At 37.0% G+C, this 57,671-nt stretch carries 59 protein-coding genes, 1 other RNA gene and 2 other annotated features (2 of these 62 only partly in view); of the genes, 8 read left to right on the top strand and 52 right to left on the bottom strand.

Annotation, left to right across the window (positions count from 1 at the left end):
* The 9 genes from BN1243_RS01975 to BN1243_RS01940 all read right to left on the bottom strand — a co-directional run.
* A protein-coding gene (locus tag BN1243_RS01975) for a DUF1292 domain-containing protein (protein WP_062104605.1) crosses the window boundary here: on the bottom strand, nt 1-180 show its 5' portion. The gene continues 105 nt to the left of window position 1, outside the view; the window shows 180 of its 285 coding nt (coding positions 1-180); it begins with the start codon at nt 178-180; the stop codon falls past the left edge of the window.
* A gap of 12 nt (nt 181-192) precedes the next feature.
* Nucleotides 193-609 (bottom strand): Holliday junction resolvase RuvX, encoded by a 417-nt coding sequence (gene ruvX / locus BN1243_RS01970; RefSeq protein ID WP_062104604.1) that lies wholly within the window; start codon nt 607-609, stop codon nt 193-195.
* Between the two features lie 3 nt (nt 610-612).
* Complete coding sequence (locus BN1243_RS01965; protein ID WP_062104603.1) at nt 613-879, bottom strand: IreB family regulatory phosphoprotein; 267 nt, start codon at nt 877-879, stop codon at nt 613-615.
* 271 nt (nt 880-1,150) lie between these two features.
* Nucleotides 1,151-3,781 (bottom strand): alanine--tRNA ligase, encoded by a 2,631-nt coding sequence (alaS, locus tag BN1243_RS01960; protein WP_062104602.1) that lies wholly within the window; start codon nt 3,779-3,781, stop codon nt 1,151-1,153.
* Nucleotides 3,782-4,113: 332 nt separating this feature from the next.
* Nucleotides 4,114-5,184, bottom strand: coding sequence for an AI-2E family transporter (locus BN1243_RS01955; RefSeq protein ID WP_230200078.1), 1,071 nt, complete (start codon nt 5,182-5,184; stop codon nt 4,114-4,116).
* A 94-nt stretch (nt 5,185-5,278) separates the two neighbouring features.
* On the bottom strand, nt 5,279-5,467 hold the full coding sequence (locus BN1243_RS22440) for a hypothetical protein (protein ID WP_084781781.1): 189 nt from the start codon (nt 5,465-5,467) through the stop codon (nt 5,279-5,281).
* Entirely contained in the window at nt 5,427-5,954 is a 528-nt protein-coding gene (locus tag BN1243_RS01950; protein WP_062104601.1) for a PRC-barrel domain-containing protein, read from the bottom strand. Before BN1243_RS01950 ends, BN1243_RS22440 begins: the two co-directional genes overlap by 41 nt.
* Nucleotides 5,955-5,994: 40 nt before the next feature.
* Nucleotides 5,995-8,397 carry an SF1B family DNA helicase RecD2 gene (recD2, locus tag BN1243_RS01945; RefSeq protein WP_062104600.1) on the bottom strand — a complete coding sequence of 801 codons (2,403 nt, stop codon included), beginning with the start codon at nt 8,395-8,397 and terminating at the stop codon, nt 5,995-5,997.
* A gap of 38 nt (nt 8,398-8,435) precedes the next feature.
* Complete coding sequence (locus BN1243_RS01940; protein ID WP_062104599.1) at nt 8,436-9,098, bottom strand: tetratricopeptide repeat protein; 663 nt, start codon at nt 9,096-9,098, stop codon at nt 8,436-8,438.
* A gap of 201 nt (nt 9,099-9,299) precedes the next feature.
* On the opposite strand from BN1243_RS01940, the gene BN1243_RS01935 reads away from it, so the two are divergent.
* Nucleotides 9,300-9,716 (top strand): hypothetical protein, encoded by a 417-nt coding sequence (locus tag BN1243_RS01935; protein WP_062104598.1) that lies wholly within the window; start codon nt 9,300-9,302, stop codon nt 9,714-9,716.
* Nucleotides 9,717-10,669: 953 nt separating this feature from the next.
* A complete protein-coding gene (locus BN1243_RS01930) occupies nt 10,670-11,824 on the top strand; it encodes an HD domain-containing protein (protein ID WP_062104597.1) in 1,155 nt (384 codons plus the stop codon).
* Nucleotides 11,825-12,158: 334 nt separating this feature from the next.
* Here BN1243_RS01930 and BN1243_RS01925 read toward each other — a convergent pair whose 3' ends face one another.
* The 5 genes from BN1243_RS01925 to BN1243_RS01905 form a co-directional block, all read right to left on the bottom strand.
* Nucleotides 12,159-12,581 (bottom strand): VOC family protein, encoded by a 423-nt coding sequence (locus tag BN1243_RS01925; RefSeq protein ID WP_062104596.1) that lies wholly within the window; start codon nt 12,579-12,581, stop codon nt 12,159-12,161.
* 348 nt (nt 12,582-12,929) lie between these two features.
* A complete protein-coding gene (mnmA, locus tag BN1243_RS01920) occupies nt 12,930-14,045 on the bottom strand; it encodes a tRNA 2-thiouridine(34) synthase MnmA (protein WP_062104595.1) in 1,116 nt (371 codons plus the stop codon).
* Between the two features lie 14 nt (nt 14,046-14,059).
* Nucleotides 14,060-15,202, bottom strand: a complete 1,143-nt coding sequence (locus BN1243_RS01915; protein ID WP_062104594.1) for a cysteine desulfurase family protein — start codon at nt 15,200-15,202, stop codon at nt 14,060-14,062.
* Between the two features lie 26 nt (nt 15,203-15,228).
* Nucleotides 15,229-15,648, bottom strand: a complete 420-nt coding sequence (gene cymR, locus BN1243_RS01910) for a cysteine metabolism transcriptional regulator CymR (protein WP_062104593.1) — start codon at nt 15,646-15,648, stop codon at nt 15,229-15,231.
* Nucleotides 15,645-16,313 carry a YczE/YyaS/YitT family protein gene (locus BN1243_RS01905; RefSeq protein ID WP_062104592.1) on the bottom strand — a complete coding sequence of 223 codons (669 nt, stop codon included), beginning with the start codon at nt 16,311-16,313 and terminating at the stop codon, nt 15,645-15,647. The genes cymR and BN1243_RS01905 overlap by 4 nt, the downstream gene beginning before the upstream one ends.
* Nucleotides 16,314-16,428: 115 nt before the next feature.
* On the opposite strand from BN1243_RS01905, the gene BN1243_RS01900 reads away from it, so the two are divergent.
* Nucleotides 16,429-17,706, top strand: coding sequence for a replication-associated recombination protein A (locus tag BN1243_RS01900; RefSeq protein WP_195892064.1), 1,278 nt, complete (start codon nt 16,429-16,431; stop codon nt 17,704-17,706).
* A gap of 38 nt (nt 17,707-17,744) precedes the next feature.
* On the opposite strand, the gene BN1243_RS01895 is transcribed toward BN1243_RS01900, so the two are convergent.
* The 5 genes from BN1243_RS01895 to BN1243_RS21945 all read right to left on the bottom strand — a co-directional run bounded on the left by BN1243_RS01895 (nt 17,745) and on the right by BN1243_RS21945 (nt 22,661).
* Nucleotides 17,745-18,515, bottom strand: a complete 771-nt coding sequence (locus tag BN1243_RS01895; RefSeq protein WP_062104590.1) for a tRNA threonylcarbamoyladenosine dehydratase — start codon at nt 18,513-18,515, stop codon at nt 17,745-17,747.
* A gap of 299 nt (nt 18,516-18,814) precedes the next feature.
* Nucleotides 18,815-19,002, bottom strand: a non-coding RNA gene (ssrS, locus tag BN1243_RS01890) — 6S RNA.
* 89 nt (nt 19,003-19,091) lie between these two features.
* Nucleotides 19,092-20,864 (bottom strand): aspartate--tRNA ligase, encoded by a 1,773-nt coding sequence (gene aspS / locus BN1243_RS01885; protein ID WP_062104589.1) that lies wholly within the window; start codon nt 20,862-20,864, stop codon nt 19,092-19,094.
* A 16-nt stretch (nt 20,865-20,880) separates the two neighbouring features.
* Nucleotides 20,881-22,149, bottom strand: coding sequence for a histidine--tRNA ligase (gene hisS / locus BN1243_RS01880; RefSeq protein ID WP_062104588.1), 1,269 nt, complete (start codon nt 22,147-22,149; stop codon nt 20,881-20,883).
* 54 nt (nt 22,150-22,203) lie between these two features.
* Nucleotides 22,204-22,434: a binding site (T-box leader), on the bottom strand.
* Nucleotides 22,435-22,487: 53 nt separating this feature from the next.
* Nucleotides 22,488-22,661, bottom strand: a complete 174-nt coding sequence (locus BN1243_RS21945) for a hypothetical protein (RefSeq protein WP_154669786.1) — start codon at nt 22,659-22,661, stop codon at nt 22,488-22,490.
* Nucleotides 22,662-22,827: 166 nt separating this feature from the next.
* Between BN1243_RS21945 and BN1243_RS01875 the strand changes: the two genes are divergently transcribed.
* Nucleotides 22,828-24,096 (top strand): N-acetylmuramoyl-L-alanine amidase family protein, encoded by a 1,269-nt coding sequence (locus BN1243_RS01875; RefSeq protein ID WP_062104587.1) that lies wholly within the window; start codon nt 22,828-22,830, stop codon nt 24,094-24,096.
* A gap of 285 nt (nt 24,097-24,381) precedes the next feature.
* Here BN1243_RS01875 and dtd read toward each other — a convergent pair whose 3' ends face one another.
* The 7 genes from dtd to BN1243_RS01840 all read right to left on the bottom strand — a co-directional run bounded on the left by dtd (nt 24,382) and on the right by BN1243_RS01840 (nt 33,996).
* Nucleotides 24,382-24,819: a D-aminoacyl-tRNA deacylase gene (gene dtd, locus BN1243_RS01870; protein WP_062104586.1), complete on the bottom strand. Its 438-nt coding sequence runs from the start codon at nt 24,817-24,819 to the stop codon at nt 24,382-24,384.
* A gap of 11 nt (nt 24,820-24,830) precedes the next feature.
* Entirely contained in the window at nt 24,831-27,020 is a 2,190-nt protein-coding gene (locus tag BN1243_RS01865; protein ID WP_062104585.1) for a RelA/SpoT family protein, read from the bottom strand.
* 296 nt (nt 27,021-27,316) lie between these two features.
* Nucleotides 27,317-27,829, bottom strand: coding sequence for an adenine phosphoribosyltransferase (locus tag BN1243_RS01860; RefSeq protein ID WP_062104584.1), 513 nt, complete (start codon nt 27,827-27,829; stop codon nt 27,317-27,319).
* Nucleotides 27,820-30,180, bottom strand: a complete 2,361-nt coding sequence (gene recJ, locus BN1243_RS01855; RefSeq protein ID WP_062104583.1) for a single-stranded-DNA-specific exonuclease RecJ — start codon at nt 30,178-30,180, stop codon at nt 27,820-27,822. Before recJ ends, BN1243_RS01860 begins: the two co-directional genes overlap by 10 nt.
* Before the next feature lie 49 nt (nt 30,181-30,229).
* Nucleotides 30,230-31,135, bottom strand: coding sequence for a cation diffusion facilitator family transporter (locus BN1243_RS01850; protein WP_062104582.1), 906 nt, complete (start codon nt 31,133-31,135; stop codon nt 30,230-30,232).
* Nucleotides 31,136-31,213: 78 nt separating this feature from the next.
* On the bottom strand, nt 31,214-33,481 hold the full coding sequence (gene secDF, locus BN1243_RS01845; protein ID WP_062104581.1) for a protein translocase subunit SecDF: 2,268 nt from the start codon (nt 33,479-33,481) through the stop codon (nt 31,214-31,216).
* A gap of 203 nt (nt 33,482-33,684) precedes the next feature.
* Complete coding sequence (locus BN1243_RS01840; RefSeq protein ID WP_062104580.1) at nt 33,685-33,996, bottom strand: post-transcriptional regulator; 312 nt, start codon at nt 33,994-33,996, stop codon at nt 33,685-33,687.
* Between the two features lie 102 nt (nt 33,997-34,098).
* Here BN1243_RS01840 and spoVB point away from each other — a divergent pair, with 102 nt between their 5' ends.
* Nucleotides 34,099-35,649 (top strand): stage V sporulation protein B, encoded by a 1,551-nt coding sequence (gene spoVB, locus BN1243_RS01835; RefSeq protein ID WP_062104579.1) that lies wholly within the window; start codon nt 34,099-34,101, stop codon nt 35,647-35,649.
* Nucleotides 35,650-35,654: 5 nt separating this feature from the next.
* Here the strand turns inward: spoVB and BN1243_RS01830 are convergent, their stop codons facing one another.
* Complete coding sequence (locus tag BN1243_RS01830) at nt 35,655-36,302, bottom strand: DUF421 domain-containing protein (protein WP_062104578.1); 648 nt, start codon at nt 36,300-36,302, stop codon at nt 35,655-35,657.
* 151 nt (nt 36,303-36,453) lie between these two features.
* On the opposite strand from BN1243_RS01830, the gene BN1243_RS01825 reads away from it, so the two are divergent.
* On the top strand, nt 36,454-36,843 hold the full coding sequence (locus tag BN1243_RS01825) for a TIGR04086 family membrane protein (RefSeq protein WP_268258078.1): 390 nt from the start codon (nt 36,454-36,456) through the stop codon (nt 36,841-36,843).
* Nucleotides 36,844-36,904: 61 nt separating this feature from the next.
* Here the strand turns inward: BN1243_RS01825 and yajC are convergent, their stop codons facing one another.
* From yajC to ruvA, 6 genes are read right to left on the bottom strand one after another with little or no spacing between them, the layout of a single operon-like run.
* On the bottom strand, nt 36,905-37,177 hold the full coding sequence (gene yajC / locus BN1243_RS01820; RefSeq protein WP_062110296.1) for a preprotein translocase subunit YajC: 273 nt from the start codon (nt 37,175-37,177) through the stop codon (nt 36,905-36,907).
* A gap of 36 nt (nt 37,178-37,213) precedes the next feature.
* Entirely contained in the window at nt 37,214-38,362 is a 1,149-nt protein-coding gene (gene tgt / locus BN1243_RS01815) for a tRNA guanosine(34) transglycosylase Tgt (RefSeq protein ID WP_195892146.1), read from the bottom strand.
* Between the two features lie 14 nt (nt 38,363-38,376).
* On the bottom strand, nt 38,377-39,408 hold the full coding sequence (gene queA, locus BN1243_RS01810) for a tRNA preQ1(34) S-adenosylmethionine ribosyltransferase-isomerase QueA (RefSeq protein WP_062104576.1): 1,032 nt from the start codon (nt 39,406-39,408) through the stop codon (nt 38,377-38,379).
* A 3-nt stretch (nt 39,409-39,411) separates the two neighbouring features.
* Nucleotides 39,412-39,618 carry a DUF2905 domain-containing protein gene (locus BN1243_RS01805; RefSeq protein ID WP_062104575.1) on the bottom strand — a complete coding sequence of 69 codons (207 nt, stop codon included), beginning with the start codon at nt 39,616-39,618 and terminating at the stop codon, nt 39,412-39,414.
* The gene (gene ruvB, locus BN1243_RS01800; RefSeq protein WP_062104574.1) at nt 39,615-40,616 is read right to left on the bottom strand and encodes a Holliday junction branch migration DNA helicase RuvB; all 1,002 of its coding nucleotides are present in this window, start codon (nt 40,614-40,616) and stop codon (nt 39,615-39,617) included. Before ruvB ends, BN1243_RS01805 begins: the two co-directional genes overlap by 4 nt.
* Nucleotides 40,617-40,633: 17 nt before the next feature.
* Complete coding sequence (gene ruvA / locus BN1243_RS01795) at nt 40,634-41,242, bottom strand: Holliday junction branch migration protein RuvA (RefSeq protein ID WP_062104573.1); 609 nt, start codon at nt 41,240-41,242, stop codon at nt 40,634-40,636.
* Between the two features lie 221 nt (nt 41,243-41,463).
* Here ruvA and BN1243_RS01790 point away from each other — a divergent pair, with 221 nt between their 5' ends.
* The gene (locus BN1243_RS01790; RefSeq protein ID WP_062104572.1) at nt 41,464-41,832 is read left to right on the top strand and encodes a general stress protein; all 369 of its coding nucleotides are present in this window, start codon (nt 41,464-41,466) and stop codon (nt 41,830-41,832) included.
* A gap of 18 nt (nt 41,833-41,850) precedes the next feature.
* Here the strand turns inward: BN1243_RS01790 and BN1243_RS01785 are convergent, their stop codons facing one another.
* The 3 genes from BN1243_RS01785 to safA all read right to left on the bottom strand — a co-directional run bounded on the left by BN1243_RS01785 (nt 41,851) and on the right by safA (nt 44,628).
* Nucleotides 41,851-42,438: an intercompartmental signaling factor BofC gene (locus BN1243_RS01785; protein WP_062104571.1), complete on the bottom strand. Its 588-nt coding sequence runs from the start codon at nt 42,436-42,438 to the stop codon at nt 41,851-41,853.
* A gap of 134 nt (nt 42,439-42,572) precedes the next feature.
* Nucleotides 42,573-43,547, bottom strand: coding sequence for a phosphotransferase (locus BN1243_RS01780; protein WP_062104570.1), 975 nt, complete (start codon nt 43,545-43,547; stop codon nt 42,573-42,575).
* Nucleotides 43,540-44,628, bottom strand: coding sequence for a SafA/ExsA family spore coat assembly protein (gene safA / locus BN1243_RS22920; protein WP_062104569.1), 1,089 nt, complete (start codon nt 44,626-44,628; stop codon nt 43,540-43,542). The genes BN1243_RS01780 and safA overlap by 8 nt, the downstream gene beginning before the upstream one ends.
* A 178-nt stretch (nt 44,629-44,806) precedes the next feature.
* On the opposite strand from safA, the gene BN1243_RS01770 reads away from it, so the two are divergent.
* Entirely contained in the window at nt 44,807-45,349 is a 543-nt protein-coding gene (locus BN1243_RS01770; protein ID WP_062104568.1) for a transcription repressor NadR, read from the top strand.
* A gap of 106 nt (nt 45,350-45,455) precedes the next feature.
* Here the strand turns inward: BN1243_RS01770 and BN1243_RS01765 are convergent, their stop codons facing one another.
* From BN1243_RS01765 to BN1243_RS01690, 16 genes are all read right to left on the bottom strand, one after another.
* Nucleotides 45,456-45,911 (bottom strand): ACT domain-containing protein, encoded by a 456-nt coding sequence (locus BN1243_RS01765; RefSeq protein ID WP_062104567.1) that lies wholly within the window; start codon nt 45,909-45,911, stop codon nt 45,456-45,458.
* A 146-nt stretch (nt 45,912-46,057) separates the two neighbouring features.
* Nucleotides 46,058-47,350 (bottom strand): GTPase ObgE, encoded by a 1,293-nt coding sequence (gene obgE, locus BN1243_RS01760; RefSeq protein ID WP_062104566.1) that lies wholly within the window; start codon nt 47,348-47,350, stop codon nt 46,058-46,060.
* Nucleotides 47,351-47,355: 5 nt separating this feature from the next.
* A complete protein-coding gene (locus tag BN1243_RS01755; RefSeq protein WP_230200077.1) occupies nt 47,356-47,934 on the bottom strand; it encodes a Spo0B C-terminal domain-containing protein in 579 nt (192 codons plus the stop codon).
* Between the two features lie 328 nt (nt 47,935-48,262).
* On the bottom strand, nt 48,263-48,547 hold the full coding sequence (gene rpmA, locus BN1243_RS01750; protein WP_062104564.1) for a 50S ribosomal protein L27: 285 nt from the start codon (nt 48,545-48,547) through the stop codon (nt 48,263-48,265).
* A gap of 12 nt (nt 48,548-48,559) precedes the next feature.
* Nucleotides 48,560-48,889, bottom strand: coding sequence for a ribosomal-processing cysteine protease Prp (locus BN1243_RS01745; RefSeq protein ID WP_062104563.1), 330 nt, complete (start codon nt 48,887-48,889; stop codon nt 48,560-48,562).
* 14 nt (nt 48,890-48,903) lie between these two features.
* Nucleotides 48,904-49,212 carry a 50S ribosomal protein L21 gene (gene rplU, locus BN1243_RS01740; RefSeq protein WP_062104562.1) on the bottom strand — a complete coding sequence of 103 codons (309 nt, stop codon included), beginning with the start codon at nt 49,210-49,212 and terminating at the stop codon, nt 48,904-48,906.
* A gap of 14 nt (nt 49,213-49,226) precedes the next feature.
* Nucleotides 49,227-49,304: a sequence feature (ribosomal protein L21 leader region), on the bottom strand.
* Between the two features lie 70 nt (nt 49,305-49,374).
* On the bottom strand, nt 49,375-50,241 hold the full coding sequence (locus BN1243_RS01735) for a site-2 protease family protein (protein ID WP_062104561.1): 867 nt from the start codon (nt 50,239-50,241) through the stop codon (nt 49,375-49,377).
* The gene (locus BN1243_RS01730) at nt 50,234-50,995 is read right to left on the bottom strand and encodes a M23 family metallopeptidase (protein WP_062104560.1); all 762 of its coding nucleotides are present in this window, start codon (nt 50,993-50,995) and stop codon (nt 50,234-50,236) included. The genes BN1243_RS01735 and BN1243_RS01730 overlap by 8 nt, the downstream gene beginning before the upstream one ends.
* A gap of 166 nt (nt 50,996-51,161) precedes the next feature.
* Nucleotides 51,162-51,965, bottom strand: coding sequence for a septum site-determining protein MinD (minD, locus tag BN1243_RS01725; RefSeq protein WP_062104559.1), 804 nt, complete (start codon nt 51,963-51,965; stop codon nt 51,162-51,164).
* 1 nt (nt 51,966) lies between these two features.
* Nucleotides 51,967-52,647, bottom strand: a complete 681-nt coding sequence (gene minC, locus BN1243_RS01720; protein ID WP_062104558.1) for a septum site-determining protein MinC — start codon at nt 52,645-52,647, stop codon at nt 51,967-51,969.
* Nucleotides 52,648-52,786: 139 nt separating this feature from the next.
* Complete coding sequence (gene mreD, locus BN1243_RS01715; protein WP_062104557.1) at nt 52,787-53,305, bottom strand: rod shape-determining protein MreD; 519 nt, start codon at nt 53,303-53,305, stop codon at nt 52,787-52,789.
* Nucleotides 53,305-54,177 carry a rod shape-determining protein MreC gene (gene mreC / locus BN1243_RS01710; RefSeq protein WP_062104556.1) on the bottom strand — a complete coding sequence of 291 codons (873 nt, stop codon included), beginning with the start codon at nt 54,175-54,177 and terminating at the stop codon, nt 53,305-53,307. The genes mreD and mreC overlap by 1 nt, the downstream gene beginning before the upstream one ends.
* Before the next feature lie 226 nt (nt 54,178-54,403).
* Nucleotides 54,404-55,423: a rod shape-determining protein gene (locus tag BN1243_RS01705; RefSeq protein WP_062104555.1), complete on the bottom strand. Its 1,020-nt coding sequence runs from the start codon at nt 55,421-55,423 to the stop codon at nt 54,404-54,406.
* 173 nt (nt 55,424-55,596) lie between these two features.
* Nucleotides 55,597-56,268: a RadC family protein gene (gene radC / locus BN1243_RS01700; RefSeq protein ID WP_062110292.1), complete on the bottom strand. Its 672-nt coding sequence runs from the start codon at nt 56,266-56,268 to the stop codon at nt 55,597-55,599.
* A gap of 37 nt (nt 56,269-56,305) precedes the next feature.
* The gene (locus tag BN1243_RS01695) at nt 56,306-56,884 is read right to left on the bottom strand and encodes a Maf family protein (protein WP_062104554.1); all 579 of its coding nucleotides are present in this window, start codon (nt 56,882-56,884) and stop codon (nt 56,306-56,308) included.
* A gap of 94 nt (nt 56,885-56,978) precedes the next feature.
* A protein-coding gene (locus BN1243_RS01690; RefSeq protein ID WP_062104553.1) for a hypothetical protein crosses the window boundary here: on the bottom strand, nt 56,979-57,671 show its 3' portion. The gene runs 339 nt beyond the window's last position; only the last 693 of its 1,032 coding nucleotides appear in the window; its start codon lies off the right edge, out of view; it ends in the stop codon at nt 56,979-56,981.

Here is a 57,671-nt window from a genome sequence, read left to right as displayed (position 1 = left end):
TTGAAGATAAGCAGATGCATGGATTTCCACATCTTCGTTTTCATCATCATCAGCACCTGCTGGGAAATAAAGAACGTATGATTTGTTAAATTCTTCAGAGTCAAAGGTAAACAAAATTTCATAAAGTTGCTCATTACCTTCTTCGTCGATTACTGTAATAAATTCTTCATTGTGATCCATTTTCTCACCTCTCTATTGTTGACTATCTAAATATCCTTGCAAAATCATAGCGGCTGCCATTTTATCAATCACTTTTTTTCGCTTTTTTCTGCTGATATCCGCTTCTAGCAACACACGTTCAGCTGCCATTGTTGTTAGTCGCTCGTCCCAAAGTTGAACTGGCAACGAAAATAATTCTTTCAACTTTTCTGCATAGGACTCTGAAGCTTCTCCACGCGGGCCAATCGTATTATTCATATTTTTCGGATATCCTACAACGATCTTTTCGACTTTAAAATCTTTAATAATTTGTCCAATTCTTTCAAATCCGAAGTTGTTTTTATCCTCATTAATACGGATTGTTTCAATCCCTTGTGCCGTCCAACCCATTTCATCGCTAATAGCAACTCCAACGGTTTTTGAGCCTACATCCAATCCCATGATTCTCATTTATTATTCCTCACGGTGCTGTTTTAAATACGATTTGACCAATTCCTCAATGATCTCGTCGCGTTCCAATTTTCTCATCGTATTGCGTGCATCCTGATGTCTGGGAATATAGGCCGGGTCACCAGAAAGTAAATAACCAACTATTTGGTTGATTGGATGATAGCCTTTTTCTTGAAGAGCCCCATACACATGAAGCAAAACTTCTTTGACATCTTGCTCCATAGGATCTTCTTGAAAATTAAAACGCATCGTTTTATCAAAAGAGCTCATACATAACACCTCTCTTAAGACATACCATTTACAGATAGGCCCAATTGTCAAACATTACCTTCATTGTACATGATTTCCGTTTAAAACAAAAGCGCTAGTACCCGTTAACTAGTACAAATTTCAGAGACACTTTAAAAATTAGATGAGCGATAACCTTTATGTCACTAATCTAAGTAAGAAATAAGAAAATTCACTAGTCTATGGGCACTAGAGTTCATAAAACCCGCCCGTTGTATAGTTATTCAACGTACACTAACCTTCTATACTACAATTAAACAGATTTCACCCATTCTTGCACATATTCTAGTGCAGAGTCCAATTTTTCCGGATTTTTCCCCCCAGCTTGAGCCATATCTGGACGTCCGCCACCGCCACCGCCACAACGGGAAGCTACTTCTTTAACTAATTTACCAGCATGATATTTATTTGTTAAGTCTTTTGTTACAGCAGCAATGATGTTTACTTTGTCATTCTGTGCGGATCCAAGAACAATGATTCCTGAACTAATCTTTTGTTTCAAATCATCGACTGTCGTTCTCAACGTATTCATATCAACTCCTGAAACCTTCTGAACTAACACATTTATTCCATTGACATTTACAAGTTGATCAAGCATATTTCCTGCTTCGATATGTGCTAGCTTAGCTTTTAGAGACTCATTTTCACGATGAAGTTCTTTTAGCTCGGCAAGAACAACTTCGGTTCTATGAACGAGATCACTTGGTTTTGTTTTGAAGATTTCGGCTACATGATGAAATTGTTTAATTTCTTCACTCATTGATTCAAAAGCAGCTTCACTTGTTACAGCTTCAATTCGTCGAGTTCCTGCACCAATTCCACCTTCAGAGATAATTTTAAATAATCCAATAGCAGAACTATTTGAAACATGGCATCCTCCGCAAAGCTCGAGGCTATAGTCACCAATTGAAACGACGCGTACGATTTTCCCATACTTCTCTCCGAAAAGTGCCATAGCTCCCCTTGCTTTAGCAGCTTCTATGTCCATATTTTCAATTTTAACCGCGATACTTTTCCAAATTTGTTCATTTACAATTTTTTCGATTCTCTCAAGTTCATCTGGCTTCACCTGGCCAAAATGAGAGAAATCAAAACGAAGTCGATCTGGTCCGACATAAGATCCTGCTTGATTTACATGAGTTCCAAGCACATCTTTTAAAGCCTGGTGTAGTAAATGGGTGGCTGTATGGTTTTTCTCCGTTTTTCTCCGTTTTAATTCATCTACTTCTGCCAGAACAGCCATATCCATTTTGATAGTTCCATTCTCTACAATTGCTGAATGGAGATTTTGGCCATTGGGTGCTTTTTGAACTTCAGTAATGTGAACAACTAGGTCATCTGCTTTTAAATAACCCTTATCCGCAATTTGTCCGCCACTTTCGGCATAAAATGGTGTTTCCGCAAGAATTAATTCAATTTTCTCACCAACATGAGCTTCCTGAACCTGTTCTCCATCTTTAATAATCACTTGCACTTTAGTAGTCGTTTGCAATGTATCATAACCGACAAAAGTACTCTCTACTTGCAAATCACCAAGAATACCTCCTTGAACATGCATCGATTCAGTCTCTTCACGAGCAGATCTTGCACGCTCACGTTGTGCCTCCATTGCTACTTCAAAACCTTCGTGATCGATCTCCATTTTTTCTTCTTCAGCATACTCCTCAGTAAGTTCAACTGGAAAACCGTAAGTATCATATAGTTTGAACACATCTGAACCGCTAATTACTTTTTTTCCTTCTGACTTTGCCTTTTGCATCATCGCTGCTAAAATTTCTAGACCATCGTGCAATGTTTCATGGAAACGTTCCTCTTCACTCTTGATAACATTTTGAACGAAGGAGGCTTTTTCAGGAACATTTGGATAATAGTCCTTCATAATATCGCCAACGACCGGAACAAGGTCGTACATAAATGGTTTTTCAATATTTAATTGTTTGGCAAAACGAACAGCTCTTCTTAATAATCTACGCAGTACATAACCTCTTCCTTCATTAGATGGAAGAGCACCATCAGCTATTGCAAATGTAACTGTTCGAATATGGTCAGCAATCACTTTAAATGCAGTATCTGCCTCATCATTAGAGCCATATGGAATTCCAGATAGACCTTCCGTCGCTTTAATAATCGGCATGAAAAGATCAGTGTCAAAGTTGGTTGGAACATTTTGAATGACCGAAGCCATTCTTTCTAATCCCATCCCCGTATCAATATTCTTCTTTGGAAGAGGTGTATACGTTCCATCAGGATTATGGTTGAATTGCGAGAAGACTAAGTTCCAAATTTCTAAATAACGTTCATTTTCTCCACCGGGAAATAATTCAGGATCATTAGGGTCATCTCCATATTCTGGACCCCGATCATAGAATATTTCTGTATTAGGACCGCTTGGACCTTCACCTATATCCCAGAAGTTGCCTTCCAAACGGATAATTCTTTCCTCTGGTAAACCGATTCTTTGATTCCATAGTTCAAAAGCTTCCTCATCCTCTGGATGAATCGTGACAGATAATTTTTCTTGTTCAAATCCAATCCATTTTGGACTTGTCAAAAACTCCCATGCCCATTCGATTGCTTCTTCCTTAAAATAGTCACCGATTGAGAAATTTCCAAGCATCTCAAAAAATGTATGATGCCTCGCAGTCTTTCCAACATTTTCGATGTCATTTGTTCGTATCGATTTCTGAGCGTTAACGATTCTTGGGTTTTCAGGTTTTACTCTTCCGTCAAAATATTTTTTTAACGTCGCAACCCCACTATTAATCCATAATAAGGTTGGATCATCATGTGGTACTAGCGATGCACTCGGTTCAACCTTATGGCCCTTTTCCTGAAAGAAATCTAAATACATTTGTCTAATTTCAGCACCCGTTAATTTTTTCATATTTTTCCCTCCTAGCTCAAAATAAAAAAGCCTTCACCTCTACAGGGGCGAAAGCTTTATTCACGGTACCACCCTGATTCTATCAAAGGCACAATTCACTCAAATGATTGTCACCCTTAATAATCTCAGAAACCTTAACGCGGTATACGGCAGGGATTAGCTGCTCTCAGGATTGGCATATTGTTATGATTGCGTCTGGAATCTCTTTCAGCCTAGGAGAATCCTCTCTGCATTTCATACGCGATTAGTCACAACAACTAGATCCGTCTTCAATTTAGCTTGTAAATAATGGTCTATTGGAATTATAGAAATACTATCCACTTTTGTCAATCTTAAGACTGCCTAATTTGAATAAAATAATCTCTTGAATGAATGATCGCGATTTTTATAATCGCAAATACTGGAACGGCAAGTATCATTCCAGCAACTCCAAAAAGTTCGCCACCAATAATTAAAGCACCGATAATAAAGAGCGGGTGCATATGCAAGGACTTTCCAACAATAAATGGGGATAATACATTACCTTCCAAAAATTGTAGAATTAACAAAGCAGCGAATGTAAAAATGGCGAGTTTTACAGAAGTCATCATAGCAATAGCAACAGCTGGAAAAGCACCAATTAATGGTCCAAAATAAGGAATAATGTTTGTAATTCCAATAATTAATCCTAGAAACACTGGGTATTGTACCCCCAATAAGCCTAGTATAATAGATGCCAAAACAGCCACTATCGAACATACTAAAAATTGCCCACGAAAATATCCGCCTAAAGAAAGATTAACTGCTTCTAAAAAGAGTAAACCATTTTCTCGCCATTTCTTTGGAGTTATGTACCAAGTTGCACGTTTTATCAATTCAACATCCTTTAACATATAAAAAGAGATAAATGGAATAACTACTATAACAACAATAAAGTCAATTAACTTTACGAAAAGATCCGAACTTTTAGCAATAAGTTGATTAAACCATTTTTCTAAGTCCTCTATCCTTTCGTCTACTTGCTCTTGAATTCCAATTGGAAAACGGGAAGTTGAGGCTTCTAAATTGTGTATCAAATCTCGGTAATGCCCAATTAAATGCGGGAGTTGTTCCGAAAATTCCCTCATCTGTTTAATAAGAAGGGGGATACCAATATATAATCCATAACCTAATCCAGCAAAAAACAAAATATAAATTAATAAAATTGATAAAGTCCGGTTTAGTCCAACTTTTTCTAATTTCACGACTAGTGGATGAAGTAAAAAAGCAATGAAACCACTAATTAAAAATGGTACTAAACCAATAAATACAGCAGTTAATATTGGCTTCCACAGTGGTTTTATAAGTAAAAAACAATAAAGGATTAAAAAAATCATTAAAATAATAATAAGCTTATAAACAATTTGCAGATGATTTTGTTTCAAAGGCTTTCCCCCTTTCTTTTAGTTTTCCTTACTTGGGATTTTTTAGTCTTATAGAAATAGAAAAAAGGGGACTCCACTGTTCGGATCCCCTCTTTTAACTAAGCTTCCTTAATTGTTCATCAAATAAATCGTCCAATGAACTTAATGACCCATCCTCTTCAACTTGGTGGGTGTGAATTGTTTGGTTACCAATAGACAACTCTATAAAGCAGTTCCAACAATAATATTGGTTGACACCGATCTTACCTAGGTCCTTGCTTTGGCAATTCGGACATTTCATCATGGGAATGACCACCTCGTAGCTTATTGACCGACATGATGATGTTCTCTTTTCCTATTTTTGGTGGATGTGGGGTCCGAATTACTCGTTTTCCCTTAGATATATCCGAAAAGAAACCATCTGTCAGCTCATACCCTACGATTGTGCCCACCTCTTCCATAAAATATACATCGTCCAATAAACCAAGCATCTCCCCATTTTGAGAAAAAGATTTTATCTTCTCCAGCGGTTTTCCATGGGTCATCGTATAAACTTGATCATTTCCTTTATACGGAATGAGAATATTTCGATCTTTAATCGTGATTGCATTTTCGCCAAAAAAGACATCTTTAATTGGCAACATATATTTTTTCCCAACCAACCCTTTACCGTGGAGCAAATAATGAGAGACTATACCGTTTTCATTAATGCATATGTCCGAAATTACACCAAGTAACCTTCCATCGCCATCATGAACAGGCATATCCTTTAAAAGAGAAAAAGTCCGCAAAGAATCTCTCCTTTCTTTCCGAACATTTTTATTTTCTCTCTTAATTCATAAAATCATAAGGTGAAACATTTTCCATACCAATCATCGGATCAATCATCATGATGGATTCTTCAGTGAGCATTTCATTTTGCGTAGATATGTGCTTATTGGAATTTGTATCCATTTGATAAACAGCAATCAATTTTTCATAAAGTGTTGTCTTTCTTTTTTGATCATCCTCTCTTTCGACGCCCATACGGAATGCACTTTCTTCACCGCATAGTACAAGGGATTGTTTACTTCGGGTGATACCTGTGTACAATAAATTTCTTCTAAGCATTCTATAGTAACTTCTAACGACAGGCATAATAACAATAGGGAATTCGCTACCTTGCGATTTATGAATGGAGCAACAATAAGCGTGAGTAATTTGATTTAAATCTGCTCTCGTATAAGTTACTTCTGTCCCCTCAAATGAAACAATGACTAAATCTTGTTTTTCAAGGTTTTCTTTTGCATACAAAATCGAAATGATTTCCCCCATATCTCCATTAAATACGTTTTGTTCAGGTTGGTTAACGAGTTGAAGTACTTTATCACCGATTCTGTACTTTATCTCTCCAAATAGAATCTCTTTTCTTTTTCCGGCTTCATTCGGGTTGAAAATCTCCTGTAAACTTTTGTTTAATGCATCTATTCCCGCCGGCCCTCTATACATAGGAGCAAGAACTTGAACATCCATTGCTGAGTACCCTTTCCGCTTAGCACTTTGAACAATTTTTTCAATAACATCGGGAATTTGTTCTGTCTGACATTTTATAAACGAACGGTCTTTCTGGGTTTTCGTAAGCTCTTTAGGTGTATTTCCATTTTTTATTTCATGTGCAAGTTCAATAATCGAAGAACCTTCTTCTTGTCGATAAATATCAATCAATTGAACGACGGGAATGACTGTTGACCGAAGTAAATCTTTTAGGACCTGTCCTGGTCCTACAGATGGCAATTGATCTTCATCCCCTACAAATATAACTTGAATATGATTCGGTAATGCCTTTAGCAACTGATGTGCAAGCCAAGTGTCGACCATGGACATTTCATCAACAATGACAAGCTTTCCTTCAATTTGCCGTTCTTCATCTAAATCAAGGTTTTCTTGTCCAGTCATACCAAGTAGTCTGTGAATCGTCATAGCTGGAAGTCCCGTTGATTCTGCCATCCTTTTAGCAGCTCTTCCCGTTGGTGCAGTTAAAAGAATCGGAAATGGATCATCTTTATAGCTGTGGGGATCTAGCGAACAACCGTGGAGCTCCGCATACAATTCAACAATTCCCTTAATAACAGTAGTTTTCCCCGTACCTGGCCCTCCCGTTAAAATCATCATTGGATTTGTTAAAGCTGTTTGGATTGCTTCTCTTTGGGAAGTCGCGTATTGGACTTGAAGTCGCTCTTCTAAATCACCCAAGGCAAGTAAAAATTCGGACTCAGGAAATTGGTCCTTATATTCTGTTTGCTCCATGATTCTTCCAATATTCGTAACGATTCCCTTTTCGGAAAAGTAAAGAGATGGTAAATAAACACGTTTACCTTCGCCTACCACCTTTTCTTCTTCTTCAAGTTTCAATAGCTCTTGAGTGATACTATCGAATGGAATTTCAATATTTTGGCTTCCCTCAAGTAATGTCTTTACCTTTTCAAGAAGCTCAGCTGCATCTAAATAAACATGACCATCTTTAAGACACTCGTTTTCCAAAACATAAAGACAACCAGCTTTAATTCGATCTGGATGATTGCCTGTTATTCCCAATTGTGAACCTAATTCATCAGCTCGTCCAAAACCAATTCCTTCTACATCCTCAATCAATTGAAAAGGATTCTTTTCCAATATCGATAATGTTTCATCTTTGTACACTTGATAAATTTTCATTGAAATTTGCGGACCAAACCCATATTGACTTAAACCGATCATAATACGTTCAAGCCCTTGATTTTCAAGCAAAGTGTCGTAAAGTGATTTTGCAGTTTCTGCATTTAATTTTGGTACAGAATCGAGTACAGAGGGATTTTCAAGAATACGCGTGATCGCATGGTCTCCGAGAGTTTCTACAATTCGTTCTGCAGTTTTTTTTCCTACACCATTGAAAAGATCACTAGATAAGTATGTAATCATTCCTTGCTTAGACTGTGGGAGTTCTTTCTTAAAATGGCTCACATTAAATTGGAGGCCAAACCGTGGATGTTCTTTCATATGACCATAAAATATATAAGGCTCCTGCTCATGGAGTTTTGGAAAATAGCCTGTTATAACAGCTTCTTTCTCTTTATACTCCTCATTCGTTTCATCCACTCTAATTCGTACAACGGAATAAAAATTTTGCTCATTATGGAAGATCGTTACGAGATGGCGACCTTTTATATATTTTTCATTTTCGGAAAATAAATTTAAAGAATCTTGGCGTACTTCCATATCTCATTCTCTCCTTAAAACTTGAGCCGTTAACCTTACTATTTTTGGAACTCCTGTTCAATTACTTTTTTCACATTTAATGCTAAAAGATGATCTGGTTGAATTTCCAATGCTTTATTTAATAGTTGAAGAACTTTATGAGGCTGCTCATCAGTCATTGCATAAGCAACACTTAAGTTGTAAAGGGCATCTGCATGTTGAGGATCAAGCTTAACAACTTTCTCTAGGTGACTGATTGCTTCCGAATACGCTTCAGATTGTGCCAAAGCAAGGGCATATTGAAATCTTGCTTCATTATCAGTTTCATCAAGTTCTACACTTCGCATTAGATATGGTAAAGCAAGCTCATTTCTCCCTAAATGAACAAAACACATTCCGAGCATATAATAGCCATCATTTGAATTCATTCCGTTTTGAATTGCTTTTTCGAAAAAACTAGCTGCTTGATTATATTTTTCTTTGTTAAATAATAAATTTCCGTAACTATAATAAGCAGCTGCCGCTTTATCATCTAATTGAATAGCTCTTTTTAAAAAAGTTTCAGCACGCTCATTTTCACCTACAGAGACTAAAACATTAGCAAAATTAACGTATCCAATCGCATCCTGTGGATTTTCTTCAATTGCTTCAGTAAATAATTCAAGAGCTTTCTCAATCTTGCCTTGTTGTAAAAACTCAATTCCTTGTTTATTTTTATCCATACTTCACACTCCGAACAATAAGTTAAGCAAATTATAGCATAAAAAAAGCAACTATATAGAGTAAGGGCACTGAAAAAAAACCATTAATGCAGAATTCCCTTAAACAAGGTTGTTGATTTACGCACCAAACTTTTCCGCTCCAATCAATATACCTTAAATGCCACCTTATTTATTGGGAACAATAGCATTGAGGTGGTTCAAATGATAAAAAAGGTTTTGGTATATATCTTTATGTTTCAACTAATTTCACCAAATGTTATTGCTCAAGTTAATCCACAAATACAAATATTCGATATAAATCAAGGTAAGGTTATAAAATATGTACAAATAAACACAGATTTACAACAAGAAGCAGGGAAATTTCTTGAAGGTATAACAGGTGTATATGTTAAAAACAATCCTATTCCAAATAAAGGATTTATGATTAGAATTCCTTTAAAACCTAATATTATGGTCAGAAATCAATGGTTTGATGACCTTGTAGATGAGGTAACAATTATTTTTACAGATCAAGAAAATCCATTTTTAATGGTGTTTGACGATGAAAATAAACCTTATTTCTTAACATTTAAAGGCAATACGGTAAAATACTTGGCATTATTGAACTTTAATCCATAGACCTCTCAAAATGAGATAACTAATCACGATTCAAAAAAGGAAATTTTCTACCTGTTTTCGGATAGCAAATTGCCATTTTTTAGCCGGCCTTTACACCTTTTTATCCAGGAGTATTAGTATTCGCTTTAGATTTACTGCGAATATCGCAGTGGCTCCTTGAATCTCCATACCGAATAGATCTGCGTATAGTCATATCATACCCGTGTCTGTATCATACTACTTAATACTATATTCCCTTTAGCCCTACCAGACCCTGCATATTCTCCATCGCTTTTTGAGCTTTTCAAAAGGAAAAACCTATTAATTATAGGGTTGATTTTATCATCGTTATAAAAATTTGCGATTATAAGGAGTACAACATGTTCGTCTTGGGGTAGAAATATTCAATTAGCACTCCTAACTACGAATTAACAATTAAATTTTTGTAATATTATTCAAATCAAAAAAATGCTAAGTGACTAACTTTAGGTGTATACTAGTTTAAATACCAAATTATTTGAATTTTTGTAGTGCTTCATAGGGATTTATGTTAAAGGATAGCTTAGTTTAAGTTTAATATAGAAGGAATTCTTTTCATCATTTTTAGTTTCTAACTAGAATCAATTCCATAATTCCTTTTTGTAAAAAAAGCATCCTGTTCAATATAAATTGTAATAAAGCTTGTAAACATAACGTGAGAACCTATACACCGTTGATTTCCGTTTCAGGCGGACGCTTTCCGGGGGGCGTGCGGTGAGCCTCCTCAGTCGCTTCGCGCCTTGCGGGGTCTCACCTGTCACGCTTATCCCCCAGGAGTCGCCGCCTTCCACTCCAATCAACTCGTTTATCTTTTGAAATTTAGCGATAGTTAAATAAACACTTTTAATTTTCGCTTTTTTCAAAGGGTAAACCAGTTTAGTTACTTATTTAAGAATAAAGTAATATTTCAAAAGTATTTAGAAAAGGAGAATAAAATGAAACTAAACGATCCTGTACATGGGGAAATAGTAATTAATGACCCAGATATTATTGATCTTATTGGTACAAAAACTTTTACTAGACTTTTAAATATCAAACAGCAGGGTAATACCTACTTTCTTCAACCAGATGCAATTCATTCAAGATACGATCATTCAATAGGTGTTTATGAATTGTTTAGAAGGGCTGTTCAAAGCTTGACGTATAAAAATCAAATTTTACTATCGGATCATGAGAAAAAGGTAGGATTAGTCGCTGCTTTACTTCACGATATTGGTCACGGACCCTATTCCCATTGTTTCCAAAACATAACTGGACAGGATCACGGTGATTGGTCAGTACGAATTGTTAGGGAAAACGAGGAAATTGTTGGCATTCTTTCAAGAATACCCCTACTCCATGAGGACGTACTAAATGTTTTAGAAGGAAAAGCAAAATTTCCAATTATCGAGGAGTTATTATTTGGGGCTTTATCAGTAGATCAATTGGATTTTTGGAACAGAGATTTACACCATTCATTAATCAATACAAGTCCTCTAAATTTAAAAACTTTACTTTCAGCTCTCGAAATTGTTGAAAATAAAATAGTTATTAATAACTCTGGAATAGCTGAAATTGAAAAAATGATAAAAATCAAAGAGTCACTATATAAACAAGGTTTTGGAAATCCCTTTGTTGTAGGTAAGGATTTTCTTTTAAAAGACATTTTTGAAGAATTTATACAAGAAGGAATATATTCAAATGCAACTCCCCTGTATCGAGTTATTAATAATGATCTTACCGGGACTAATATTGATGACTATCTCTCTTTAATTGATCAAACAATTGAAGACGAATTGAGGGATATTTGTACTAATTCCAAGCTAAATAGCTCCTTAAGAGACATGGTTGAAAGATACTTTTCGGAAACTAAAAGTATCCCCTACAAAATAGCAAATAATAAAGCGGAAGTATTTGAATTAAAAAAACAGAATGAAAATGTATCAATATTTGAAGAAAAGATAAAATATAGTTCCTATGCAGGTGATATATTTGTGTGTAGTAATAATGAATTAATTGATGTTCGTTTTTTCTCTGATTATATAAATGAAAAATATACTTCGTTACCGAAATCTATTGTTTTTTTTTATAATGAAATGTGTCTCTCATAAAACAAACGGAAAATTAAAGATCGTTATTGTACTACGGCTCTGTTTCTTACTGAACGACTGCATCTGTTTAATGACAATTCCTAAAATAATAATTTTGGTACCAGTCCCTCAGTTCGGTAACACTTTTACTCATCGGGGGGCTGGCATCATTTATCGAAAGAATACTAATGCAACTCTTCAATGTGACAGATATGCTCGGGTAGGCGAAACTCTCTTGCTATACCTCTCCCTTCCTTTTTCTAATAGTTTGCAGTCAATTTAGTGAGAAAAAGGAGGTATTGAAAAACGACTTTGTCATTCGTACAAAGCCGTTTTTCTACTATTATCATATGTACTACCCTTGAAATCCCTCAGTGTAAAATTGGAAGGTTACACCGAATTGATCTTTAATCACCCCGTAAGCAGGACTAAAACTCGTTTCTGATAGTGGCATTTCAACTTGTCCGCCAACCTGTAAGGCTTCAAAAATTAGGCGGGCTTTGTCTGCGTTGTCAAACGTGACACAAATGGTCACCAGGTTTCCTTCTTGGGCTGGTTGACCTGGGAAAGTATCTGAAAACATAATTACTGACTCTCCAACCCTTATCATAGCGTGTGAAACAAGGTCTTTTGCATCCTCAGGGAAAGGAGAATCTGGGGTAGTAGGCATTTCACCAAATGTAATAACTCCTAAATTTTCTGCACGAAATACTTTTTCGTAAAATTCAATTGCTTCTCTTGCATTTCCGTTCAACTGTAAATACGGAATAAATTGCATTTATTTCAGCTCCTCTAATTTTATTGGGAGTATATTCTCCAAATATTATTATAACCAAAAGGATCATGAAGCACATTAAGATTCTGATAATTTTAATTTCTCCGTGCCAAGCTCAGTTACTGCCACCTCCCTTCTTGAAGCATGGCACCCTATAGCTTAGTTTCTCACTGTCGATTACCTTTGAACTGTCTATCACTATGAAATCAACATCCCCTTTTTCATGGATTCCCCAATAAAAATAGAGCCTCCAAAAGTTAATTCATTAACTTTTGGGCTAGCTCTAATTGCTTATTAAATATTAAACTTTTTCAGTGGCTTCCAGATAGTAACTGACTTTTGTTATTCTTATTAACCTACATAAGTTAGACGTTTATCGTTTTTGTAAATTTGATCAATCGTTCCGCCACCAAGACATTCATCCTCTTGATAGAAAACGACTGCTTGGCCAGGTGTTACAGCTCTGACAGGCTCAGCAAAAATAACATTCACTTCACTGTTCGGCAGAATTTGGACTGTAACAGGAACATCTGGCTGACGGTAACGAAACTTGGCTGTACATGTAAATTCTTTTGGCATTTCTTTATTTGAAATCCAATTTACTTGAATCGCTTTGATAGAATCAGAGTAAAGTGTTGGGTGATCGAATCCTTGTTCTACATATAATATATTTCTTTCTAAATCTTTCCCTACAACAAACCAAGGTTCCCCTGATCCACCAATTCCAAGTCCATGGCGTTGACCTATTGTATAATACATGAGTCCCTCGTGTTTACCCATATATTGTCCATCCAATGTTTCCATTCGCCCATTTTGCGCAGGTAAGTATTGGCTTAGAAATTCCTTAAAGTTGCGCTCACCAATAAAACAAATTCCTGTGCTATCTTTTTTCGTAGCAGTGGCGAGACCAGCCTTCTTAGCAATTTCACGCACTTCTTTTTTATCCATTGCACCAAGTGGAAATAAAACTTTTTCAAGTTGGCTCTGACTAAGTTGATTTAAAAAATAAGTTTGATCCTTATTGTTATCGATGCCGCGGAGCATTTTCACTTCACCGTTACTAGTCTCCACACGAGCATAATGTCCTGTAGCCAAATAATCAGCTCCAAGTTTCATGGCGTGATCTAGAAAAGCTTTAAACTTAATTTCCTTATTACACATCACATCGGGGTTAGGCGTCCGACCTGCTTTATATTCATCAAGGAAGTACGTAAACACCTTATCCCAATATTCTTTTTCAAAATTGACGGCATAGTACGGAATTCCAATTTGGTTACAAACACGGATCACATCATTATAATCTTCGGTCGCTGTACAAACACCATTTTCATCCGTGTCATCCCAATTTTTCATAAAAATTCCGATGACATCATACCCTTGTTCTTTCAGTAATAGTGCAGCAACGGAAGAATCAACTCCACCGGACATACCGACAATTACACGTGTGTCTTTTGCTGCTTTCTCCATCTTACATCTTCCTTTCAGTTTTGAAGCCTCTTAACTATTTTGGCTGTTTCCTTTGCGGCGGTAATGATATCTTCCTTCGTGTTTCCAAGACCAAAACTAAAGCGGATCGAATTCTTTATCCGCTGTGAATCATGGCCATACATAGCAACGAGAACATGTGAAGGTTCTAAGGAACCCGCTGTGCATGCTGAGCCACTTGAAGCAGCAATTCCCGCCATGTCTAAATTGACTAACATTGGTTCTACATCTGTATTAGGAAAACTAATATTAAGAACATGTGGCAGAAAATATTCAGTCGATCCATTTATTTGAAAATCAATTTCTTCGGCCTTTAATGTTTCAATAAAAGTGTTTCTCAAACAATAGTACAGTTCCTTTTTTTCATCTATTGAATTTATCGATAACGTAGCTGCTTTTGCAAAACCAGCTATTGCTGCCAGATTCTCCGTACCTGCTCTCCTCTTTAGTTCTTGTTCTCCTCCAAATACGTTCGGCGTGATAGTAGTACCTGATTTTATATAGAGGAAACCTACACCTTTTGGACCATTAATTTTATGTCCTGAGACGGACAAAAGGTTGACGCCAAGTTCCTTCACATTCATTCTAATTGTGCCATAAGCTTGGACAGCATCTGTATGAAAATAAGCTTGGTGTGATTTTAATAATTCTCCAATTTCTTTTACAGGCTGGATTGTCCCTACTTCATTATTCCCATACATAATGGTGACGAGAATAGTATCTGGTCGCAAGGCTTCCTTAACGGATTGGACAGTGATTCGTCCCGTATCGTCTGGCGTTAAATACGTGACATCAAAACCATCTTTTTCAAGAAATTGACATGTATGAAGAACAGCGTGGTGTTCAATTTGCGATGTAATAATATGCTGCCCTTTTTGACGGTTAGCTCTAGCTATACCGATAATCGCTAAATTATCTGCTTCGGTTCCCCCGCTAGTAAAGACCATTTCAGAGAAATCGGCTCCTATACTGTCAGCTAAAGCCATACGAGATTCATCCAATATTTTTCTAGCATCTCTTCCATAGGAATGGATACTGGAAGGATTTCCAAATGACGATTGCATAACGGAAACGATTGTTTCCGTAACCGAAGGATGAAGCGGAGAAGTTGCTGCATGATCTAAATAAATTCTGTCCATATAATATCTTTCCACCTATTTTTAGTTTAAATATAAAACATATAGGGAGTGTCATCCCCGTCGTCTTCATAATTAGCTAAATCTTCAATCGTTGTGCTATCTAATACATCTTTAACGGCATCACGAATTTTTTCCCATAGTTTTCGTTTTACAGGTTCTTCATCCTCGATCCCCTCTACAGGACTAATAGGGCCTTCCAACACTCGGATAATATCTCCAGCTGTTATTTTTGAAGGTTCTGATGCTAAAATATATCCACCATACGCTCCTCTAACGCTTTTTACTAGACCAGCATTTCGCAACGGCCCGGCTAGTTGTTCCAAATAATGCTCAGACAAATTATACGTGCTTGCTATCGATTTAAGTGATATAGGCCCTTCACCATATCGTTTCCCAAGCTCAATCATAATGGTTAATCCATATCTGCCTTTAGTTGAAATTTTCATAACCTTGCACCTCGTTCAATTTGATTCTCTGGATTTTTTTGAATTTGTTTTTTTAATATTTTATCAGCGAGAAATTGACATTGTGGCATCGCAAATCCAATAAAACTACCAATTGCTACACTGAATATAACTGTCCCAAGAAATACAGGCCCTCCTAGCATCCATCCAAAAATAAGGACCATTACTTCCATTAATCGTCTGGCAGTCGCAATTTTCCAACCAGTCTTTATTTGTATCGCCAACATTAAACTATCTCTTGGTCCTGCTCCTAACTCAGCTGAAAGATAAATACCCATTCCATAAGCATTAATAATCATACCTAACAAAAATAAAAGTGATTTGCCGAGCATAGTATCTGGCTCAACTAAGAAAGGTATCTGCATATACATATCAATAAACAAGCCTACAAGGATCATATTCAAATAGGCCCCAAACTGTGGCCATTTTTTTATCATTATGGACGATAACCCTAATACTGTAAAACCTACTAGAATGGACCATGTTCCAATTGTCAAACCTAATTGATAAAAGAGCCCGACATGTAAAACATCCCATGGTGCAACACCAAAGTCGGATTTAATCATTAAAACAATGCCAAACGACATAATAAGCAATCCAACTGTAAAGATGAGAAGTCTTCTTACTAAATTATCTTTTTGACTCATATTGTTGTACCCCTCTGCATTGCTTCATTATAGCACATTAATTTTGTTATATGCATATATCTGACCGTTTTGGTATGATAGAAAGAAGGTGGTACGAGAACGTGGGTTTGGAGAGATGAAATTGAAAAATCAACCATTAGCATTTAGAATGCGCCCGAGAACGATTGAAGAAGTGGTCGGTCAGCAACATTTAGTTGGTGAAGGAAAAATCATCGCGAGAATGGTGAAGGCTAAACAATTAGCATCAATGATTTTGTATGGTCCTCCAGGGATTGGGAAAACATCGATTGCCAGCGCGATTGCTGGTAGCACACAATATGCCTTTAGAATGTTAAATGCTGTAACAAATAATAAAAAAGATCTAGAGATCGTAGCTGCGGAAGGAAAAATGAGTGGCAAAGTCATTTTACTATTAGATGAAGTCCATCGATTAGATAAAGCGAAGCAGGATTTTCTATTACCCCATTTAGAAAATGGAACGATTATTTTAATCGGTGCAACAACGAGTAACCCTTATCATGCCATTAATCCAGCGATTAGGAGTCGTTGTCAAATCTTTGAGCTTCATCCACTATCAAATGAGGATATTAAAGAAGCTTTGCTCCGCGCACTCGCAGACCAAGAAAGAGGGCTTGGTACCCATTCGGTTACTATTGATGATCAAGCTTTGCAGCATTTTGCCTCATCAACTGCTGGAGATGTCCGAAGTGCTTTAAATGCATTAGAATTAGCGGTTCTCTCTACAGACAGCGATGTTGAAGGAAAAGTCCATATATCAGCTTCAACTGCAGAAGAATGTTTACAGAAAAAAAGCTTTGTCCACGATAAAGATGGTGATGCCCATTATGATGTGTTAAGCGGGTTTCAAAAGTCGATAAGAGGTAGTGATGTAAATGCAGCTCTTCATTACTTGGGTCGCTTAATTGAAGCCGGAGACTTACCTAGCATTTCTCGCCGTCTACTTGTGATTGCCTACGAGGATATCGGACTAGCTAATCCTCAAGCAGGGTCGAGAACCCTAGCAGCTATTCAAACAGCTGAAAAAATTGGCTTTCCAGAAGCGCGAATACCGCTTGCCAATGCTGTAATCGAATTATGTTTATCACCAAAATCAAATTCTGCTATCTGTGCAATTGATGAAGCTCTTAAAGATATTCGCGCAGGAAATAGCGGAGAAGTACCAAACCATTTAAAAGATGCCCATTATAAAGGAGCATCTGAGCTTGGTAGAGGTATAGGCTACAAATATCCTCATGACTATCCAACTGGTTGGGTAAAGCAACAATATTTGCCGGAAAAAATTAAAAACAAACAATACTTTCACCCGAAAAAAACTGGTAAGTTTGAACAGGCGCTTGCAACAGTTTACGAAAAAATTATCAATAATCGATAATGGAAAACGACACAACCTAAAGAGGATTGTGTCGTTTATTATTTACTTCCATCATTAACGCGATGAATAGGAATTTCTTTAATAATTTCTCTTACAACATAACTTGCCATAATCAACCCAGCAGTAGACGGAACAAAGGCATTTGATGCGGGAGGCATTTGCGCTTTCCTAATTTCTGATCCATCTTTCCCTACCACTTTTCTAACATCTTCCCGAATAACAATTGGACTTTCATCAGAAAAGACAACAGGCACACCTTTTTTAATCCCTTCTTTTCTTAATTGCGTTCTTATCACCTTAGCAATTGGATCAGTGTGGGTCTGAAAAATATCTTTAATCATGAGTCTCGTTGGGTCCATTTTATTAGCTGCACCCATTGAAGAAATCATTGGAATATTCCTTTTTAAACATTCTTTAATTAATAAAATTTTATACGATATCGTATCTGAAGCATCCACAATAAAATCTGGTTTTTGTTCAAAAAACAGCTCTAACGTTTCTTCTGTAAAAAACATTTTCATAGCAACAACTTCACAATCGGGATTAATATCTTTAATCCGCTCTTTCATTAAATCGACTTTCGGTTGTCCTACTGTCGACAAAAGAGCAATCAATTGTCGGTTCACATTCGTAATATCGACATCATCTTTATCGACAAGAATTATTTTTCCTACTCCTGAACGAGCTAACGCTTCAGCAGCAAACGTTCCGACTCCACCAACACCTAGAACAGCTACTGAACTATTTTTTAATAAATCCAAACCTTTTTTTCCAATTGCTAATTCATTACGAGAAAATTGATGTAACATAAGTTCAACTCCACATTTAAAGTACGTCTTCCCTGAATCAGAATAAACAAGTAAACGATAAAAAGCAATGATTTTATATGTAAAAGAACAAATGTGCAGGCCTTGCACATCGTCGAACAAACTTCCAAGCTAATTACTTATCATAGAAAAAAAGCGGAGAAGTTTGATTGTCGCTATGTGCTAGCCTCCTTAAGACGCGAAGCCCTATCCATTGTAGCAAGTTCCACAGTCGCCAAATTTATATTTTTCTATACAATAAAAAAAACAACCTATTGGGTTGTTTTTTTAACGAAGATAGGATAAGTCCCGATCGTGCCGTCTGTTTATCCTTTGTTTTGATCCCGCTCTTGGCAGGTGGGTGTCTTGCTTCAGGCCTTATGTGTCCTCTCAACCGGAGGCTTACACTTAGTCTGAAAACTCCAGACTCCCAAAGTTATGTCTTGTCGGTCAAAACGAAAAGGTATTAGAACGAACACATCAGGACTTATCCTGTTGTTTAAATACTAACATAAGAAAACGTTTTTTTCAAACAAAACCAAATGGGAAAATAGGCTTGTTTTTACATTTTCTACCAGATTAAACCTTCGATCTCTCTATAGATAAATGCAGTTCCTTTAACTGACTTTCGCTTACTTCATCCGGTGCCTTCATTAATAAATCACCGGCGCTAGCTGTCTTTGGAAAGGCAATCGTATCGCGAAGACTATTGCGACCAGCAAGCAGCATTACCATACGATCTAATCCAAGTGCAATTCCCCCATGCGGAGGCGTTCCGTAATCAAATGCTTCTAGAAGAAAGCCAAATTTTTCTTTTGCTTCTTCTTCAGTAAATCCAAGCACTTTAAACATTCTTTCTTGAATATCTCTTTCAAATATCCGCAAAGATCCTCCACCAAGTTCATATCCATTTAATACAAGATCGTAAGCTTGAGCTCGAACATTTGCTGGATCTGTTTCCAGTTTGTACAAATCTTCGCGCGCAGGCATTGTAAATGGGTGGTGTGCAGCGAAATAACGTTTTTCCTCCTCATCATACTCAAGAAGCGGCCAATCAACGACCCAAAGAAAGTTAAATTTTGATTGATCAATTAACCCAAGTTCCTTGGCAAGTTTTAAGCGGAGAGCACCTAATGATTCAGCTACTATTTTTTTAGTATCTGCAACAAAAAGAAGTAGGTCCCCTTGTTCGGCCCCGAGTTCCGCTCGTAGTTTTACCTGATTATCGTCTGTAAAGAATTTAGCGATCGGTCCTTTGAGACCTTCTTCCTCAACTTTCATCCAAGCTAACCCTTTTGCTCCATAAACTGAAACAAATTCTCCAAGAGCATCAATCTCTTTGCGAGAGTAATTATTGGCTGAATTCTTAACCACGATAGCTTTCACTTGTCCTCCGTTAGCAACGGCACCTGAAAACACTTTGAAATCACTGGATGCAACGAGTTCGGATATATCTTTTAACTCCATTTCAAACCTAGTGTCTGGTTTATCAGAACCGTATCTTGCCATCGCATCATCGTAAGTCATGACTGGAAATGGAGTTTTAATTTCAACGCCCTTCGTATCTTGCATAATCTGTTTCATCATTCTTTCCATCATAACTCGAATGTCATCTTGACTCATGAAGCTAGCTTCAATATCAATTTGTGTAAACTCTGGTTGACGATCCGCCCTTAAATCTTCATCACGGAAACAGCGAGCCACTTGGTAATATTTATCAAAGCCGCTAACCATCAATAATTGTTTGAAAAGTTGAGGTGATTGGGGAAGTGCATAAAATTCTCCCTCATGGATTCGGCTTGGAACAAGATAATCTCTTGCACCTTCTGGAGTACTCTTAGTTAAGATCGGAGTTTCAATATCAAGAAACCCTTCTCCATCCAGAAAATTACGGATCGTTTTTGTAATGTCAGATCTAAGTTTAAAGACATTAAACATTTCCTGTCTTCGTAAATCTAAGTAACGATATTTCAACCGAATATCTTCTGAAGCATCCGTATGATCCTCGATCATAAACGGAGGGGTTTTCGCTTCATTGATAATTGTAACCTCAGATACTATCACTTCGATTTTTCCGGTCTTTAAATTAGGATTCACTGTTCCTTCGTTCCGCTTCACAATGATTCCATGAACATCCAAAACGTATTCTGTGCGTACCTTTTCTGCAATCTCAAGGGCTGCCTTTGATTCTTCTGGATTAAAAACGATTTGGACTATTCCAGTTCTGTCACGAAGATCAATAAAAATAAGTCCGCCCAAATCGCGCCGTCTTTGCACCCATCCCTTTAAATTAACCGACTCACCTACTGCTTGTTCTGTTATCTCTCCACAATAATAGGTTCTACCAAACATAGGACTTCCCCCTTTATCAACTTAATTTGCTATATTCTTCAACAAAATTCTGTAAAGAGCATTCCTGTTGCTCTCCAGTTGTCATATTTTTGACTGTAACGATTCCATTTTTCAATTCATCTTCACCGATTATGATCGAATGCGTTGCACCCAGTCTTTCTGCAGCTTTAAATTGTGCTTTTAACTTTTTATCCATATAATCGCGTTCTACAGAAAATCCTGCCCTGCGCATGTCTTCAAGTAAAGTAACAGAATAATCTTTTGCCTCTTCACCTAGCGAGATAATGTAAGCATCTATACCATTTTCTCTTTCAAACTGTACCTCTTCGGTTTCCATAGCGCTGATTAATCTTTCGATACTAAAAGCAAAACCAATTCCAGGGGTATCTGGACCACCCATCTCTTTCACAAGTCCGTTGTAACGACCACCACCGCATAATGTTGTAATCGCGCCAAATCCTTCTGCTTCACTCATAATTTCAAAAGCGGTATGATTATAATAATCTAGCCCTCGAACAAGAGTAGAGTCAACTTGGAAATCGATCTTCATTGCCTTTAAGTATTCCTTAACTTTATTAAAATATTGGGCAGACTCTTCGTTTAAATAATCAAGTATGGAAGGTGCTGATCCCATTAATTCATGATCATGATCCTTTTTACAATCAAGAATTCTAAGCGGATTTTTTTCCAATCTGCTTTGACAGTCTTTACAAAACTCTTGAATTCTCGGTTGAAAATGATTGATTAATGCGTTTCTATGAGCTACTCTACTTTCTTTATCCCCAAGACTATTAATAACAAGCCTTAGTTTTTTCAATCCCAATTGTCGATATATACCCATCGCTAATGATATTACTTCTGCGTCAATTGCAGGATCCATACTTCCCAATGCTTCAACCCCGAATTGAACAAACTGCCGATATCTGCCTGCCTGCGGTCTTTCATAGCGGAACATCGGTCCTAGATAATAGAGCTTAACAGGTTGAGTAGCATTTCCAAACATTTTATTTTCTGCAAAGGAACGAACAACCGCTGCAGTTCCTTCAGGTCGCAGTGTTAACTCCCTACCTCCCCGATCCTGAAAAGAATACATTTCTTTTTGAACGATATCGGTTGTATCACCTACACCTCTTTGAAATAGCTCTGTATGTTCAAAAATAGGCGTCCTAATTTCATGATATTGATACAACTGACACATTTTTTTCGCTGTTTCTTCGATTAATTGCCATTTTTCTACTTCCCCAGGAAGAATATCCTGTGTTCCACGTGGTATTTGAACAGCCATCTATAATCCTCCTTTTAATCAAAATAAAAAAACTCCCGTCCCTTGTTCCGAAAAACAAGGGACGAGAGTTATTTCCCGCGGTGCCACCCTTTTTAAAGTTGTAAAACAACTTTCACTTAGACAGTTATCGCCTGATTACGTCCAACCCCTACTAAAAACGTATTTGTTCGAGGTGGAAGCCTACGGAATGTCTTTCATTGAACTTCAATGTAGAAATGCTTTCAGCCGCGGCATTTCCTCTCTTTACACTCAGCACTCAATTACTTTTTCCATCATTGGCTAAATATAGTTATTTTAGTTATTATATCATAAGGATAACGGAAAACTTTGTCAATAGTTTATGAACGAAGTAATCTTTTTTTTATTGACTTAATTTCTGAAGAGGTTGTCCCAAACTCCCCCAAATGATCAATATTCATCATATAGCTATTATCTGGACTATTTTGCAAATTCATATGAGTTAATTGGATTGAACTGCAATTAGCTGTTTGATTCTGCTCGTTAGTTCGCATCAAGTAGTCTCCTTTAGTAAAATGTTTTGTTCATATCTTTCCCTTTTATTAAAAATTCTATTTAAAAAAAGGATTTTTCTTCATTTTGACGAATATGTAGATTGATTATCTCTCGAATGTATTGATACAATGGATTCTTAAGTAATAGAAAGGCGGTTTCTTTGCAGTGAAAAAACGTTTTATCCTGTTTGCAGTCATAACATTATTACTTACAATGATTATTTACTACTCACCAAATACTTCTGCTGATTCAGAATCAGTTATTGTAACAGGTGAAATTGTCAATGTTAGGGAAAAACCCGATACTTCTTATTCCATAGTTACCCAAGTTCGAAAAGGCGAAACCTATCCAGTAGTAAGTGTAGAAAATGGATGGTATCAAATTAAATTACCTTCTGGTCAAGAAGGCTGGGTAGCTGGTTGGCTTGTGGACAAACAAACAATTACTTCTAGCTCAACCACTAGCGGAACAGTATCTGCTAGTTCTTTAAATGTCCGTTCAGAGCCAAGTTCGACAAGTTCAAAAGTAGGTACACTAGAAAAAGGAGAACGGGTTAAAATACTAGATGATAACAATGGGTGGAGCCAAATTGAATTTAATGGAAATGTAGCTTGGGTAAGTAGCCAATATATCGAAACTTCGAATTCAGAACCTGTGTCATCAGTAGTCTCTTCACCTAATCAAATTAATATTTTATATGATGCGACAAATATCCGAAAAAAACCGACATTAAAATCAAAAATTGTTAAACAAGCTTCATCTGGGGATATCTTCACCGTACTAGAAAAAGATGGAGATTGGTTTAAAATTGAATACTCCCCTGGAAAAACTGGATATGTTGCTAGCTGGATCGTTTCAGCGAATCAGGCTGGACAAATAAATAATTTTAAAGAGTATGATGGTGCCAAAACAATCGTCATTGATCCGGGCCATGGTGGGCGTGATCAAGGTGCAACCGGTACAAGCGGAGTGCTTGAAAAGGATTTAACATTAAGGATCGGTAATACATTAGCTAAAAAACTAAACAAAGCTGGTTATAATGTCATTTTAACGCGATCTACAGAAGAATATATTAGTTTAGAGGAAAGAACCAAACAAGCTCAAATAAGCGGAGCAGATGCTTTCATAAGTTTACACTACGATAGCATTGATAATAATGAGGTGGAAGGACATACATCCTACTATTATCATGACCGGGACCAAAAGCTAGCAGAAGCAGTCCATAACAACATTACAGATGCTGTTATGATCTCTGATCGCGGGGTTCGATTTGGAGATTATTATGTTCTGCGAGAAAATACTCAACCATCTGTCCTACTCGAACTAGGCTATTTAAGTAACCCGCATGAAGAAGAAATCATAAAGTCTGTTCAATACCAGGAAAAAGTAGCGAATGCGATTTTAGAAGGAATTAATCAATACTTTGGTAATTAAAAAACAAAAGCGCAAGCGCATTGCCCATCGACATACAAACTTCTATATTAAAGATGAACGGCTAAAAACGCGCCGTTCTGACCAACATCCTGTTGGCCTGAGATAAAGGAAGTATGAGCCGATGATGACTTATCGTAGGAAGAAGCTTAGAGGTTTGCAAGTCGATATACGCTGGAGCTGGATGAGTACGCATAACGTTATAACTTATACAAAGCATCCAATTTTATAGTACGCTTAACAAATAAATAAAAAACCTGGTGATTTAAGTTATCACCAGGTTTTTTATTATCTTTCTAACATTAACGTAACAGGTCCATCATTTACTAATGATACATCCATCATCGCACCAAAAATTCCTGTCTCCACATGAACCCCTTTTTCCCTAAGGGATTGATTAAAATAGTCATATAATCGCTCTGCCTCGTCAGGTTTGGCCGCATCCATAAAATTTGGGCGTCGGCCTTTTCGACAATCTCCGTAAAGAGTGAACTGTGAAATCGACAATATCGAACCACCTTTATCCAATAAAGAGTGATTCATTTTCTCATTCTCATCTTCAAATATACGCAAATTTACTATCTTATCACTCAACCAATCACAAGCATCCGTCGTATCACCATGAGTAAAGCCGACAAGCAAGACAAATCCATGATCGATCTTACCAACAATCTTATCATTAACTTTTACATTTGCTTCCTTGCTTCTTTGCAAAACTACTTTCATTCCTAAACCCCTTAATTCGTAATTCTTCGAACAGCATATATATCTGGAATCTGCTTAATTTTATCGACTACTTTATGAAGATGGCTAATATTTTGAATCGAAATCGACATCATAATTGTTGCCATCTTGTTACGATCAGCTCTACCAGTCACTGCAGTTATATTCGTTTTCGTACCGCTAACTGTTTGGAGAACTTCATTTAATAATCCACTTCTATCATATCCAGATATTTCAATATCAACATTGTATTCTTTTCGATTATTAACTGCTGATTCCCACTCTACCTCAATAAGCCGATTTTGCATATCTTCTTGAATAATATTAGGGCAATCAGATCTGTGAACAGAGACCCCTCGTCCTTTTGTTATGAACCCTATTACTTCATCACCGGGAACGGGGTTACAACAACGTGACAGGCGGACAAGCAAATTGTCAGCGCCCTTTACTTGCACTCCAGCTTCATAACGTTTTGGATGCTGCTCTCTTTTCGTCTCTGAAATGATTTCTTCAACCTTCTCCTCTTCGTCCCGCTGCTTTCTCAATTTCTCTGTGAGACGATTTGCAACTTGCAGCGGGGATATTCCGTTATACCCAACACTGGCAAACATATCGTCCTCATTAGAAAAATTAAACTTAGTTGAAACCTTTTTGAGATTTTCACTGGTCATGACTTTTTTTACTTCGAATTCCATTTCTTTTATTTCTTTTTCAACCAGTTCTCGTCCCTTAATAATATTTTCCTCTTTACGCTGTCGTTTAAAAAACTGTCTAATCTTGTTTTTAGCCTGACTTGTTTGGGCAAGTTTCAACCAATCCTGACTTGGGCCATAAGAATGTTTGGACGTTAATATTTCAATAATATCACCGGTCTTCAATTTATAATCCAACGTTACGATTTTTCCATTTATCTTAGCCCCAATTGTTTTATTGCCGATTTCAGAGTGAATTCTATAAGCAAAATCAATTGGAACAGATCCGGCAGGAAGCTCAATGACGTCCCCTTTTGGAGTAAACACAAAAACCATATCAGAAAACAAATCAATTTTTAATGACTCCATAAACTCTTCAGCGTTTTCCGATTCATCTTGAAACTCTAGTATTTCCCTGAACCAAGACAACTTCTTATCCAAAGAATCACGAAGATCATTCACTTTTCCTTCTTTGTAAGCCCAATGTGCCGCAACCCCATATTCAGAAATCCGATGCATATCCCTTGTTCTAATTTGTACCTCTAGTGGCTCTCCTTTTGGACCGATTACAGTTGTATGGAGGGACTGATACATATTTGGTTTAGGCATAGCAATATAGTCTTTAAAACGGCCAGGCATTGGCTTCCAACAAGTGTGGATAATTCCAAGGACTGCATAACAATCTTTTATACTATTTACAATAATTCTAACCGCCAACAAATCATAGATCTCATTAAATTGTTTATGTTGAAGAACCATTTTACGATAAATGGAATAGATGTGTTTTGGACGCCCATACACTTCAGATTTAATTTCCATATCATTGAGTTGATCCTTAACATCACCCATGACATCTTCTAGATATTGCTCACGTTCTTTCCGTTTCCGATTCATTAAGTTAACGATACGATAATATTGTTGCGGATTTAAATAACGCAGGGCGGTATCTTCCAGTTCCCACTTAATTTTGGAAATCCCGAGGCGGTGTGCAAGCGGGGCAAAAATTTCAAGCGTCTCATTAGCAATTCTCCTTTGTTTCTCTGGAGGTAAATGCTTAAGAGTTCTCATATTATGTAGCCTATCTGCTAGTTTTATAAGAATGACTCTTATATCTTGGGCCATGGCTACAAACATTTTACGATGATTTTCTGCCTGTTGTTCCTCATGGGATTTATATTTTATCTTTCCGAGCTTTGTCACACCATCGACTAACATGGCCACCTCACTGCCAAACTCCCTTGAAATATCAAGAAGAGTAACTGGAGTATCCTCCACAACATCATGAAGAAAACCTGCAGCAATTGTCGACGGATCCATTTGCAAATCTGTCAGAATACCAGCGACCTGAATCGGATGGATAATATAGGGCTCCCCTGATTTTCTGTATTGATCCTTATGAGCATACGCTGCAAACTCATATGCTTTCCTGACTATTGCAACATTTTCTCCATTTAAATATTCACTTGTCTTCTTGATTATTTCATCTGATGTAATAATTTGATCTTTCGCCATGAGGATCACCTTTTAAAAAAAAATTTCGAAACATAGTATTAATATCTATTATCGAGAATGATGACAAACTTGTAAAGGTTTAGATAATTTTTTTATCTAAAAATGTCAAACTTATAAGAAAATCAGTGGCAACTGTTTAGCGTTGTACAAGACTTTTAAGCTTCTAGGTATAGGAAGCACGTGAAGTTGAGTTATCAAAAAAGGTTGCTAAGCGCTGATCTTACGCAGTCACGAATAACAGCAAAGCTGTCCTAATTCTGCACAGTTTGCAGAATTAGGACAGCCTCCAATTGTAATTAAAACTTCATCAAAGATAGAGTGTCATAACCTCCAAGCTTCTCTTTACCATCGAGATAAGACAATTCAATCAGAAATGCAATTCCTGCAACAACGCCACCTAATTTTTCTACAAGTTCTATCGTTGCAAGAATGGTACCGCCAGTTGCAAGTAAATCGTCCGTAATTAAGACCCTTTGACCTGGTTTTATTGCATCTTTATGAATCGTTAAAGCATCTTGCCCGTACTCTTTCCCATAACTGGCTTTGATTGTTTCTCTTGGTAGTTTACCTTCTTTTCTAACTGGCGCAAAACCAACCCCTAACGCATAGGAAACAGGACAACCGATAATAAATCCTCGAGCTTCAGGACCTACAACAAGGTCTATTTGCTTCTCTTCCGCATACTTCACGATTTGATCGGTGGCATACCGATAGGCTTCACCGTTATCCATTAAGGTCGTAATATCTTTAAAAAGCACACCTTCATTTGGCCAATCTGGGACGATAGTTATAAATTGTTTTAAATCCATGCTCTTACTTCCTCCTCATACGGCTTACCTAGTGCAAGTCGTTCATGAAACCATTGTTTTAATTGAGTATAAGATGAATACAAAAGTTCTTTTTCTAACATTATTTGCTGCTGTTTTCTTTGGTAAGTAGGAGAATCTCCCAAATCCTTTTTTAATTTCTGTTGATTCATTCGAATCAAACCGTCTTCCATTGTAACAAAGTCTAGTTCAAAAAACACTTGAGACATAAACTGAATTGTTTCTTTTGACCATCCACGATGTTTCGCAAGTTCTAAACCATATCTTTTAAGATCGAAGCTCTGTCTTTTTAATAAAAAGGCATAGTACCATTTGAAATGATCTCTTGTCGGAATAGTAGAGAAGAAATGATCCTCAGTATGAAAGAAATGGGCGTAAATTCTTGAAGGAAATTTATTACCTACTAGTTTTCCTAACCATTCAAGACTAGGTGGTATATCAAAAAGTACAATATTTTTTCTATCAATGGGAAATTTCTCAGCACTCGTCAGATCAGTTATAAGGTTGCTTTCTAACTTCCTTCCGAATTCATTATAATGCTTTTCGGAAAAAAAGATGAATAAAGTGTCCTTTTTTGATATTTCCTGTATCCACTGATCAATCTGACGATTTCCTCGCAAATCAAAAAGTTGCCACTCTTTTACAGCCATGTCCCTAATAAAAATTTGTGGTTTTTGACGATTATTCCACTCATTAATAGCTAATTCACCAATGACTGCTGCCTTAGATCCTGGGGAGAGATCGTCTGCTAAATTCCCCAGATTAAATCCGACACCATCTAAAAAATGTCCTTGTCCCTCAAATAATATCTTAAGATGATTTTTGTTTGCTCCAATTTTTTTTATATCAGTTGTTATTGCATTCTCTATTAAAATTGTTGGTTTTGGATTATTCATACCATAGGGAGCTAGCATGTTTAATTGACTAATCGAGTCAATGTCAATATCTTCAATATTAATAGAAGCATCTAATTCTGTTATCGGAATAAAATCTTCACTGCTTAATTGTTGAGATGCAGCTTCATTTAATCGATTACGTAGTTCATCAACATTCTCTATCGACAACGTCATCCCTGCAGCCATTGTATGTCCACCAAAATGCGGTAAAATATCCCGACAAGTTGATAGATTTTTAAATAAATCAAAACCTGCTATACTTCTCGCTGATCCTTTCGCTAATCCTGTCTGTGGATCATAACTTAGAACTATAGTGGGGCGGTAAAACTTTTCGACTAATCGTGAGGCTACAATTCCGATTACTCCTGGGTTCCACCCTTCCTTACCAATAACAATTACATGAGAATCATTTATTGAGTAATCCTTTTCCACCACGTCAATTGCTTCATTTGCTATTTCTGCCACAATTTGCTGCCTCTGCTTATTTAACGAATCAATTTCTTCAGCAAGCATCATTGCTTCCTCTGGATCATGTGTCATTAATAAGTCAGCAGCAGGACCAGCATGGTCTAATCTGCCAACAGCATTTAATCTAGGTGCAATTGCGAATCCAACTGTTTCTTCATTAATTTCCGAAAGCTTAATAGAGGCAATTTTACATAGTTCTAGCAGTCCAGGACGAGTAGTTTTCACAAGCTGATTTAGTCCTTTTTTTACAAGAAGTCGGTTTTCACCTTGGAGTGGGACTAGATCAGCGATGGTTCCGACTGCGACTAAATCAAGTAAGTGTTCCGGTAAATCACCATTTAATGCGTGTGCAAGTTTAAATGCCACGCCAACCCCTGCTAAGTCTGAAAAAGGATAAGTAGAGCCTGGGATTTTCGGATGAATGATTGAAAATGCATCAGGTAGTTCTGCCCCTGCTTCATGATGATCCGTAATAATTAAATCGATCTCAAGTTCTTTAGCAAGTTTAGCTTCAGAAATCGCAGAAATTCCTGTATCTACTGTAATAATTAGCTGAATTCCTTCTAATTTCGCCTTTCGAAAAGCCCCCTCATTCGGCCCATATCCTTCTGTAAAGCGGTTTGGTATGTAATACTCTACATTAGCTCCAAGCCCACGCAGTGTTTCCATTATGACTGACGTACTTGTTACACCGTCTGCATCATAATCACCAAAGACTAGTATCGATTCCTGATGATCGATTGCAGTTCTAATTCTATTCACTGTTTTTTCCATATCATTAAATAAAAAAGGATTATGGACATCCATTTTTTCTGTATACAAAAATTCATACGCTTGGTCAACCGTATGAATACCACGATTAAGTAATAAAATTGCGACGAGCGGGTCAATTTTCAGGCTGTCAGCTAAATGACTTGCGGCCTCTTTACTAGATTCTTGAACAATCCAGCGTTTTTTTGGAAATAACATCTGATCACCTCTTTAGACTAACTTATTATACATAAGCGCCTATTTCGTTTCAATCGTCAGGCTTTTGAATATCAGCGGGATTTATATGAACAAAAACATCATGAACATCAGGATGGGCTATTAATTTTTCTTTTACCTTTTTTCCAATTTTATGCCCTTCCTCAACTGTAATATAAGGGTCAACAGAAATTTTCAAGTCAATAATGACATAATATCCATGTTCTCTTGCAAGTAATTCCCCTATTGCTCTTACTTCAGGTACAGAAGAAACAATCTCTCGAAAAACGACGGTATCTTCCTTATGAAGGACATGATCTAATGCGTTATGAATGGATTTTGCTCCTAGACTCCATGCCATAATTAACACAAGAATGGAAACAACTACTCCTGCAAAGGGATCGCCGTACTCAAGCCAAGCTATATTACTTTTTCTGCCAATAATCGAGGCAAGAATTCCAACTAGGGCTGCTAAAGATGAATATACATCTGATCGGTGTTCGTAGGCATTAACAATTAACGCATCACTTTTAAGCTTTTTTCCTAACCGAAATTTATATTGAAAAAGTGCCTCTTTGACGATGATAGAAAAAATGACAACATAAACAGCTATGCTTTTAGGTGTCTCTAACGGCGCGAAGAATGACTCAATAGAAGACTTTCCAATTTGGATTCCAGCTAAAAAAAGAACAACAGCAACAATAATGGCAGCGATAGATTCCGCTTTTCCGTGTCCATAAGGGTGATCTTCATCAGGCGGTCTCTTTGCAGCCCGTAGTCCGATGAATACAGCTAATGATCCAGCAATATCTGACGCTGAGTGAACAGCATCTGCAATTAATGCCTTACTATGAGCCATTACGCCTGCAATACCTTTAAGTACAGTTAAAAGAATATTAACGCCTATTCCTAGCCATGCTGCAAATTCCGCTTGTTTAAAACGATCAGTTTCATTCATCATGCGTACTCCTCTATGGTTGAACTTCCTCAACTGAATTAATTACTTAGAAAAGGAAAACCGCAGATATCTGCGGTTTCACACTTGAGGTTCATCCGTCCATTTTTTCTTCTCTTTCACTGTATCAATTGGACCTTTTCTTTTAAGTTCTTTCACCTTTAAATCATACCACCATTGTGCAGAAATAAAGATGGACGAATAAGCTCCAGCAATTAGACCGACCAGTAATGCAAGTGAGAAGTTTCTAATCGCTTCACTACCAAATAGTAATAAAGCAATTACTGTAACAACAACAGTTAGAACCGTATTTATCGAACGTGTTAATGTTTGCCTTAATCCCTGATTCACTACATCGGCAATGTCTTCTTCAGATTTCAACCGGCGCTTTGCAGTCATATTTTCTCTAATTCGATCAAAAGTTACAATCGTATCATTAATCGAATAACCTACAATGGTTAAGACTGCAGCAATAAATGTCAAATCCACTTCAAGCCGAGTAATGCTAAACAAAGCAACGATGAAGAAAGCATCATGTAAAAGGGCCATAACAGCCGTAAAGCCCATAGCAAACTCAAATCTTAGCGATACATAAATAATAATTCCCAGAGCGGCTATTAATAATGCATAAACTGCTTTTTTAGCTATTTCCTTACCGACCACTGGTGAAACGGTAATCACATTTGGTTCTGACCCGTATTGCTCTTTAAAGTGGTTTTTCAACTGAGCAACTTCATCCTTATTCAAAGGATCTTTATATCTTGCAACACCAATTTCATTTTTGGCGCCAGATAAAACAATATCCTCGGTTGGGAATCCGATAGATTCCAATTCAGATTGAACTTCTTCTGCTGTTAACGATTTTCCAGCGTCAATTTCAACCCTCGTACCACTGGAGAAGTCAATTCCTAAATTTAATCGAAAAACACCTAGCGCTATGACACCACATACGATTAAAGCTGTAGAAATTACATAAAATTTCTTCCGATGCTTTACGAAATCGAATCGATCAAATGGCGTTGCCAAATCATGTGTTGTTTTATTTTCAGTGAGGCTGTGGATAGAAGAGCGCTTAACGCTGAACCATCCTGGTTTGTCTTTAAAATACCCGCTATTAATTAAAAGCCCTAGTAATAGCCTTGACCCATACACCGCTGTGAGAAAACTCATTAAAATACTAACGATCAACATCGTTGCAAAACCTTTAACAGAGCTTGTCCCGAAATAAAATAAGACGGCTGCCGCTAGTAAAGTTGTTATATTCGCATCGAATATCGCCATAAAAGATGATTTACTGCCTTCCTTAAAGGCTGACGTTAATGATCTTCCAACTTTTAGTTCTTCCTTGATGCGTTCATAGGTAATAATGTTTGCATCTACCGCCATACCAACTCCAAGGATCAGAGCAGCGATTCCTGGCAGAGTTAACACTGCATTCATTAAATTAAAGACAAGCAAAATTAAATAAATGTACACTGAAAGTGTAACGGTTGCTACAATTCCAGGTAAACGATAATAGACGATCATAAATAAGAAAATAATTAAAATACCTATAATTCCAGCTGTAACAGTTTTATCCATCGCTTGCTCTCCGAACTGAGCACCTACAGATGTGGAATAAACTTCTTTTAATTTAACAGGTAATGCACCCGCATTTAGTAGATTAGCTAAGTTTTCGGCTTCTTGAATAGTGAAATTCCCTTCAATGGTTACACCTGTATCGTTAAATACTTGTCTCACATAGGGTGCAGAAAGTAGTTTCGGATTCCCATTTGCTTGCGCAGATTCAAACGAATCGACACCCTCTTCAAAATCAAGCCAAATCGTCAAAATATTATTCGGAGCCATGTTAACAATTTTTTCAGTTACATCTCTAAATTTTTTTCGGTCTTTTAATTCAACTGAGACAATTGGCTCGTTTGTATTTGCTTTAAAAGACTGCTGAGCTGCTCCTTCTACAAGATCTGTACCGTCCAACATAACATTGTTATCAACATCTCTAAATGTTAATGTCGCCTGTGTCCCTAATATTTCTCGAGCCTGATCTTGATCCTCAATACCCGCTAATTGAACCCGAATTCGATCGTCACCCTCAATTTGAATATTAGGCTCACTTACACCGAGTACATTAATCCGCTTATTTAAAGCTTCAGTCGTATGTACGAGCGTTTCTCTATCAATTTTTTGATCTGGATTAACAGCCTCTACTTCATAGAGAACTTCAAAGCCCCCTTGCAGATCTAACCCTAATTTTATATCCTTAATAATCTTATTTGTTGTCGTTCCGCCTAAGCCAGCTAACAGAATGACAATTAGCAGGAAAGCAACAATTCTGCTTCTTTTGACCATTTTATATGTCCCCCTTGTAAGTCAAAGCACTTGCGAAAATAAATGTATTGATTAATTACTGTTCAATCGGTCGAACAACCTATCTCACCTGAAGTAAATATCAACATAATTATTATGAATCAGTTAAAAAAAGCTGTCAATTAATCAATGAATCATATGTCACAATGTATGTATCCATTTTATCGATTTCTTCTATCTGCGTTTCATTTTTTAGGTTCTAATAGTTCCTGTAATTCTTCACTATCTAGCTCAGTAAACCAATTAGGGGATTTATAAGCCTCTACCGTTGCATAGTTCATATACTCGCCAACTTTAACAGAAAGAATATCAGATACAAGCTCATAAACTCGGATTCCTTCTCTATGCTTTCGCCACTTTTTTCTCGTTAAGTACTCCCATAGATTTTGTTTGCTAATTTTCCCATAACCTAAAACTGTAAATTCTTCAGCTTTACTTTCAAGAACAGGTTCGAGCAGATGGTAGTATGAATCGTACGGATGGTTTTTCGTCTCCATCATCAAATCCTCCAGTTAATTAAAGTTGTCATGCTTTGTCCACCTTATTGCATATACTTCATTGTAATCTAAAGGAGTACTTTTGAGAAGGCAGGGACAAATATGTCAAAGTTTCTAAGAGGAACCATGATCTTAATGGCAGCAGGTCTTGTCACCCGACTACTTGGATTTATCAATAGAATTGTTATTGCTCGTGTGATCGGTGCAGAAGGTGTTGGGCTATATATGATGTCATTTCCAACACTTACTTTAGTTATTACCATTACTCAACTAGGCTTACCAGTGGCGATTTCTAAAGCTGTAGCAGAAGCAGAAGCTCAAGGTGATAGAAAAAAGACAAAAAAGATATTAGCTGTTTCTTTAACGGTCACCGGCATACTATCATTCATTTTCACACCAACACTTATGCTATCTTCTTCATTTTTATCGCAAACATTATTCACTGATCCAAGAACTTTTTATCCGCTATTAGCTATTACACCTATTATCCCTGTTGTAGCCATCTCTTCTGTTATTAGAGGTTACTTTCTAGGGAAACAGAATATGAAGCCATCAGCGATTTCTCAAGTGTTAGAACAAATCGTACGGATTGGTTTGATCGCTTTTTGTATTAAATATTTTTTACCATACGGAATTGAATACGCAGCTGCTGCGGCAATGGGTTCTGCTGTTATCGGTGAGCTGGCGTCTCTTATTTATTTGTTTCTCATGTTTAAGGCCAAGAAAAAATTTCCGATTAGGAGGAACTTTTTCGGCGCAGTTAAAGGTGGAAGGACTACATTAAAAGAGCTGATGAAAGTTGCAATACCCACAACTGGGGGTCGAATGATTGGTTCAATTTCTTGGTTTTTAGAACCTATTGTCGTCTCCCACAGTCTCCTTTTAGCCGGAATAGCTGCTGGTATGGCAACAGAGCAATACGGTTTACTCACTGGGTATGCCCTGCCGTTATTAATGCTACCATCCTTTATTACTCATTCTCTCTCTACCTCACTTGTACCTGCTATTAGCGAGGCAAACGCTAATAAAAATATGGCTATGGTTGAGCATCGACTTCAGCAAGCTATGAGGTTTGTTCTAATAACCGGAGGCCTATCTGTAGTCGTACTTTATGTGTTTGCTAAACCATTAATGACATTCCTTTATGGATCACCGCAGGGATATGAATTCATTCAATTTATGGCACCCTTTTGCATTTTTAGTTATTGTCAAGGGCCTCTACAAGCGATGTTACAAGCATTAGACTTGGCAAAATCTGCAATGATAAATAGTTTAATCGGCTCTATCATTAAAATATCTACTATTTTTATTTTTGCCTCCCAGCCACAATATGGAATCAACGGTGTTGCACTTGCAATTGTAGTTGGGATGGTATTAGTAACCATTCTTCATTTTGCTACTGTACTAAAAAAGATTAACTTTACGATTTACTTGAACGTATATGGAAAATTTATAATCGCTACTCTTTTAACAGGAATTGTAGGCACATTATATTACAAACATATTTTAATTAATTATCCAGGTCTTCCTTATTTACTTCTAGGAATCATCATTGTTTCATTAACTTATTTACTTTTCGTTACTGCATTCAAGCTACTGCAAAAAAACGATTTAATTAGAATACCGTGGATTAACCGATTTATAAGATCATAATTATACTATAGGTCATCATAATCAATAAAAAATTTTCCGTCTTGAAAACTACAAAAAGAGATTTTCTTAATATCATGATGACCTCGTTGTTCAAGCTCTTTTAGCAACCATTTCTTATCTTTTTGAATTTCATTCAATCCTTCAAGTTGGATTTCCCCCATCAAAATGAGGGGAATTGTGTACGAAGCTGTTTTGGTTTTTTTATCTTTTTTAATCACTGAAAGATCACCTGATGTTTCTAATATAGCGAACTCTACATCAGAAATATTGGAGATATCTTTAATACGAAGTTGCATAAGTAGGTCGTCAAAATTATAACGTGTTTTTTTCATGACTTTCTCATCTATTTTCCCATTTTTTATGATGAAAGAGGGTTCACCATCGATCAGCGCTCTAACTTTCCGAATCTTTAAAGAAGTAATGGCCATTACTAGCTGAATTGCTAAAAGTAGTAGCATCGGGACAATAGAATGCCACATAGGATCTTTATGCTGCTCAATTGCGGTAACAGCCATTTCACCCATCATAATGAAAACAACAAGATCCAAAACGCTTAGTTCTCCTATTTCCCTTTTTCCCATTATCCTGAAGATGACCAATATGAGGACATAAAAAATAAGCGTACGTCCCGCTATAATAAAAAAAGCACTCACTTAAATACCCTCCTGTTTAATGCTACTTATAATTACTATAACCCAAATAGAGATTTTTAATTTTAAAAGAAACGATTCTAAATTTGGTGTACATGCATAACCATTTACTAAGGTAGATTTCTAATGGTTAGCTGAAGGGAGGCAAAAGGATATCGAAGCTAAAAATTTTGCTGTATCTGTATTTTATGGGGTCATGGTTATATTGCTTTTTGCTATATTTTCAAGCCTCATTTTTTCACTTATTCTTTATTTTACTGAAACTCAGGAGAAATCAATCAGTTTACTCGTCACAATTATTTCTTTCTTTGCCGTATTCGCTGGAGGGTTCATTAGTGGGGGAAAATGTAAACAAAAGGGCTGGATGATTGGAGGAGCAACTGGAATTCTATATACTCTCGTCGTATTGTCCTATCACTATTTAGGGCACAGTTCTTTTTTTTCAGTTGAACAATTTATTTATCATATTTGCTATATCATAACCGCAATGATGGGAGGAATTCTCGGAGTTAATATTGTTAGTGGATCTCCAAATACTAAGTAAATAAAAAAAAGAAGCTGTCAATCTGTCCTTTGACCTGCTTCTTTTTCAATTTGAAAAAATTTTAGCCCTTGTTCGTTGATTCCAATACTTCGCGAATCGCATTTCGATCATATGTAAGTCTGCTTCCATCCCCACATTTGATGACGATTTTCCCTTCATCAATGGCATCGATCATACCGTGTAATCCACCAATGGTAACGATCTTATCCCCTTTTTGCAAGCTGCTTTGCATTGTTTGAACAGCTTTTTGTCGTTTTTGATTCGGTCTAATTAATAGAAAATAGAATAACACGATCATAATAATAAATGGTGATATCCCTATTAATGTTTCCATATTCATATAGGTTCCCTCCTTTACTCTAGGCTTTTATTAGAAATTTTTCGCGTCTTTAGAATTAAATCCATAACGCTCAAAAAATTCTTCTTTGAAGTCTCCAAGACGATCTTCTTTAATCGCTTTTCGGACTTGCTCCATCAATTTTAACAGAAAATGCAAGTTATGGTAAGTCGTAAGTCTAATTCCAAAAGTTTCATCACATTTTATTAAATGACGGATATAAGCCCTTGTGTAATTCCTGCAAGTGTAACAGTCACAATCTTCATCAAGTGGTCGAAAATCCTTTGCAAACTTCGCATTTTTCACGACTAGTCTTCCATGGGAAGTCATGACAGTACCATTGCGGGCAATCCTAGTTGGAAGTACACAGTCAAACATGTCAATGCCACGAATACTCCCATCTATCAAGGAATCAGGAGAGCCTACACCCATTAAATAGCGTGGTTTGTTTGTAGGTAATAAAGGAGTAGTGAACTCTAAGACTCGATTCATAACATCCTTTGGCTCACCTACTGAAAGACCACCAACAGCATAACCAGGAAAATCGAGTGATACAAGATCATTGGCACTTAATTTTCGTAGCTCTTCAAACTCTCCACCTTGCACTATACCAAAAAGACCTTGGTCCTGAGGTCGGTTATGCGCCTTTAAACATCGTTCTGCCCAACGAGAGGTGCGCTCAACTGATTTTTTCATGTATTCATAAGTTGCTGGATATGGAGGGCATTCATCAAAGGCCATCATAATATCCGATCCAAGAGCATTTTGGATCTCCACTGCTTTCTCAGGTGACAAAAATAACTTGTCTCCATTTAAATGGTTTCGAAAATGGACTCCTTCTTCTTCAATTTTACGAAAATCACTTAGTGAAAATACTTGGAATCCACCAGAATCCGTCAAAATAGCTTGATCCCAATTCATAAAAGAATGCAAACCGCCTGCTTCCTTGATAATTTCATGACCAGGCCGTAACCAAAGATGATAGGTATTACTTAAAATAACGCCAGCACCCATCTCTTTCAATTCTTCTGGTGACATTGTTTTTACAGTTGCTAGTGTACCTACTGGCATGAACATCGGTGTTTCATAAGATCCATGGGGAGTATGCAGTATCCCTAACCGTGCTCCAGTCTGTTTACACGTTTTTATAAGCTCATATCGTATGGCAGTCAAAACATCCATTCCTTTCTTTCTACTCAAATAATCAACATTGCATCTCCAAAACTAAAAAAACGATAGCGTTGCTGAACAGCTTCATTATAAGCTTGGAGAACATGTTCTCGACCGGCTAATGCACTAACTAACATGATCAATGTAGACTTTGGAAGATGAAAATTTGTAATCATTCCATTTATCGCCTTGAATTCATAGCCAGGATAAATAAATATATCGGTCCAGCCGCTTCCCGAACGAAATTGCCCGTCATTCTGAGAAGCAATCGTTTCTAACGTTCTTGTCGAAGTAGTTCCAACAGAAATAATTCTTCCACCTCGATGTTTTACTTCGTTAAGTAAAACTGCCGTATCTTCCGTCATTCTATAAAATTCCGAATGCATTTCATGTGTTTCAATATCCTCCACATTTACTGGCCTAAAGGTTCCAAGACCTACATGAAGCGTAATATAGGCAATGTGAATACCTTTACTTTCAATTTCATGTAATAATTCTTCAGTAAAATGAAGGCCTGCTGTTGGGGCTGCCGCTGATCCCGGTTCTTTTGCGTAAACAGTTTGATAGCGATCCTGATCCTCCAGTTGAGTTTTTATGTATGGAGGTAGAGGCATTTTCCCAAGTCTATCAAGTACTTCATAAAAAATCCCCTCATAATGAAACTCAAAAACGCGACCGCCATGATCCATTTCTTTTGTGCAAACAGCTGTTAATTCACCATTTCCAAAAGATATTTTTGTTCCTATTTTAATTCTCTTTGCCGGTTTAACTAGCGTCTCCCATGAAGCATCTTCGTTTAGTTGTTTTAACAGTAAAATTTCAACCTTAGCACCAGTATCGACTTTTATTCCAAATAACCGTGCGGGAAGCACTTTTGTATCATTTAATACAATACAGTCGCCTTCTTGTAAGTAATCTAGTATATGATTAAAACTTTCGTGAAGAATTTCTCCAGTCTTTTTATTCAAGATCATTAATCTACTCGATGTACGATTCTCTAATGGTACTTGGGCTATTAATTCTTCTGGCAATTCAAAATCAAAGCTATCTAGTTTCACAATCTATTTATACCTCCCAATTAAATAAAAAATAGTTGTTAACAATACACTTAAAAGGATAGATGTCATAATTGGGAAATAAACAGTGAAATTTTCCTTTTTCACAATAATGTCTCCAGGTAATTTCCCAATTTTGATAAACTGAGAAATAAATCCGATGAGAAATATGATTCCACCAACGATCATCAAAACCTTTGATATTCCATTCATTTATGAAGATCCTTTATATTAAAGTGTTCGTAAACTAGCTCGGTAACCATTCTTCCGCGTGGTGTCCTTTGCAAAAAGCCAATTTGCATCAAGTATGGTTCATATACATCTTCTATAGTTGTAGCTTCCTCTCCAATACTTGCAGCAATTGTTTCAACTCCAACAGGGCCACCTCGGAATTTCTCGATAATTCCCTTTAACAATTTATGATCTATATTATCAAGTCCTAGACGGTCAACCTGCAATAATTCCAAAGCTTCTTCCGCAAGTTTTAAAGTTATAATACCATCTCCTTTAACTTGAGCAAAATCTCGAACCCTTCGGAGTAAACGATTAGCAATTCTTGGCGTTCCTCGAGAACGACGAGCTATTTCAACTCCTCCGTTCCAATCGATTTGCGTATCTAGTATTTTGGCTGTTCTCATAACGATATCTGTTAATTGTTCTTCACTATAATATTCTAACCGGCACATAACACCAAATCGATCTCGTAATGGTGCAGAAACAGCACCTGCCCTTGTTGTTGCACCAACGAGGGTAAAAGGCGGTAAATCTAAACGAACTGATCTAGATTCCGACCCCTTACCAATGACAATATCGAGACAATAGTCTTCCATAGCAGGATATAAAACTTCTTCGATAGCTCGAGGAAGGCGATGAATTTCATCAATAAATAGAACCTCACCTGGTTGAAGGGAGGTTAGAATCGCAGCAAGATCACCTGGTCTTTCAATAGCAGGACCTGATGTTGTCCGAACATTCACGCCCATTTCATTAGCAATAACAACAGCTAAAGTAGTTTTCCCAAGCCCAGGTGGACCATACAACAGAACATGATCAAGTGTTTCTTTTCTCATTTTCGCTGCTTCAATAAAGATGGCAAGATTGTCTTTTACCTTATCTTGTCCAATATATTGTGATAAGGTCTCCGGACGAAGACTTTGTTCGAAAGAGAGATCATTAATCATGGCTTCCCCTGATAAAACCCTTTCTTCCATTCTTCAACATCCTTTCATCACGATATTAACAATTGTAGTGCCTCTTTCACATACTGGTCTGTCGTGAGATTTCTACCTTTAAGTTTCGGTTCAATTTTTTTCAATTCACGCTCTGAATACCCAAGAGCAACCAAAGCTAAAAAGGCTTCTCCCAATGTTTCTTCTATCTCAACGTTCGAAGATGGTTCTTTTTTCACATCAGTAACTAACTCAAGGGCTGGAATAACATCATCTAATTTTCCTTTTAAATCAAGGATCATTTGCCTAGCCGTTTTCTTTCCGACTCCAGGAAATTTCACTAAAAATTTTTCATCTTCAAACTCAATAGCTGAAATCACTTCATTCGGTCTTCCATAAGCAAGAATAGCTAAAGCACCTTTTGGGCCAATTCCAGAAACTTGAATGAGTTTTTTAAACATGCGTTTTTCTTCAAAAGTTTCAAAACCATAAAGAGCAATCATATCTTCCCGAACATGCTGGTATGTATAAATGATTGTTTCCTTTTCCTTTTTATCTGAAAATACATAGGGATTTGGAGTGAGAATGTGATACCCAATCCCATTATTATCAATGACCACATACTCTGGGTCAATATGATGGATCATTCCTTTAATATAATCGTACACGTTTTTCTCCCCTATTTCTTGGTATCTTTCATTGTACCATAAAAAAGGCTTGCATACTGTATTGAAAAACGTACGTTCTTTCATCATTTTTAGTTCTTTATTCACGAAAATGTTTATAAACTATTTATAAAGGGTAATGATTATTCAACATCAAAAATAACTTCATCTAATGTTTCCGGCAGCTATTATTCTATGAATTCAAATTAAGGAGGAATTTATGTATGAATAAGAACGTTGTTGGGTCATTTTCATCCACTTTTGAAGCTTTAAGGGCCATCAACTCCTTAAAAGAAAAGGGAGTTGATAAAAATCACATTTTGATTATCACCCAGGATAATTATGATCAAAAATTCATTGAGGAAAAATCAGGGGTAGCTGCCGATGATAGCTTTAGGCTTGAGGAGAACAAGAAGGGATTTTGGCGGTCATTATTTTCAAAAAAAGAAGTGAATGCATCGCCATACTCTAATTTCCTAGTAAAATTAGGCGTCGCAGAAGAGGATGCTAAAACATATGCTAACGATGTAGAAAATGGAAAAATCCTCGTACTTGTAGAAGATGGCAGTGACGAAGAAAGACCTGTCATTTAAATACTGCTAGCCCGGCTTTCAGATGGCCGGGCTAGTCTTTTTTGTATTCTCAGAGTCAGATTCAATCGAATATTGTCTCATTGCCTCAAGAACCTCTGTATACACCTCTTTAGATTGAACTGGAATACCCCTTTTTAATTCCATCCGTTTTTTTCCTTCTAATTTTTTTATATCAATTTGGAAAAAAGACTGGATAATTTCTGATTGTCCGGGATCCCCATTAAAAATTGACAATGTTCCATCATCTGTAATGCCAAAAAAACCGTTAACTTTTAATAGTGGCGAGATATCGTCCACAGATTGTTCAAAAACGATATTTTCTTCGTCTATATCGACTAATTGCCATGATTCATATTTCGCCCAAAAATCTTCTAATGCCCAAATCGTTTCCTGAACTCTTTCTTCGCTTACTTCTCCATCTAAATATCTTCTTTTCAAAGTAACATCCAGTATAAGGGGAGTATCCGGAATGACCACATGCTCTTCTTCATTCTTCGCGTTCACCAAACCTTTATTACTATAAGTAAATTCTTCCGTAAAATATTGCAGATGACTAATAGCAAACAACACTAAAAATGAAATCAGCACTTTTGCCTTAAAACTCATGCGGATCACCTCTGATAGCCTAAAAAATAATTTCCATCTTCAGACTATAGATTGCCCAAAAAATAACATGAATATCCAAAACATAGCTGATTCTTCCATAAAAGTTTTTTAGCACTTCATTTTATCGTTATTATTTATAACGCCTCTATCCTCTCCCTAATTCTTTCGTAGAATGAAATGCGTTGTTTATATTGGTTCAGTATCATTCGCTCTATCATCGGCCATTTCCTCTTCTGTTCACGGGGATTTTCCTTTACAAAATGCAACCATTCTCTAAAAATGTCTGCAGGGTAAGCAAGTGCTGTAAGAAAAGGATAGGAATTCTCAAAGTATTTAAACGTAGAATAAGAAAATAACTTTCTATCACTCCAGTTCAAAAATGGCAAAATGCGATTAGCCATCTGTAAGTAGTCAATATGTGCCGGTGCGATTCCAATTAAATCAAAATCGATTAAATATAGTTTTTTATCTATGCCTCTAATAAAATTATGACTTGCTACATCACCGTGAATTATACAGAGTGGTTCCAATGTGAAAAAATTGGTCTCTTTCTTCATCTTTTTCATCGCCCAATTGCCATAACTTGAAAAATTCTTCAAATGTGACACTATAGGGTTGATTGTATGTAGTTTTAGTGACTGCTCAAAGTGTCCCAGTCTTTTTTCCCATTTATTTAATTGGTAAAAGCGAGAAATTTTATTTTGAAATGTTGGAACTAACTCTGCCGTCAATTGATGAAAATCGACTAGTAATTTTATAGCATCGACAACATTTTCGTTTTGATTATATTGAAATGTTCCAGGCGAATTGGGTTCTATATACTGAATAAGGGCAAATACTCGATTATCTAAAATCAATGCCTTCGGATAGATTTTATATGTTTGCATAAATCCGCGTGCCCTTAATTCCTTCGTGAATAATGCTTGAACATTGAATTTGGCAACTGTAAAGAATTCCTTCAAAATCCATTGTTGCTTTTTTGTTGATAACAGCCATACTCCTTGTTTTAACCTTTGAATATGATGGAATGGCAACCCAGATTGTTCTTTTACAAAAGAAAGGAGACGGCGATTCCATCCGTCTCTCCCATATAAAAATGGCTTATTCATCGTCGTTGCCTTCATCATGTCTAACAGGCATCGCATATGTGGCAGGCATTGCAGTACCTACAGGATAGCCTCCGAACCCATAATTCGGGACAGGATTCATTGGCATTGGTTGACCTTGCCACCCATAAGGCTGTGGTGGAAGAAAAGAATTTCCTCCGCAACCACAATTCCCTGTAGGTGCGAAGGCCTGTTGAGGCATTTGCTGATGTCCCATCATCGGTACATTACCATAAAATGGTGCTTGCTCCATTGCCGGCATTACTGGTGCTCCTCCACTGTATTGCCAAGCATCTGAGCTTTCCATTTGATCATGATGCATATGGTGATGGTGGCTTGATGATTCCACATCAAATTGTTGTGGCATCGTGTCATATCCTGCTATTGGCATCCCTGGGAGCATTGATGGCATCACCTGGGGTTGCATCATTGGATATGGTGCTGACATCATCCCTTGTACTTGATGCATTGGCATCATTTGATTGTTAAATGGTTGCATATGTGGGTAACATGGATCAAAGCAAGGGTTATAGCAAGGATTATAACAAGGATCAAAGCAAGGCATCGCCATTGGAGGATAATAGTACATTGGTTGTGCTACTTCCTCTTGAACTGGCATTTCTTGCGTCACTGGTGATTCTTCATGATGTTCATGATGTTCATGATGTTCATGATGTTCATGTTGTACTTGCTGTTGCACCTGCTGTTGTTTCATATTCACCATGTAGTAGTTATTAATATCAATTTCTGGCAAGGGCTGTACTTCTGGCATAACTGGTTGATAAATTTGATAAGGTACCTCCTTAGGTTTTTCTTTTGGAGGTTTTGCAACTGGTAAAGGCGCTTCCTTTTTAGGTAGAAATGGATGCTCTGCCTTAGGAGCTTCCTTTACCCCACCAAAATGTTTAGGCATCTCCTTTTTCACATTCATCCCAGAACCCGGAACTTTGATTTTCATTCCCGGCATAATCATTTCTGGGTTAGATAACTGGGCATTCATCTTTTTTAATTCATCAAAATTCACGCCATACTTCTTGGCGATATTCCATAGCGTTTCTCCTTTTTGTACGATATGGATCTTCACATACTTCCCCTCCTCAGGCATAAGTCCATATAGTGTATGAATAAATAGGCAATTTGCTAATAATCTTCATCAAAACTTATGATATTTCTATAAAGATTATTCCAAAGTTTGAAGGGAAGAAGGTTCACTGCATTTATGTTAAAATCAATACATCAGAAAGAAACGGAGGATTGCCATAATGTCAGAGAAAAGAAAGCTTTTTGGGGAAGAAAGAAGAGAAATATTGCTCAACCTGTTAAAAGAAAGTGAAGTGCCGATTACCGGGAGTGCCCTTGCTCAAAAAGCGCATGTCAGTAGGCAAGTCATTGTAGGGGATATTAATTTATTGAAAGCACGCAATGAACCGATAATAGCAACAAGCCAAGGCTATCTGTACATGAAATTACCTCAGGAAAACAACCAAATTGAAAAAACCATCGTTTGTTTACACGATCGATTTCAAGCCGAAGAGGAATTAAACATTATTGTTGATCATGGGGTTACAGTGAAAAATGTTACGGTGGAACATCCCATATATGGAGAGTTAACCGCTTCGCTTATGGTCTCAAATCGTAAAGAAGTTCGAGAGTTTTTACATAAAGTCAGTAAAACGAAAGCCTCCCTTCTAGCTGATCTTACATCAGGCATTCATTTACATACATTGCTAGCTTCAACCAAAGAAGCTATTGAGAAAGTAGAACAGGAATTAAAAAAAGCTGGTATCTTATTGGAAGAAAACTAATCAAGTGAAATTAATGAGGAACAACGCTATCCCTTTCTCTGAAGATAAATAAAAAAGCCAGGAACTGCATATTTCAGCAGACACGGCTTTTTCTTTAAATATTTACTTACCCTCCAGAACTTAATACATCTACTTTATCTACAAATTCAAGCCTATTTAACTCTGATAACAGTTCATCAATTTCAACATTCATACTTGCTATATCGAGAGAAAGGGTTACGTTGGCTCTGCCTTGTAATGGAATCGTTTGGTGAATCGTTAGCACATTGCAAGCGTTATTCGCTACAACCCCTAAAAGTTTTGAAAGTGCTCCTGGCTTATCCTCGAGATAAAAAAATAGTGAAATAATTTTCTCTTTAACAACTCGATGGAAAGGTAATACCGTGTCACGATATTTGTAAAAAGCGCTTCGACTTAAATCCACCTGTTGAACGGCATCCCATACGGACACTGATCTCCCTCTATCGATTAATTCTTTTGCCTCTAAAGTTTTTTTCATGGCTTCAGGAAGTACATCTTCCCTGACTAAATAAAATTTTTGATGGTACTCTTTTTTAGCCATACCCTCTCCCCCATTAGAATAGTGTAAGCTTTTCTTACAGGATAAATTTAGCAATGTACTTTTCAACTGCTTTTTCTATCCATTACTCCACTATGTGGCTGTTAAAAAATCAGTACTCCCCAGGTTCTATCTTTGCATATTTAAAGCTATTCGACAAATTCAAATTCAAATTCTAATATTCGAATTGTATCTCCATCTTTTGCACCGCGTTCTCGTAACGCATCATCAATTCCCATTCCTCGCATTTGTCTTGCGAAGCGCCGAACGGATTCATCCCTTGAGAAATCCGTCATTTTAAATAACCGCTCAATTTTCTCACCAGTTAGAATAAAACTACCATCGGGATCTCTTGAAATAGAAAACTCATCAGGATTCTTTTCATGACGATAGATAACTCGATTGATCTCTTGCTCTTCTGAAGCCTCTTCAAAGAGCGGGAATTCAGGAGTTGTTTCCAGTTGATCAGCAATCCTAAATAATAAATCACGAACTCCCTGTCTTGTAATCGCAGAAATTGGGTATATCGGATGCTCTTCATTAAGTTCATCTTTAAATGCTTGTAAATTTTCTTCAGATTCAGGCATATCCATTTTATTAGCTACAATAATTTGCGGTCGCTCAAGTAATCGCAAATTGTACTTTTCTAATTCCTTGTTAATCGTAACAAAATCCTCGTATGGATTACGACCTTCAGTACCCGACATATCAATAACATGGACAATAACTCTCGTTCTCTCAATATGGCGCAAAAATTGATGGCCTAGTCCAACTCCTTGATGAGCACCTTCAATCAATCCAGGTAAGTCAGCCATCACAAAACTCCTGCCATCATCTGTTTCCACAACTCCAAGGTTAGGAACGATTGTTGTAAAATGATATTCAGCAATTTTCGGTTTAGCTGCGGAAACAACTGAAAGAAGGGTTGATTTTCCAACACTTGGAAATCCGACGAGACCAACATCAGCCAAAACTTTTAGTTCTAGTGTAACGTCTCTTTCCTGGCCAGGTTCACCATTCTCTGCAATTTCTGGAGCAGGATTCGCTGGAGTCGCAAATCGAATGTTTCCTCTGCCGCCTCTACCTCCCTTAGCAATTATCGCTTGCTGACCATGCTCGACAAGATCTGCTATAATATCTTTTGTATTTGCATCTGTCACCACTGTACCGGGCGGCACTTTTACGATTAAGTCTTCAGCACCACGACCGTGTTTACTTTTTGACATTCCATGTTCGCCCCGTGCAGCTTTAAAATGCCTAGAGTAACGGAAATCCATTAAGGTGCGTAAACCTTCATCTACTTGGAAAATTACATCTCCACCTCTACCTCCGTCGCCACCAGCAGGTCCTCCCATTGAAACGTACTTTTCCCTTCGGAAAGCGACCATGCCGTTCCCGCCATCTCCGCCTTTAACATAAATTTTTACCTGATCGACAAACATTTTTTTCACTCCGATCTATGCGCTTGAAACGTAACTTTTAGGTTGAATTCAGTTTTTGTTATTTTTTCTAAATACAAGTACTCTTGTATGTTAGCTTGATTATGTAACCATTGTTGCAATACTTGATCGTCTTTCAACATCCCTTCGTAGTGAAACGCTAAATCAAGCTGATTTGTTTGTGGCTCAATTAGAATTTGCAGATGATTTTCATGAAGGGGATGAACAGCATTATTTAACTGGATAAAAAAAGCATTCATCCATTCCATTAATTGAGTTTCATTGATCTTTTCAACTCTATAATCACTAACCATTTCAAAATCTAATTGAAACGAAAGTCCTCCCCAATTGTGGGTCATTAATAGAACCGCAAATTCAGGCAATCTTAATTTGGTAAGCCGGGATTCGTGCTGAGATTCGATTACAATTTGATCAATAATTCTTTCGATTTGATCTATTTTTCCGAGCCCTAGATAACCTTTAATTAATTGAACTTTATTAAGCCAATCATGCCGTGCATACTGTAGTGTATCTAGAATCTTTTTGCTTTCACTATTCATCATTATGTCCTTTCCATCAAACTTCAATCGTCTCTTTAGTATATCATACAGAAAGTGGAAGACGCCCGTTTAGCGACGTACAAACTTTACAATAAGGATGAACGGCTAAAGACGCGCCGTCCTGGCGCAACACCGTTCTGACCAACGTCCTGTTGGCCTGAGATAAAGGAAACACGGTGAGGCCGACAGGACGAACCGATGTTGACTTATCGTAGGAAGAAGCTGAAAGTTTGCTAGTCGCTGGGCGGCTTGAGCTGGACAACGAAAAGCGGAAGACGCTCGTTTGATGGAGTAGATAAAAATAAGAAAAGCTCTAACCTTCAATGGCTAGAGCTTTCGTTTAGATTCGGTTATCTTATTGGGCAACAGGATATACACTTACTCTTTTCTTGTCACGACCAACGCGTTCGAAACGCACAATACCGTCAACTTTTGCGAAAAGTGTATCATCGCTTCCACGGCCTACGTTCTCACCTGGGTGAATTTTTGTACCACGTTGACGATAAAGAATAGAACCACCAGTAACTAATTGTCCATCAGCACGCTTAGCACCAAGACGTTTTGCCTCTGAATCACGGCCGTTTCTAGTAGAACCTACCCCTTTTTTGGAAGCAAAAAATTGAAGATCTAATCTTAGCATGAATTCCACCTCCTATTTTTTATATGTCAATTTTAGATATTCGCCATATTCTCTTTCGATCGTTTGCAGCGAAACAACCATTCCATCGAGAAGTAATTGTACCTGACTTGACGTTTCTTTCTCTAATTGTTCTGGTATCGAACATTTAAGAAATCCACTTTCCGTCTGCTCGATTTCGGGTTCCACTCCAGTTAGTGCCATAACAGCATTTACACTACCGAAGGCAACAGCCGAAACACCGGCACACACGATATCTTGACCTTTTTCAGCAAAATCAGCATGCCCTTCCATTGTAAAGGAACTGATCATATTATTTGTTCGTTCAATTAGAATTCGTATCATCGGAATTTATACTCTTAAGCGTTGATTTTCTCAACGATAAGTTTTGTGTATGGTTGACGATGACCTTGCTTTTTATGGTAGTTTTTCTTAGCTTTGTATTTGAAGACAACAACTTTCTTTTGACGGCCTTGTTTTTCAACTTTTGCCGATACAGTAGCTCCTTCAACAAAAGGAGTACCAACTTTTACGTTGTCACCACCTACAAAAAGGACTTTATCGAATGTGAAAGATTCTCCTTCAGTTACATCCAATTTCTCAACGTAAAGAACTTGTCCTTCTTCTACCTTAACTTGTTTACCACCAGTTTCAATAATTGCGTACATGACTTGCACCTCCTTATTAGACTCAGACTCGCCATAGACAGGTGTCCAGTTATTGGAGCTTTTCAACCTGGTATGTGCGGTTGTAGCACGGGTGCTACAAACTAACATGAAAATATTAACACATAGCAGCTTTTGTGTCAATAACAATCCATATGAAAGAACTTATTCTTGGTCATATACGAGGTCTTTTAATTGAGCACGTACCCTTTTTTCAGTAAAATAAGCATGCAAAATTTCATTCTCATCTAATTTCGCTTGCCCAAATTCTCCTCCAATATCAATTAGATGTTTACACCCACGGTTGAACCTTATCAATACTTGATATAGATAATCTTCTCCGCTTGCATTAAGTGTTTTCAACTGAGAAAAATCCTCATTTCGACCGTAGTAACGTTCCAGAAGAAACCTCATAAATATATACCTTTGCTGTTTCCATTCAGACCATAAGCAAATATCTAGATATAATAATATAAGCCATATATTCAAATTTAAAGGTGACAGAACAAGGATCAAAATATGGAATATCACTAGGATAAGACTAGAACTAATTAGAGATAATTGAAATGATTGTAAATAAGGTTTATAGACAGAGAGCAAGAGATGAATTATTTTCCCGCCATCAAGTGGACGTATTGGTAGAAGGTTAAAAAATAAAATCATTAAGTTATATCGTGTTATGATCTCACCATACTCATTTGAAAGGATTCCAGTCATTTGAAAAAGAGGAACGAGGCAGGCAATTATTATATGTTGAGCTGGTCCAGCCAAAATAACGAATAGATCTTCTTTCATACTTCGATTACCATGCTCATCAACATCACAAAATCCACCGAAAGGCAAAATAACGATTTGCTTTATTTTCCAGTTAAAATGTTGAGCCATTGCAGCATGACCTAGTTCATGAATAAAAACGATTGTAAATAAAATAAGTAACTCCCAAAAGAACCCGGTAGCAATTCCGAGTCCGATAATAACCCATAGGAGCGGATGAATTCTTATTTTGCTAAACAACCGCCAAAATTTATTCAATTTTCATCACCTGAATAGGATCTATGAAAGTATCTTGTTGCTTAATAGCGAAATAGAATTCACCTGTTTCATTTTCTTTTCCCGCCGAAACAGTGCCTACGACCTTTCCGACATTAACTTTTTCCCTAGGTTTTACAGAAATATGATCTAACTTTCCATACCAAGATTCAGTATAATCAGCATGTTGAATTATAACTGTATTACCGAGATCTTCTCGCTTACCAGCGAAAACAACTGTTCCTGCCGACATTGCCTCTACTTCTGCCCCCGTCCCTGTTTCAATCAGAATTCCTTGATTTTCATCTGAAAAAGGCTCCAATACCTTTCCGGTTACCGGTGAAGCATAGTGGTCAGGTACTTCATTATTATCAGTTTCATTTCCAGCAGGCAATGTAGGAAAGAGAGCAAGTGGTTTCCCGAATGTATCTTCGTACCAATCAGCTACAACTGCAAATTGAAATTCCTTTCCCATAGCCTCTTTTATCCCTAACTTTGCCTTCTCCAATTTTGGAGATGGTGATTGAAAAATAATAGCCATGGCGAAAAAAAGAATAGCTGCCGCAAGAATTTTCATTAAAAAGACTTCTTTATTCCATAAAGGGTGGAATGTATTACTTCGATCTGGTTCATAAACGGAAGGGTGCAACTCACTCTCTTGAAAAAAGTCCTCTTCTATTTTTTTATCTCGAATCACTCCATATTGTTTTCTTTTCCGGCTTATTTGCCTTCTTACTTCATCAATCCTCCTGCTCAAATCCCCATCCCCTTAGCCATTTTCTACTACACTATGACTCGTCCCCTTCATTTATGACCAAATTTACTGAGTAACAAGTCAAATAATAGTAGCGACTTAATTAATAAAAGGCTGCTTAAAAGTCAGTAAACTTGACTCTTAAGCAGCCTTAAAAGAAAGATAGGATTTAAGAATGAACAAAAAGCTTCTTCAGCTTTGCAAAAATGCCAGTTTTTTCATCATCCAAAGATTGAAGCGGTACGGATTCACCAAGTATTCTTCTTGCAATGTTTCGATAAGCAATTGAAGCCTTGCTATTAGGATTTAATGCAATAGGTTCTCCCTGATTAGAAGCTTTTATAACATCAGTATCATCTTGAACAATCCCAAGTAAATCAATCGACAAATGTTGAGCAATTTCATTTACATCTAGTACGTCTCCATCTTTCATCATTTGACTACGAATCCGATTAATAATCAATTTGGGAGGCTCAATTTTTTCTTCTTTTTCAAGCAGTCCAATAATCCGATCCGCATCACGAACTGCGGAAATTTCTGGTGTTGTTACGACAATAGCGCGATCAGCACCTGCAATTGCATTTTTATAACCTTGCTCAATACCAGCAGGACAATCAATTAAAATATAATCATAGTCTTGCTTAATCTCATTAACTAGCTGTTTCATTTGCTCAGGCGAAACAGCCGTTTTATCACTTGTCTGAGCAGCTGGCAGTAAAAATAACTTGTCCTCAAAACGCTTATCTTTAACTAATGCCTGATGGGGCTTGCATTTTCCTTGCACAACGTCCACGAGGTCATATATGATCCGATTTTCAAGTCCTAATACAACATCAAGATTTCTTAGACCAATATCCGTATCAATAAGACAAACTTTTTTCCCTTGCAGGGCAAGAGCTGTCCCCAGGTTTGCGGAAGTAGTAGTCTTACCAACTCCTCCTTTACCCGATGTAATTACAATCGCCTCACCCATACTATTGTCCCCCTTTGAATCTCGTAATATTTGGTCTGATCTGTTTCAAAACCTGTAAGCGGTCAATTATGATTTGTTGTGTTTCATCTATGTATGCACATTCCATTTGGTGCTGTCCTTCCTGATCATAATGATCAGGAGCTCGGCTAATGGAATCGGCTATCCGAAGTTGTGATGGAGTCATAAAAGATGCGACAATTACCGCATCACTTCTCCCACTAAAACCAGCATGAGCAATTCCTTTAAGTGCACCCATAATAAAGATGTTACCAACCGCTCTTACTGTTCCGCCGGGATTAACATCACCGACAAGCAATAGATCCCCTGGTACTTCCAAAATTTGTCCAGACCGAACAATGGTTGCAATCGAAGTTACTTCCTGCTCATCAATTAAACGCTGAGCTTCTTCTTTTGGAATTACGTTACTCACAATCTCATCAACTACTAGATTTTTCATATTTCGGATGCTTTCTTTAAGTTGCTCTTGTTGCTCGTTTGTTAAAAAACGATTCCCAGTAAGGATTCGCACCGAAATAAGAGGACTGTCAACGTCTACCCCTTGCAATTCTGAAAGTTTATCCTTTAACTCTAAAAGTAATGCTTCATACGAGCATTGATCATTTAATTGTAATGAAAGACCGTTTTTTGTACCTTTTATCATTACATTCTGTCTATTTTTCATATGGTACGGGCAAAGGAGACTCCAATAACTAACTGTGCCCTTTATCTCCTTTCAGCAGTCCATTATCTACATTTTAGCTTATATTTCATCAATCGTCATCTTCTTCATTTGACAAACAACGAAATTAAAGTGAAAAAATTTATTCATGAAGTTCATCTTTCTTTCGATAGAACAGTAATTTTTTAAAAGGATAATAAATAAGAAGCAAGAAGAGTTGATTCAATCCTAATGTTGACCATAATCTGCTTTTAGCAAATTCTTCTAGTTCCATTTCCTTTTGTAAAACAAATACATTGAACCCATAAACAACAAACTCTACTAATGCAACACTTAGTAATACTACAAAAAAAGTGGTTAGAATGTTCGCTTGCAGAAGTTTCGTAATTTTAGAAGCTATATAAACGATGATTGGAAACAAAAACAAATAAATGCCAATAATTTCCGTATAGTACACATCAAATAATAAACCGAATACAGCCGCATAAATTAAGGAATAGTTACGTACGTAGTAAATACCCATAACTGCAAAAAGTACAGTTAAAAAGCGGGGGACTAGAATTACATTTAAACCAAATGAACCATTTCGTACAAGTTCTACGAATATACCTTCTAAATAAAAACCAATTAATAAAAGAAGAGGAAGAATTAGTCTTTTCATCATTCTTCCACCTTACCTTCACCTTGATTTTTCCCTGTTAAACGTTCGATAATTATGACATGTTCAAAATCATAAAAATCGGCAGAAGGTTCAATATAGGCAATTTGAGTTAAACCATACCGGTCCATTTCTACTTCTTTCACTTTACCAACATCTAGTAATTTTGGGAATACACCACCAAGACCAGATGTGACAACATTTTGTCCCGCTTCGATTTTCTTATCAACAGGAATGTCTTTTAACAATAATAATTTTTTTTCACGATCATACCCACTAATTAATCCAAAAATACCTTCTTTTTCTTTACCCTGAATTTCAGCAGATACTCTGTTTTTTGTATTCTCTGAACTTAATAACTCAATGGTTGCAGTCATTTCGGAAGTACTGATCACTTTTCCAATCAAGCCCTTACCAGTAATGACAGCCATATCCGGTTTTACCCCGCTCATTTCCCCTTTGTTTACGATGATTTTTTCGTCCCATCGTTCGGGATCCCTTGTAAGAACCGTAGCTTGGATGGCTCGATAATCACGCAGGTTGTCGGTTTTTTTTAATACATCTCTCAACTCTTCATTATCTTTTTTTAAATCTGATATTTCCTTTTCAAGCTTTGCCAGGCCTTCCAAACGAGCCTTTAGCTTTTGATTTTCAGTATAAGTATTTTTAACATCTTGCATATTTTCAAAAAATCCTGCTATTCCTTGGGCAGGTCTAGAAATTAAAGAATGACCGAACCCGACTACATCTTTTATAATCTGCTCCGGCCGTGAGATATTTTCTTTTTCCTGCAAAGAAAAGCCGATTAGTGAGACAAGAATAATTATGCTGATAAGAAGGATAATCAGACGTTTATTTAGAAAAAATTGGGGCATTCATTACACCTCTATTTTCTGATTACCGTTAAGAAAAGTGCAAGTGCGACGTACAAACTTTTTAGTTCTATAACGATATAAAGTAAAAATGGATCCTGTAGGAAGTGTCTGTTTTTACTTTCGAAAAACTCGAAAGTCTGCTAGTCGCTGGAGCTTGATCCAGCACTAGCAAAATTTATTACTTTCTTAACTAAAAACAAACTGGAATTCTTCAAATTCAAATGTTTTAGCGAGAATCCTTCGCTTTATTCTTAAAGATATCGATATGATCAAGAGCCATCCCTGTACCAATGGCTACACAATCTAGTGGCTCATCAGCAATTAAAACAGGCATTTCCGTCTCTTTACTCATTACTTTATCCATATTGTGTAATAAGGCTCCCCCACCTGTAAGCACAATACCTCGATCCATAATATCGGCTGCTAATTCTGGTGGAGTTTTTTCAAGCGTGTTTTTCACAGCATCAATAATAGCATTTACTGTATCACTTAAGGCACCTGAAATTTCTTCAGCTGTAATTTCTATTGTTTTTGGTAAGCCAGTAAGTAAATCTCGTCCGCGAATTTCCATAGGAGCAAAGCCTTCTGTTTCTCCAGCAGAACCGATTTCGACCTTAATAGCTTCTGCAGTACGATCACCAATTAACAAATTATATTTTTTTCTAATATAAGCGATGATCGATTCATCAAAATTGTCTCCTGCCGTACGAATGGACATACTTGTCACTATTCCTCCAAGAGAAATAACAGCCACTTCTGTAGTACCCCCACCGATATCAACGACCATACTTCCAGTTGGTTCCCAAACAGGTAAATTTGCGCCAATTGCCGCTGCAAATGGTTCCTCTATCGGATAAGCTTCACGTGCACCTGCCTCGCGAGTTGCATCTAGAACAGCTCTTTGTTCTACTGCAGTAATTCCCGATGGAACGCAAACCATTACGTAAGGCTTGCCTCCTATTCCTTTTCCTTTAATAGCTTGTTTTATGTAATATTTCATCATAGAAGCAGTTGTCTCATAATCAGCGATGACTCCATCTTTCATCGGTCTAAGTGCAACAATATTACCCGGTGTGCGTCCGATCATGTTTTTCGCATCATTTCCAACAGCTACTATTTTTTTGGTATCGGTTTGTAGAGCCACAACAGATGGTTCTCTAAGTACAATTCCTTTACCTTTCACAAAGACTAGAGTATTTGCAGTACCTAAATCGATACCCAAATCTTTAGTACCGAATCCGAACATGTATGTATCTCCCTTTCTTATGGCGAATGTTATTATTATAGTACGTATAACAGTAAATTTTTACGTTTTTTGCCAATTTCCCTGAATTTTCACCGGAATTTTAATGAATAATCTCACTCACTAATACAAAACGCAAGTATTATTATATCTTAACCACATTCAAAATAATAGTGTTACATGTACCCTTTTTCTTTCATACTGACGTATTTTTTGTCACCAATTATCAAATGGTCTAATACTTCAATTCCCAACATTTTTCCACATTCTACGAGTCGTTGTGTTACTTCAATATCTTCTCTGGATGGAGTCGGATTTCCGGAGGGATGATTATGAAAACAAATAATTGAGGCGGCTGAACGGCGAAAAGCTTCCTTAAAAACCTCTCTTGGATGGACAATACTGGCATTGAGGCTACCGATGAAGACAGTTTGCCGATGAATAACTTGATTTTTGGTGTTCAGATAAAGACATACAAAATGCTCTTGGCTGAGGAAACGCATATCATTCATGACATAATTGGCACCATCTTCGGGACTTCTAATAATGAAGCGGTTATTAAAAGTAAGGTTGCTAATCCGCCTTCCCAATTCCACGGAAGCAACAATTTGTACCGCCTTTGCTTGCCCAATTCCTTTAATACTCGTTAGTTCCTCCACTACAGCATCTTTCAAACCCGTCAAACCATCGAAATGAGTTAGTAACCGATTGGCTAATTGTATAACTGATTCAGATTTGGAACCTGTTCTTAGTAATATGGCAAGAAGTTCATGATTAGATAAACTTTCCGGGCCATTTTTTATAAGTCGCTCTCGTGGTCGTTCATCGACAGGAAAATCGCGAATCATTAACGTTTCATTATTTTTCAAGATATTCCTCCTTTGATCATCGTTTACTTTGAAAAAAGAATCCCTTTCTTCTCAAAGAACGGGCCAAACGAGAAATTGGCAAACCAACGACTGAGTAATAATCCCCCTGAATTGACTTTACAAGAAGTGCACCCAAACCTTGGATTCCATAAGCTCCAGCTTTATCGAGCGGTTCCCCGCTTTCAACATATTGTTCAATTTCTACATCCTCAAGAGTCCAAAACTCTACATCTGTCTTTTCAAAAAAGCTGATGCACTCAGTACTGTCGATAATTGTTACACCTGTATAGACTGAATGAACTTGGCCAGAAAGCTGTTTAAGCATCTGTTTTGCATCCTCTTCATTATCGGGTTTTCCAAGAACTTTACCTCCAGATACAACGATCGTATCTGAACCGATGATGATAGAATCCGGATAGGTATTTAGCGCTGCATTCGCTTTTCGCAAAGATAGAGTCATAACAATATCTTGGGGAGAACGATCTAAGCTTATGGATTCATTTACATTAGGCGCAAAGGTGATAAATGGAATGTTTAATTTCTGGAGTAATTCTTTTCTACGGGGTGAAGTTGAAGCTAGTACGAGATCCTGCATGTGGATGCCCTGCCTTTATTAAGATTGGGAGATACATGTATCTATCGTACCAAAGGAAGGGTAAAGAAACAATAGAAAAAGGGACAAGCTTCATTCATGCGCTTATCCCAAAGTATATTTTAATATAATCAAGTAGTGCTTGTTGCGCTTTAAATAGTTCCTCTTTATTTGCAGAACTAGTATATTGCATTAAACTATTAGTGGCAATTGTTAACTTACTACTTAGTTCATTTGCTTCTGAACTTGCATAAGTTTTATCAGCTTCTTTTTCTAGTAATGCCAGTGCATCCTTAATTACACTTTCATTTGTCTTTCCGCTCGTTTGTATATTAACAGCTTCGTCCGCGATTAATGAAAAATTGTTTATCACTTTTGAAAACTGGTTACCTTCTTCTTCTGAAGAAAATATTATTTCTTTTTGTCCTATATCCAGTTCCTTTGCGTAAACTTCACCGTTATTTACACCTTGTTCTTTCAAACTTACTTCCCATGTTTTAGCTGTTTGCAATTGTCCTGCTACACCAAAAAATAGATAATACATATTATCGATTGGTATAACGATACTCGCATATCCTTCGTTTTTGAGTTCTTTTGCTGTTGCATCTGCTTTTTCTTGTGCAGAGAAAACTCCGCCTTGAATAACAGCTATCTTCCAAGCGGGAAATTTTACAGGGTGCTCTACTATCTGATTCCCCTCTTCCTCAGTTTGTCCGCTTGGAGGTGTAGTTTCCGTACCTACTACAGGTGCTGTATTTTCTGTCTTAGAAATTTTTAATATGAAAATTCC

It is taken from the genome of Bacillus niameyensis (assembly GCF_001375535.1).
Classification (GTDB): domain Bacteria; phylum Bacillota; class Bacilli; order Bacillales; family Bacillaceae_C; genus Lederbergia; species Lederbergia niameyensis.
This window is presented reverse-complemented; position numbering and strand designations above follow the sequence as displayed.

Coding starts and splice junctions, on each gene's coding strand:
- BN1243_RS01765 (WP_062104567.1), bottom strand. CDS start 45,911: ATGGCTAAAAAAGAGTACCATCAAAAATTTTATTTAGTCAGGGAAGAT.
- recD2 (WP_062104600.1), bottom strand. CDS start 8,397: ATGGAAGTACGCCAAGATTCTTTAAATTTATTTTCCGAAAATGAAAAA.
- mreD (WP_062104557.1), bottom strand. CDS start 53,305: ATGAAAAGACTAATTCTTCCTCTTCTTTTATTAATTGGTTTTTATTTA.
- BN1243_RS01905 (WP_062104592.1), bottom strand. CDS start 16,313: ATGAGTCAAAAAGATAATTTAGTAAGAAGACTTCTCATCTTTACAGTT.
- BN1243_RS01925 (WP_062104596.1), bottom strand. CDS start 12,581: ATGCAATTTATTCCGTATTTACAGTTGAACGGAAATGCAAGAGAAGCA.
- BN1243_RS01930 (WP_062104597.1), top strand. CDS start 10,670: ATGAAACTAAACGATCCTGTACATGGGGAAATAGTAATTAATGACCCA.
- BN1243_RS01790 (WP_062104572.1), top strand. CDS start 41,464: ATGAATAAGAACGTTGTTGGGTCATTTTCATCCACTTTTGAAGCTTTA.
- yajC (WP_062110296.1), bottom strand. CDS start 37,177: ATGGAAACATTAATAGGGATATCACCATTTATTATTATGATCGTGTTA.
- BN1243_RS01695 (WP_062104554.1), bottom strand. CDS start 56,884: ATGCAGGATCTCGTACTAGCTTCAACTTCACCCCGTAGAAAAGAATTA.
- secDF (WP_062104581.1), bottom strand. CDS start 33,481: ATGGTCAAAAGAAGCAGAATTGTTGCTTTCCTGCTAATTGTCATTCTG.
- mnmA (WP_062104595.1), bottom strand. CDS start 14,045: ATGGAGAAAGCAGCAAAAGACACACGTGTAATTGTCGGTATGTCCGGT.
- aspS (WP_062104589.1), bottom strand. CDS start 20,864: ATGTTTGGTAGAACCTATTATTGTGGAGAGATAACAGAACAAGCAGTA.
- BN1243_RS01785 (WP_062104571.1), bottom strand. CDS start 42,438: ATGAGTTTTAAGGCAAAAGTGCTGATTTCATTTTTAGTGTTGTTTGCT.
- BN1243_RS22440 (WP_084781781.1), bottom strand. CDS start 5,467: ATGATGAAATGTCCGAATTGCCAAAGCAAGGACCTAGGTAAGATCGGT.
- tgt (WP_195892146.1), bottom strand. CDS start 38,362: ATGGATGTTTTGACTGCCATACGATATGAGCTTATAAAAACGTGTAAA.
- minC (WP_062104558.1), bottom strand. CDS start 52,647: ATGAAAAATAGACAGAATGTAATGATAAAAGGTACAAAAAACGGTCTT.
- alaS (WP_062104602.1), bottom strand. CDS start 3,781: ATGAAAAAATTAACGGGTGCTGAAATTAGACAAATGTATTTAGATTTC.
- BN1243_RS01705 (WP_062104555.1), bottom strand. CDS start 55,423: ATGTTCGGATTCGGTACTAAAGATTTGGGTATCGATTTAGGTACTGCA.
- BN1243_RS01805 (WP_062104575.1), bottom strand. CDS start 39,618: ATGAATGGAATATCAAAGGTTTTGATGATCGTTGGTGGAATCATATTT.
- BN1243_RS01850 (WP_062104582.1), bottom strand. CDS start 31,135: ATGAATGAAACTGATCGTTTTAAACAAGCGGAATTTGCAGCATGGCTA.
- BN1243_RS01965 (WP_062104603.1), bottom strand. CDS start 879: ATGAGCTCTTTTGATAAAACGATGCGTTTTAATTTTCAAGAAGATCCT.
- spoVB (WP_062104579.1), top strand. CDS start 34,099: ATGTCAAAGTTTCTAAGAGGAACCATGATCTTAATGGCAGCAGGTCTT.
- obgE (WP_062104566.1), bottom strand. CDS start 47,350: ATGTTTGTCGATCAGGTAAAAATTTATGTTAAAGGCGGAGATGGCGGG.
- rpmA (WP_062104564.1), bottom strand. CDS start 48,547: ATGCTAAGATTAGATCTTCAATTTTTTGCTTCCAAAAAAGGGGTAGGT.
- radC (WP_062110292.1), bottom strand. CDS start 56,268: ATGATTCGCGATTTTCCTGTCGATGAACGACCACGAGAGCGACTTATA.
- cymR (WP_062104593.1), bottom strand. CDS start 15,648: ATGAAAATTTCAACTAAAGGCAGATATGGATTAACCATTATGATTGAG.
- BN1243_RS01895 (WP_062104590.1), bottom strand. CDS start 18,515: ATGTTACATCAATTTTCTCGTAATGAATTAGCAATTGGAAAAAAAGGT.
- BN1243_RS01745 (WP_062104563.1), bottom strand. CDS start 48,889: ATGATACGAATTCTAATTGAACGAACAAATAATATGATCAGTTCCTTT.
- BN1243_RS01840 (WP_062104580.1), bottom strand. CDS start 33,996: ATGGAGACGAAAAACCATCCGTACGATTCATACTACCATCTGCTCGAA.
- BN1243_RS01865 (WP_062104585.1), bottom strand. CDS start 27,020: ATGGCGAAAGATCAAATTATTACATCAGATGAAATAATCAAGAAGACA.
- BN1243_RS01935 (WP_062104598.1), top strand. CDS start 9,300: ATGATAAAAAAGGTTTTGGTATATATCTTTATGTTTCAACTAATTTCA.
- BN1243_RS21945 (WP_154669786.1), bottom strand. CDS start 22,661: ATGCGAACTAACGAGCAGAATCAAACAGCTAATTGCAGTTCAATCCAA.
- rplU (WP_062104562.1), bottom strand. CDS start 49,212: ATGTACGCAATTATTGAAACTGGTGGTAAACAAGTTAAGGTAGAAGAA.
- BN1243_RS01780 (WP_062104570.1), bottom strand. CDS start 43,547: ATGAATAAGCCATTTTTATATGGGAGAGACGGATGGAATCGCCGTCTC.
- recJ (WP_062104583.1), bottom strand. CDS start 30,180: ATGTTATTTCCAAAAAAACGCTGGATTGTTCAAGAATCTAGTAAAGAG.
- BN1243_RS01860 (WP_062104584.1), bottom strand. CDS start 27,829: ATGGATTTAAAACAATTTATAACTATCGTCCCAGATTGGCCAAATGAA.
- dtd (WP_062104586.1), bottom strand. CDS start 24,819: ATGAAAGTAGTTTTGCAAAGAAGCAAGGAAGCAAATGTAAAAGTTAAT.
- BN1243_RS01900 (WP_195892064.1), top strand. CDS start 16,429: ATGAAATTGAAAAATCAACCATTAGCATTTAGAATGCGCCCGAGAACG.
- BN1243_RS01770 (WP_062104568.1), top strand. CDS start 44,807: ATGTCAGAGAAAAGAAAGCTTTTTGGGGAAGAAAGAAGAGAAATATTG.
- hisS (WP_062104588.1), bottom strand. CDS start 22,149: ATGGCTGTTCAAATACCACGTGGAACACAGGATATTCTTCCTGGGGAA.
- ruvX (WP_062104604.1), bottom strand. CDS start 609: ATGAGAATCATGGGATTGGATGTAGGCTCAAAAACCGTTGGAGTTGCT.
- BN1243_RS01940 (WP_062104599.1), bottom strand. CDS start 9,098: ATGGATAAAAATAAACAAGGAATTGAGTTTTTACAACAAGGCAAGATT.
- ruvB (WP_062104574.1), bottom strand. CDS start 40,616: ATGGAAGAAAGGGTTTTATCAGGGGAAGCCATGATTAATGATCTCTCT.
- BN1243_RS01915 (WP_062104594.1), bottom strand. CDS start 15,202: ATGGACAGAATTTATTTAGATCATGCAGCAACTTCTCCGCTTCATCCT.
- minD (WP_062104559.1), bottom strand. CDS start 51,965: ATGGGTGAGGCGATTGTAATTACATCGGGTAAAGGAGGAGTTGGTAAG.
- mreC (WP_062104556.1), bottom strand. CDS start 54,177: ATGCCCCAATTTTTTCTAAATAAACGTCTGATTATCCTTCTTATCAGC.